This window comes from Nostoc sp. LEGE 06077 (genome assembly GCF_015207705.1).
Lineage (GTDB): Bacteria > Cyanobacteriota > Cyanobacteriia > Cyanobacteriales > Nostocaceae > Nostoc_B.
On record NZ_JADEWI010000005.1, the window covers coordinates 173,015 to 230,685 of the forward strand.

Sequence of the window (57,671 nt, forward strand, 5' to 3'; positions counted from 1 at the left end):
AGAAGAAAGGTACACCAGCTTCCCCAGCCACAGCACGAGCCAGCAAGGTTTTACCTGTACCTGGAGGCCCTACTAATAATACTCCTTTAGGAATTTTGGCACCGACTGCCGTAAAGCGATCGGCGTTTTTAAGAAAGTCTACAACTTCGTTTAACTCCAGCTTGGCTTGGTCAATCCCAGCAACATCACCAAATGTTACTTGGGTTTGAGGTTCCATTTGTACTCTGGCTTTGGATTTACCAAAGTTCATTGCTTGGCTACCAGGCCCGCTTTGGGCGCGACGGAGTAAGAAAAATAAACCAACTAACAGCAGTACAGGGAAAAATAAACTGCTCAGTGCCTTAAACCAAAAGCCTTCGTCGGTTTGGGGCAATACAGAAATATCAACACCTTTGGAGGTAAGAGTATTAATCAGGTCGGGGTCGTTGACTAAGGTAACTTTAATCTGGGTGCCGTCCTGAGACTTAACAATTGCTGTCGAACGATCTGCACTCAGCCTAACTTGTGTAACTTTACCTTTTTCAACTTCTTGAATAAATTGACTGTAGCGCCATGTTTGTGTGTTTTGTGGTTGTTTGTCAAAGAATGCTGTTCCCAGCGCAATGACAACAATAAACAGTAGTGCGTACAGCCCCGCATTTCTCCATCTTTTATTCACTAAGGTCTATCTCCTGTATATTCTGTGCTTTCGCGGAGTGTCTCTGTATGAGAGGCATTATTAAGAATTATGTTAACTTATTTTAAGGTATACCAAAATGGTACGGTTGTCATGCTAAAAAGCCTCCTGATTTGCTGAAAATTCTGATGGTGGGGATTATATTGTAGCGACCCTGAAGCTTGCTCAACGGTATGAATGGGGATAATTTCTACCACACTATTAGTGTAGGCGATCGCTTCAAATTCGGTGACTAACTCAGGTGTCCAAGGTTCCTCTCGCACCCGCAAATGTTGATTTTCCAGCCATTGGATAATTTGCGATCGCCTAATTCCGGGTAAAATCCCTACATATTCGGGCGGTGTCCACCAATCACCATCTCGCCATCCCCAAAGATTACCAGTACTCGTTTCTAGCCAATTCCCCACCCCATCAACTAAGATCGCTTCCTCGGCTGCTAAAACTTGCACACTATTTTTTGCTAACCAAGCACTTAAATAATTTCCTGTTTTATGAGAAGGCAAGTTGCGGGAAAATTCTGGTTGTGCAACGGCACATTTCACACCATTTTGTTGTTTTTTGCTTAAATCGACTGGTAAATTTCTGCCAATTATCCACTCTCTACCATCAGGAAACAAAGTAATTCTGAGAACAGGGAAATGTTGCAGCAGGATTTGTGCGCCTTGATATATGCGCTGCCAATTTGGTTGTTGCCAAGCAAAAACTTGTAAACTCAACTTCAGGCGATCGCAGTGCGCTTGCCAGTTAGTTAAACTACTATCCAGGGAATTCTCATAAACCCGCAGTGTAGTAAACACCGTCGCACCATAAAGCAACCCCGGCTCATTAATATCTAATTCCAGGGTTTGAGACTCGATTAATTTGCCGTTATACCAATAAATAACTTCACCACCTTTCAATAAAGACTTCGCGTACCCTTTGGGTTTACCTCAGCGCCACTCTGCGTTTAAGAATGTTCCTCTAATTCTCCAGTTTCCGGCGAGTTCAGCCAATGACCAAATTCTTCCATAAATGAATCGTTCAATATAGCTTGGCGAATCTTTTGGGTGAAGCGAATTAGTTCGGTGATATTGTGAATGCTAAGTAAGGTGTAAGCTAAAATTTCTTGCGATCGCACTAAATGAGAAATATACGCCCGACTAAAATTTTGACACGCATAACAAGGGCAGGTTTCATCCATTGGTGTGAAATCTTCACGGAACTTAGCATTTTTCAAATTCCAGCGTTCGCCTTGCACTATTGCTGTACCATGTCTCGCCCAACGAGTCGGGATGACGCAATCAAATAAATCTATCCCAGATGCGATCGCGATCGCCATTTCGCGGTAAGTCCCCACACCCATCAAATAACGGGGCTTTTCTGGTGGTAATAGTGGTGCTGTAGCTTGGACAATCTGCGCCATTAATTCTGCGGGTTCGCCCACACTCACACCACCAATGGCATATCCAGGCAAATCTAATTTAGCCAACGCGACAGCCGCCTGGGAGCGCAAATCTAAATATACACCCCCTTGGACAATCCCAAATAACGCCTGATCTTGGCGTTGATGGGCAGCTATACAGCGCTCTAACCAACGGTAAGTTCGTTCAGTAGCCGTTTCTACCTCTTGGCGAGTTGCGGGGTAAGGCGGACATTCATCAAATGCCATGATCACATCCGCCCCTAAAGTATTCTGAATCTCTATGGAACGCTCTGGTGTCAAGTTGATAATCTGCCCATCATGAGGCGAACGGAATGTTACACCTTCTTCCGTAATCTTCCGCATCTCACTCAAACTGAACACTTGAAACCCACCAGAATCAGTGAGCATCGGCCCATGCCAGCCCATAAACTTATGTAACCCACCACCACCAGCCACAATTGCTTCTCCTGGTTGCAAATGCAGGTGGTAAGTATTGGATAATACCATCTGTGCGCCAGTATCTTTTAACTGGGCAGGTGTGACTGTTTTGACATTGGCTAATGTCCCCACAGGCATAAATCTTGGGGTTTCTACAGCACCGTGGGGCGTGTAAAATATCCCGGCTCTCGCTTTTGTCTGGCTACAACGAGCTAAGGATTGAAAAGAAAAATTATCGCTCAAAGTAAAAATTAGATAATTATACTAAATCATTGCCAATAGTTATTAGTCATTTCTCCTTGGCTATTGACAATTTTATTTAAAACGAATCAGAGCAGTCATCATCAATTTCTGCATCCCATTTGGCTGAGAGAACTTGTTCCATCATCGCTTCAATTGCACTGACGTTGAAGGTTTTCTCTCGACGCTCTTGGATAGGGGTTGTGAGGGGAATTAGCCGTAAACACATTCCTTCTTGCATCAAATCAAAACAGGTTGCTTGTGGCGATGACTGTTTTAACTCTATGTAATCAAAACTATAAACGTTTAAATAAAGCGCACTGTTAGCTACTAAAGTAGAGCGTTGCGGGTTTGCGAATACTTCTATGACATCTCCTTCACCCTCACTCACTACCTTGTCTCCGTGGGTGTACATATAGTGGACTCGACCTAAATCCGAAAGTAATCGCCGCATGTCGAGCTTATTCACAATCACGCCCGTGTCAACAATGCACGGAGCCGGTATCCTGGTGTCGGGTAGATGATGACTCATAGGAAATTTCAAGAGTGAGAAAAGGTGAGAACGCAGCTAAAAACTTAAATGAATAGCTTAAGTAGTTCCCTACATTTAAAAAAATATCAATTTTGTGGTGCGATCGCTTCAATACTCTCGATCTAATTTACTAGCTAATGAATACACAAAATGTTGTGCTATTCTTACCTTGTTAAATTTGTTTTTTTATGCTATTATTGCAAGCTAAAAACTTAGCTTGACGAGTCCAGCATAGCAAAATTTTTCCGCAGAGTCTGTAAACTAATAACTATCTTATCCAAAGCTTTAAATTTTCTTACTAGTGGTTGTACCACAGTAATCAATATTATCCCGGAAATAGCTGCTCAATAAATGTAACTAAAATGACTAATTTTTCTCAGTGGTGGAAATCACCTCTGAATACTCTGATAGCTAGTGTAATATTTTACAGCGTTGTGCCTTTGCCTTATATTAATGGCTTAGATTTTCGGAAAGTATCTCTATTTGCTCCAATAGTTGGGTTAGTCATTGGGGGAATTTTAGGGCTGTGTGACACTGGGATGATTTATCTAGGTGTACCAGTATTAACTCGCAGTACTTTAATTGTGTGTGCTTGGATTGCTTTGACTGGCGGATTACACTTAGATGGTGCAATGGATACAGCTGATGGTTTAGCAGTCGGGAATCCAGAAAAACGACTAGAAGTAATGGCAGATAGTGCTACAGGGGCATTTGGGGCAATGGTAGCGATCGCCATAGTATTATTAAAAACAGCAGCCTTAACAGAAATTGAAGCTCATCGTTGGTTAATATTAATCGCTGCTTGCGGTTGGGGACGCTGGGGACAACAATTAGCAATATGGCGATATCCTTACCTGAAACCAACTGGTAAAGGTGCATTTCACAAAGAAGCTATTCGTTCCTACAAAGATGTAATTCCCGGACTACTTTTGCTGTTGAGTTTGAGTGGTTTACTGTGGCTACTAAATAGCCACAGCTTATTTATCGCACTAACAATGATACTTTCTGGCAGTGCGATCGCTTGGCTCACAGGCTTATGGTTTAATCACAAATTAGGGGGACACACAGGTGATACCTACGGCGCAGTCGTCGAGTGGACAGAAGCCTTCTTTCTCTGTGTGTTAACTGTCTTTTAGTTACAGAAAGAGGCTAGAGACTAATATCATTAACCTCTCATAGATGAAGGCTGCTGTAAAAAGAGACAGTATAATCACTCAGCACTTTACTTGATTGGTTGCAGTTTTGTCACCTTGAGTTTAAAGTTACCCACTCCAGTTTCCCCAAAAGACCGAACCCGAATAATATATACTCCTGTTTCGTTGATGCGAGTAAATAGGAGAGAGTTACTAGTCCCGTCGGGGCCATCATCGTTTTCGGCTACCGTTGAGCCATCTGGTGCTAACAGGGTAATGATGCAGTCAAAGTTTTCCGACGATAAATCAACTGCCAGATTATCACCTTTATTCAATTTAACTGTGTAGTCACGGGCAAACCCACCCTGCCCTGTGGGTATATCTTTTTCGGAGAGTGTATCAGATAGTTCAGTGAGATTAGTTAAAGGAATTGGACTGTACAACTTACTTTGAGCTAATGCTGCTGTTGTACTGATACCAATTGCCAAAAAAGTAGTAGGAACAATGATTAATTTTCTTAAACCTGCTGCAAAAGCTTTACTCATAATCTCCGGCAGTGTTGCCACACAAGGTATTCGCTTAATTATAGATTTATCAGAGATGACTCGCCTAAGAACTAGTATGTTGGTCTTTGATGGCAATGGCAACTGCTGCTAACCCCAAAACTTTAATTCCCGACTGATGAAGTGTTTGTACGGCAGATTTGGTAGTCGCACCTGTAGTGTAAATATCATCTACTAACAATACTGAAGTACTGGGAGAGCGATCGCGAAATTCTTTACCAATTGTAAAAGCTTCAGCTAAGTTTTTTTCGCGCTCAGACATCGATAACCCAAATTGCGCTTGAGTTTCCCGCACTCGTTCTAAAGCATTTAGTTTTAATTTTAACTTAGTTGTCTGACAGAAGCTTTCGGCGATTAACGCTGCTTGATTGTAACCACGTTGCTTTTGCTTTTGCGGGTGCATAGGTATAGGGACGACGAGAAGTTGAGTATGGCGCTGAGGTGAGTGTAATAACCATGCTTCGCCTAACCATGTACCTAACATCCGAGCAATATTTGGCTGGTTTTCATATTTCATCACCGCGATCGCTCGTTTCAAACTACCACCATATACACCCCAACCAAATACTGGTATTCCACCTTGCCATGATGCACAAGGATTTTTCTGACCGCAGTTTTGTAATTGTCTGGCACAGTATTCACACAAAGTATCAGATGTACTTCGCTGACACAATGGGCAATGAGATTGTAAAAATAGGTTGAGTAAACTTTGAAAATGATCAGTCCAACTGGGCATGGAGAATTAATCTAGATATTTAACATAGACGCGATCGCACCTTGCTGTTTCTACACCTGTTTCTGATTGATAACCACTGCTTTCGTATAACTTGACGGCTTCTACCAAGATGCTGGCGGTTTCAATCCAAATTTGCTGAAAACCACGGGTAGCGATCTCTGCTTCTAGCTGTTGTAACAAATATTTGCCCAATCCTATACCTCTGACACTTGGTAAAAGATACATTTTGCGGATTTCCACAGCTTTTTCCCCACGAGTGATGGGGTAATAAGCCCCAGTACCTACTATTTGGCTTTGGTGTTCAATTACCCAAAACTCACCACCTGTTGCTAAGTAACATTCCTCTACTTGCAACACATCTCGATCAGCACCGTTGGGTTCCCAACCCAAACCATATTCTGATAATACATAACTGATGACAGAGGCCGCTCTGGTGCGATCGCCCTTCTCCCAGTTACGAATTAAGAAATCTCGATAATATTCTCTCATTCCGATGTGTGGGTTAGGTTTAAACAGAAAAATTTTCTGGATATATATCCCAATTTACCCACTAGATAGCTATTCGTGCAGAAACAATATCACGGAGTACTTTTAATGTACGTAATGCCGTGTGCAACTTTCTACCTTTATTTACTTCTGTTATCCCCTCAAAGTCTTACTTACGGTGTTACAGACAAGTAATATGATCCCCCTAAATCCCCCTTTTCAACCATATCCCGCCTAGAACTAAAGTTCCAGGTTCATAGCCAAAGTCCACGCTTTATGGACTGGAATATATTTCTCGTTCAGTCATCTTGAGATGACTTGCACTATGAAACTCGGAATGAATTCCGAGGCGGGATAGATGCACTACACGAATATTGGTGTGTACACCATAGCCCCGCAACGGCGAGAGGTTTCCAAAAATAAGTCGCACATCGCGTTATCGTTTTGTATTCTGCCCAGATTACAGCAAGCCGACTTCACTTTTCATCTCTAAAGCAGAAGTATGTTTGTTTTGCAGAACTTCTGTGGCTTTCTCGGCTGGTAGAGGTTTATAGAACAAATAGCCTTGGACATCTTCACAGTGAATAGATTTCAAAAAATCTAGTTCTTCCTGCTTTTCTACACCTTCCGCCGTGAGTCTTAACCCTAAGTTACGACCCAAGGTAACAATTGCCTTCACAATATGAGCTACGCGCACATCTGTGGTTAACTCTTGAATAAAGGAGCGATCAATTTTCAGGTTGTGCAATGGGAGAAGCTGTAGGCGTGAGAGGGAAGAGTGACCTGTACCAAAGTCATCTATGGAAAGGTGAACACCCATCTGTTCTAAGTTATGTAAAACAGTTCTGGTAAATTCTAAATCAGCGATCGCTGTCGATTCTGTAATTTCCAACTCTAAAAAATTGGCATCTAATCCTGTCTCTGCCAGGATTCTGGCTACATCTTCTACCAAGGTAGATTGGCGAAACTGTTTTGGTGAAAGATTCACAGCAACAGTTAAAGGCGGCAATCCAGCCTCTTGCCATGCTTTATTTTGCAGACAAGCTGCCCGTAGTACCCATTCCCCAATAGCAATAATTAATCCACTTTCCTCAGCCAAGGGAATAAACACATTCGGCGCTATTAGTCCCATTTCTGGATTTTGCCAGCGGACAAGAGCCTCCATCCCGGTGATTTGTCCTGTTAAGATATTGACTCGCGGCTGATAATAGACGATTAATTCTTCCCGTTCTACGGCATAGCGCAAACTTTTTTCTAAATTTAATAATTCTGGAGTTTTGGCACTGAGAGTGGTTGTATAAAACTGATAATTATTTCTGCCTATATCCTTGGCGTGATATAAAGCCGCATCTGCATGTTGAATCAGTATTTCCGCATTATTACTGTGTTCATCAAACAAAGCAATACCAAGGCTGGCACTTATATAAAGTTCGTGTCCATCAAAACAAAACATCTTTTGTATGCTTTGCAGGATTCTATGGGCAACTTGGGCTACCTCATCTAAATAATTAACTTGTGGGAGTAAGATCGTAAATTCATCTCCTCCCCAACGGGCAACAGTATCTCCTTCTCGGAGCGAATCTTTCAGCCTTTGCGCCACAATTTGGAGTAATTTGTCTCCCAAGGTATGGCCTAAAGTATCATTAATCACTTTGAAGCGGTCTAAATCGAGAAACATGACTGCTAAACTTTCACGATTGCGCGTTGCGATTGGGAGAGCTTTAGCCAGCAGTTCGTTAAACAGCACCCGATTGGGTAATCCAGTGAGCATATCGTGCAGTGCTTGGTAGCGAATTTTTTCTTCTACTTGTTGACGCTGCCAAGCACCGCTAATACTAGCCGCCATTGTCAATAAAGTCGATTCTTCATGTCTTGACCAAAGACGCTCTTGAGAACAGTCGGCTAAACCCAGATAACCCCAAAACTCATCTTCTAGTCGTAAAGGAACTAAAAGTAAAGATTGAATCCCATCTCTGGCTAGTAGCTTTTGTTCAGCTATGGGAAAGTCTTGGATAGTACCGCTGATAGATTTTCCGCCGGAGAGAGTAGTATACCAACGTGCCAGTTCTGAAGATTGATAAAGCTGATTTTGCCAGTGGTGTCGAGTGGATGTAAAGTTAATTCTTGTCCATTCAAATTGCAGGCTGACAGCCATTGCGCCTGTATCTAAATGGAGATGGTTTTTAAATAAATAGGCGCGATCTGCCTTAGCTGCTTCTCCTAAAACAGCCAGAGCTTTATCTATGCCAGTTTCGTAATTCATTTCCACTAGCAAATAATTTGCTGCTTCTGCGACTGCTTGTAATAGGCGATCGCGTTGGCGCAATTCAGCTTCTGCTTGCTTTTGCTCTGTAATATCCCTAACTATAAAAGTTCTAATTAAGTCACTTTCAGGTAAATAGTGGATACATTGTTCAAAAACTTCTTGATTAACTGTGATCTCGCGCGAAAATGAATTTATCTTGCGATCTTCCACCGCATTGAGCAATCCTTTCAAAATCGGATGCTGGGTGCCAATTTCTCGGATCTTGGGAAATTTCACTGATGCCGCTGGATTAAGATATGTGATTGTTCCCCCTAAATCCATCTCGATAATTGGGTTGGGGATGAGTTCAGGGAAAGATGCTAGGCGTGCTAGAGCCGTTTCACTGGCCGCTTCAAAGTTAGGATCAACAATCACAGTTTGAAAAGGATTGGCAACATTAGCCTGCTCTAACAGAAAATCAGAGATGTTTTCCGCATCACAACTTTCTGAAAAGGCTTTGTCGGAAATAGAAGAAACTGCATAGTATTTAGCCTGGACTTGATTATTCCCAAACTCAACTACATCTCCATGTTGAAGATTATGGGAGATGCATTTCATCCCATTTACATACAGCCCATTAGTACTGGATTTACCCTTGAAGTTGCCATCAATAATCCTAAAGCCATACTGGTCAGTTTCTGGAAGCGTGACCCGGAGTAAAATTGCATGTTGTCTAGATACTGAGCGAGAACGCAGAACGATCGCATTTCTCGAATCTCGACCAATGGAATAAGTGGTTTCTTGAAGTGGGATGGTTCTTTGCCCTTGCAAGTCTTGGACAACCAACAGGTGACGTATTTTTTCCCACTCATTTCCTGGCATTGCTCTTCCTCAAAATCTCATATCCTGGATTGAATGCTGAAAAATCCTACTTGTGGTCACTTGCTATCAGTTTAATACCTTCTCAAATATCTAGAATAAAATTAAAAGTATAGTATTTTACATAGTAAATATACTTATTTTATGAGATAATGCCAATTTGCATTACCTTAAGATGCTTTCTTCGTCAAATAATTAAGCTAAACTTATAGGGAAATAATACTTAAATAGTAATTAATAGTTGATTGTTATATCCAACTAGTGTCCGTCTTATATGGTTGACTGAGATTTGCCAATCGCAGCTTTTTTCTCTTGAAAGCCCCCAGCATAGTTAATTACACACATGGTTTTATAAATTTTATGATTTCCATAAGCAACGCCACTTACCTTAAATGCAGGGTTAAAGATATTTATTCGATGACCACGTGATGGCACGCCATCATCAATAATTAATTGCATCACAATATCTTGGGCTGTACTAGGGCCATAGCTAATATTTTCAGCCGCAGTTATTTGCCATTTACCATAGCGATTAATGCGATCAAAAGGACTGCTACCATCACTACCAGAATGCCCTGTAGCCCCTGTATTTCCCTGGTTTTTTACATGAGCTTTTGCCGCTAAAGACATCCCTCTAGATATACTTAATGCTCCAACAGGAGGCGCTGATTTGAGAAATGAGATCGCCTCATCAACAGCTTTTCTACCTTCTTGAGTAATTAAGAAAGAATTTTGTGCTAGTCTGACATTTTTCCCCTGGAAGCGTTTTCTATAACTTTCTAAAATTGGAATATATGCTTGAGGATTTTGTCTAACTTTGTTCATTTCACTAATAACTTGTTGTTCTAAACTTGAAAGATAATTTGCTTTTGCTACCAAAGACAAACTAGCTTTTTTATCCGAAATTAAATTAGCTGCTGCTAAGGATGAGCCATGTTTAAAAGTTTGAGTATAACAAATGGTAACTAAAATGCTGATGATCAAGACTGCTGAGTTCATATATTTCATAATTTCTGCATATTTTTTAGATAGATTGTATTTTTTATAACATACCCTCCTAGGAGGTCTGCAATAAGCTAAGTGTAATAAATTATTTATATCACTGAGGAAAGTCGGACAAAGCCAAAGTCAACGCAGTTGTTAGGTATAAGTTATCGCCATACTGGCATTCATTCTGGAATTCGGGAATTACGCCAAAGTTGCATCCGAGTTGGGCAGCAGTCTAATTGGTAAATCAGGTAAAGTAAAGATAAGTAAAGAAAGCGCTTTAATCATAAATGGCAGCTCTACCCTTACAGGAAATTTCTGCTCAGTTAGAAAGTTCAAATTTACGCGATCGCATGGTTGCACTTGCCAGTCTGCGGGATGTTCCGGCTGAAGATGCCGTCCCCCTAATTAAAAAGGTGTTGGATGATGATTCGCTGCAACTACGTTCTATGGCAATTTTTGCCTTGGGAATCAAGCAAACTGACGAATGTTATGCAATCTTAGTCAGAATTTTGCAAACTGACCCTGACTATGGCATCCGGGCTGATGCGGCTGGTGCATTAGGCTATTTAGGTGACATTAGAGCATTTGAGTCCCTAGCCAGGGCATTTTATGAAGATACTGATTGGCTAGTCCGCTTTAGTGCTGCTGTGGCTTTAGGTAATCTTAAAGATCCACGCGCCCACGACATTCTCATTCAGGCGTTGGATAGTAATGAAATGGTCTTACAAGAAGCGGCGATTTCGGCACTAGGGGAAATTGGTGACTTAACAGCAGTTGATAGTATTCTCAAATTTGCCCAATCAGATGATTGGCTAGTTCGACAACGCTTGGTGGAAGCCCTTGGAAATCTCCCCACACCGAAGAGTATCTCGGCTTTAAAATATTTAGAGAAAGATAGCCATCCCAACGTTGCTGAAGCTGCAAGAATCTGCCTCAAACGGATTGAAGAAAAAGACCAGCAAACATAAAATTTACTTCTCCTGCTACCTTTTAATAATAAGAGGGACTTTTAGTATTTTGATGCAGGGTAATTTATGAATATTGAAGAGTTTTTTGAATTAAGTGCTGGTAAATGGTTTTCTCACCGTACTAGCCACCATTTAGCATTTAAACAGTCTGAAGATGGCAAGTCCGACATTGTAATTGAGATGTTAGCAGCAGATCATCCAGAAGTGATCAAACTATGCGAACAGTATGAAGTCAACCCCAAGGAGGCTTCCTGTGGTGCGAGAGTCACCTGGAACGGCACAATGGAATGGGATGAGGAGAAGCACACGGGTTCGACTGTGTTAGTTACTGTACCGGATGCTGATAATTCCAGTGAAGGTAAGTTACTACGAGAAATGGGTTATGCGGAAAAAGCACCTGTCGCCGGACGCTATAAGATGGGTAGCGATGACGCATTGACCTTAACCACAGAGTACGAAACTATGTGGTCTGAAGAACGCCTGTGGTTTGCTAGTCCCAATTTAAGAATGCGAGTTAGTATTCTCAAACGCTTTGGCGGCTTTAGTATGGCTTCCTTTACTTCGGAAATTCGGATGGGTGTTAGTCCAGCGGCGGCAAAAGCAGCTGAAGTTAGTAATTCAGCTAACTAAAGACAAAAGCAGAGCGATCGCCTAATGAAGATTATTTTAGGCGATCGCCCACTATTGGGATAGTTGTGAACGATGTTTAAATTTGCAGTAAGTTAGCGATCGCCTGTGGTAATGGCAAAACAATGATAATTAATAAAGCCATAGCCATTAATCCTAAAATGTCACGTCCATTATTCAACTCAGTGACATCATTCAAGGCAGGTTCATCAATCAGTGGCATAAATAATAAAATTATCGCCCAGACAAAAAATTCTGACTGCACCAAAGACAGTAATAGCAATAACAAACGAGCTATTTGACCAATTACGATTGCTGTGCGTTGCCCAAACATAGCATGGACAATATGCCCACCATCAAGTTGTCCTACGGGCATTAGATTCAAGGCTGTAACAATTAATCCTAAAAAACCAGCCACAGCTAAGGGATGCAAATCAATAGCAGATTTAGCAGTAAGTTGACCACCCAAGGCTAACTTAGAAAGTAATGCTAATAAAATTGAATATTTAGGATTCAGTGCATCTGGATTGAGAATTCCCGTTTTGTCAGTGAGAGGAACTATCTCAGAATGAGCCAAACCCCACATTAAAAAGGGTAATGTTGCCACAAATCCTGCAATCGGACCAGCAATACTAATATCAAATAAAGCTTTACGGTTAGGAATTGGACTACGCATTTGAATAAATGCGCCGAAAGTCCCCAAGAAAAAAGGCATGGGGATAAAATATGGCAGAGTTGAACTAATCTTGTAGAACTTCGCTGTTAAGTAATGACCAAGTTCGTGAATGCCTAAAATTGTGATTAACCCCAAGGCATAGGGCAATCCTTCTAATAGAACATTGGGATGAGATTGTAATGTTGTTAGGTCAACACCAGCAATTCTAGCCCCCACAAAGGTGGTAGTTAAAACAGTTGTAATTAGTAGTAAAAGTGCTAATCCTGGTCTGGTTAACTTTTCTGGTTTAGTTTTGTGACTTGCGGAAGCCGCCTGTGCATTAGGCACTAACACAAAAAAAGGTTTGCCATTCAGTCCTTCTTGAAAGATAACTAAAAAGCGATCGCCAAATTCTGATTCAACATTGGCTTTAATTCGCTGGTAAGCTTGCTGCGGTGTAGTTCTTAACTGACCTCGACAGATAATAGCTTGGGGTCGATACTCAAGATTTTGAATATAGTATACAGACCAGGGAAAACAATTTCGCAGCTGGCTTTCTTCGGTAGGTTCAATGGGACGCACTGGCACTGGTTCTGCGGTAGGATGGATAGCCGATTCTAATTGAGGAGTTTGTGGTTCAGTTTGCTTATTTGTTGGCGCTGTTCGCCCCCATTGAAACAACAGCCAGTATAACAAAAGGCAAACAATAGAAGACCCAATAATCAATGGCGGTGGTGGCGGTTGTTTGATTCCATATCTCACCGTCCATCCCGTCAATAATAATGCTGGTGTCATTAACACTAGCCACAATAACCAAACAGGTGTGCGGGTAATGCCAACAGCACTGCGTTGCACCATCAGATAAGTAACTAGTCCCAGTAGGAGGAGAAACCAAAAAGTCATGTGTTCTTTAATAATTTGGCAAAATATCCCACTAGTAGTGTCAGCACCACAGCCATCACCACAAAGCAGAATCTAAAACCCTAATTTTTAACAATAGTTAACTATTAAGGGTGAATTTTTGAGTACCAATTTGCAGAATGATTGCCACAGATAAATTGCTCAAAAGTTTAGACAACAACTGTTTTACAATCTAGAATCCACAATGGTATCAGTAGTTCAACTCTGTTACTAAATTTTTATCACTCCTCATTTTTGTTGAGTTTTTCCCATGTGTTCCTTACCCCAACAGCCAAGTCATGCAGCTAAAGCCCCACGGCCTGTGCTAGATAGCATTTTTGCTTTTCCACCAAATCGGGACACATTGGGAGGAACCTCCTATTTCATTGTAAGAAATGAAGGGAATATCCTCATCGACTGCCCAGCCTCAGACCAAATAAATTTGGATTTTTTGCGATCGCATGGGGGTGTTAAGTGGTTGTTTATCACTCACCGTGGTGCTATTGGCAAAACAGCAGAATTTCAGCAAGCTTTGGGTTGCGAGGTTTTAATTCAAGAACAAGAAGCTTATTTATTACCAGGCTTAACCGTTACTAACTTTTCTCAAGAGATTACGCTCACTTCTACAGTTCAAATTATTTGGACACCAGGCCATTCTCCTGGCTCATCTTGCCTTTATTACAGCGAATTAGGCGGCGTTTTATTTTCTGGTCGTCATTTACTTCCCAATCAGCAGGGTGAACCAGTCCCATTACGCACAGCTAAAACCTTTCATTGGCCCAGACAAATTAAAAATGTGCAATCTTTACGAGAACGCTTTACTCCCGAAACCCTTGAGTATATTTGTCCCGGTGCGAATACCGGATTTCTCAGAGGTCAGCGGGTTATTGACCAAGCATACAAGCGGTTGACTGCATTAGATTTCCCCACTTTGTTGCAGCTACAACCGATTTTGTAAGTGCTGAGTAGGAAGTAGGGGCTACTTCCTACTTCGGAGTCTCTAACCCCTACTTTCTACAGCTACCGTACTTTTCGCCAACACTTCTACTGCGGCTTGATATTGCAAATCTGCTTCTGTGGCTATTTGTTCGCGGGTAATTGGCTGTTGGGTAACTACTTGATCGGGCTTAATTCCTAATTTGTTAATATCTCGATGTTGGGGAGTTTCATATTTGGCAATGGTAACTGCCAAGCCAGCACCATCTGATAATTCAAATAAAGATTGAATTAAGCCTTTACCAAAAGTAGTTTCACCAACTAATTTCGCCCGACCATTATCTTGCAGCGCCCCAGCGAGAATTTCACTAGCACTAGCAGTTCCTTGATTGACCAAAATTACTAATGGATCTTTTGTCAGTGAAGGGCCGAAGGCTTCAAAACTGCCCTGAATGCCTTGGCGATTAACTGTGTAGACAATAGTACCCGAATCTAACCACAGCCGAGCAATTTCAATCCCCGCTTGTAAAAGCCCACCCGGATTGTTGCGTAAATCCAAAATATAGGCAGTAGCACCTTTTTTTTCTAGACTATCAATAGCGTGTGCCAACTCCGTAGAAGCGTTGGCATTAAATTGAGTCAGGCGAAGATAACCAATGGATGTACCTTGAGGAGAAGTCCGCAATTGGGCAATAACTGGGTTGAGTTCAATGCGATCGCGCACGATGCTAACTTCTTTTTGTTCCTCTCCCTCGCGTGCAATCACCAGCGTGACTAAACTGCCAATGGGGCCACGCATTCTGGCAGCTGCCTCATCCAAAGTCAAGTTCTCTGTGGAAAATCCTTCAATTTTGAGAATGCGATCGCGCGGTTTAATGCCTGCTTTATCTGCTGGTGAACCTTCAATCGGCGATACTACTTCTAGTTGACCGGTCTGAGGATTGAGGGCAATTTGCAAACCAACTCCAGTTAATTCTCCAGAAGTATTGACCTGCAAGCTGCGGTACTGTTCTGGATCTAAAAAGCGGGTAAAAGGATCATCTAGGCTCTTGAGCATGGACTGAATCGCCGTATAAGCTGCTGCTGTATTTGTCAGCGGCTTTTCCAAGACTTTTTGTCTAACTGTCGCCCAGTTTTGATGATTAAATGTTTCATCTAGATAAGAGCGATTGACAATGCGCCAAACTTCTGAAACGAGCTTTTGCTCATTTGTCAAAGCTGTGGCCGCGGGGATGAATCCCCCAATCGCTAAACAAAACACCAAAAATAGCGACAAACTTACCCGAAAAACGTACTTTTGCATGAACCCCATTTTCAATTCCACCTGAACCCAAATTGTATCGAACTGCCCAGTTCTCTTGTTATTGATGAAATCTATCTCTCGACTATGTTACTTTTTTTATAGAAGTAGTGCATTGCTCTCATCAAATTGTTAAGCAATCTATGAGTACACAAGGCACTCTACAAACGATAAGATCTACTTTGGAACTGGCATTTTAAGTGTTTGGTTGCAAAGAGAACGCCATATATTTCATATTTACAGAGTGTTAAGTTGCTGAAAACGCTGATCACTCTGACAGCAAAAAACCAAACAAACAACTTTTTTGTGAAAATCCCAAAATTGCCAATTGGGAGATTTATCAACCGCAACCGACTTTTTAGGAACTTGAGATTGTATGGCCAACGTTTACGACTGGTTTGAGGAACGCTTGGAAATTCAGGCGCTCGCTGAAGATGTCACCAGCAAGTATGTACCTCCCCACGTCAACATCTTTTACTGTCTAGGTGGCATTACCCTGGTTTGCTTCCTAATCCAGTTTGCTACTGGATTTGCCATGACGTTCTACTACAGGCCAACAGTTGCTGAAGCTTACTCTTCTGTGCAATACATCATGAACGAAGTAAACTTCGGTTGGCTGATTCGCTCTATCCACCGCTGGTCTGCCAGCATGATGGTGTTGATGATGATTCTGCACGTCTTCCGGGTTTATCTGACTGGTGGTTTTAAAAAGCCCCGCGAATTAACCTGGGTCAGCGGTGTAATCATGGCTGTAATCACCGTTTCCTTTGGAGTAACAGGCTACTCTTTACCTTGGGATCAGGTTGGTTACTGGGCGGTGAAAATCGTGAGTGGTGTACCAGAAGCAATCCCCGTAGTTGGGACATTGATTTCTGACTTGCTGCGCGGTGGTTCTAGTGTTGGTCAAGGAACCTTAACTCGTTACTACAGCGCCCATACTTTTGTTTTGCCTTGGCTAATTGCAGTCTTCATGCTGTTCCACTTCTTGATGATCCGCAAGCAAGGCATTTCTGGGCCTTTGTAATCTCATTGTTTGTTCAGCCAAAATGTGAACAGGCAATAGCTATTTCCAGACAAAGTTGTTTGTTTTAAACTGATGAACAATCTCAAAGATGGCACATCAGCAAAAAATCACAGACAGTTTGACTCAAAAATAATTGCTAATCCCTTGTCTACACAAGGCTAGGGTGGCCTGATAGCAAACGGCTAACATCAATGCTTTAACTGAAATTCAGCAGGAGAACGCATTAAAAAATGGCAACGCAGAAAAAACCCGATCTGAGCGATCCTACGTTAAGAGCTAAACTTGCCAAGGGTATGGGTCACAACTATTATGGTGAACCCGCTTGGCCTAACGACCTACTGTATATATTCCCAGTTGTCATCATGGGATCTTTCGCTTGTATTGTGGCCCTAGCTGTACTAGATCCAGCCATGACAGGTGAACCAGCAGATCCTTTCGCTACACCACTGGAAATTCTCCCAGAGTGGTACTTGTACCCTGTATTCCAAATTTTGCGATCGCTTCCCAACAAATTGTTGGGAGTTTTAGCAATGGCTTCCGTACCTTTGGGGCTAATTCTCATTCCCTTCATTGAGAACGTGAATAAGTTCCAAAACCCCTTCCGTCGTCCAGTTGCAACTACAGTATTCCTGTTTGGAACTCTCGTAACTTTGTGGTTGGGTATCGGTGCTGCTTTACCTTTAGACAAATCCTTGACCTTGGGACTTTTCTAAATTAGATTAGTTACCAAAAAGTGCTTTGACGCTTGTAAGTTTCAGTAGCATATAAAAGGGTGTGAGTGGTGGTTAAAACCACTCACACTCTCTCAAATATGCTGGTGCAACATTCAACAAGCGTCAATTTTAGTAATCCAGGTAGCATTTCGGATTTTTAGTTTTGGAGTTATATCTATGCCAAAATTTAAAATCGCTCAAGGTCAATCGGTCAAAAAATTTTTTATTGAATACTTAAGTCACGGTCAATGCTGAGAATGGTGGAGCGAGACCATCTGACTGTCAGGAGCGAGCTTCCGCTCTTAAATCAAGTTCAACAATGGTTTGAGCAATTTTGTTTACAATATTTATTTCAACGTGGTTGGTCAGAGAAACAACTCTATCGGCTCAATTTAGCATTAGCAGAGGGCTTTACCAACGCAGTTCGCCATGCTCATGAGGCTTTACCACCGGAAACAACCATAGATATTGAAGCTAGTCTGTGGGTTGACCGAGTAGAAATTAGAATTTGGGATCATGGCCAACCTTTTAATCCTGATGCGATCGCCGAGCCAACACCAGGTACTCCCCAGGAAGGAGGTTATGGATGGTTCCTGTTGCGGCGGTTAACTGACCGGGTGGTTTATGAACGTAGCCCAGATGAGAGAAATTGTCTGTTAATTGTCGAGTACAATCGCCAATAAATTCCCCTAGGAGAAGACAAGGGAATTTATGCCTAACTAAAAATTTGTGTATAAAAAAAACAACTCACTCTAGTAAAGTCAGCATACGATTGAGGTTACTCTTTTGCTAAGATTTGGCAGCAGCTTGAAGATTAATCAGGCTGTAAAATAGCAAAACTTATATAAATAAAAACGTAAATGCTGACTGATGTAATGGGAGAAAACCCAAAAGGTAGTAAAAAATTTAACAAAACTCCTCACTATGTCTTCGTTTTTATCGAAATTTTTGCCTGCGAAGGTGGAATTCAATCTTATGTGAAAGATATTTTTCAGGCTTATGGGGAATTGAACGCAGGGTATAAGACAGATGTATTTGTCCTGCGAGATAGTCCTGACTGCTCAAATACTTTTGAGTCTGATAGTTTAAAATTTCATTATTTTAAGAATCAATCCCCGCAAATAGGCAGAATTGCTCTGGCTGGGGCTTTGTTAAAGTTTCTCTTACAAAAACGCCCCCAACATATTTTTTGTGGTCATATTAAACTTGCAGCATTAATCCAAACTCTTTGTCAGCCTTTAGGTATTCCCTACACAGTCCTCACCTACGGTAAAGAAGTTTGGGAACCGTTGAAAAATCAAGAACGCCGCGCTCTCGCCGCAGCCAGAGAAATTTGGACAATCAGCCGTTACAGCCGCGATCGCGCTTGTGCGGCTAATGGAATTGACCCCAACAAAGTTAAAATGCTGCCTTGTGCAATTGATGGTGATAAATTTACCCCAGGGTCAAAATCGCCAGAATTAATAGATAAGTATGGCTTAACAGATGCTAAGGTCTTGATGACAGTAGCACGTCTGTGGTCAGGAGATATTTACAAAGGTGTTGATGTCACAATTCGGGCGCTACCGAAAATTGCTCAAGCTTTCCCAGAAGTGAAATATCTAGTAATTGGGCGTGGTGATGATCAACCAAGATTAGCCCAGTTGGCAAAAGATTTGGGTGTGAGCGATCGCGTTGTATTTGCTGGTTTTGTCCCTACAGAAGATTTAATCGCCCATTACCGCCTAGCAGACGCTTACATCATGCCTTCTCAAGAAGGTTTTGGCATTGTTTATTTAGAAGCAATGGCTTGTGGTATCCCCGTTTTATCTGGTGATGCCGATGGTTCCGCTGACCCCTTACAAGATGGTAAGCTAGGCTGGCGAGTACCACACCGTGATGCTGATGCCGTCGCCGCAGCTTGTATGGAAATTCTGCATAACAAAGACCAACGTTGTAATAGACAATGGTTGCGAGAACAAGCGATCGCTCATTTTGGGATAGAAGCTTTCAAACAGCAGCTTTCGGCGTTAGTCCAAACATCTTAACCAATCACAAATGACAAATGACCATAGACCATCTAGAAACTCGCTATCCTAGAAAAAGAGCAAGACAGTAATTAAAAAATGAGCTTTAACAATTCGCAATTGAATCTGGTAAATCTCCGCCCTTTGCTCACTTTATTAGCAGTTATCTGGTTGCTAGGTTCATTGGGCTTGGGTTGGTTAGTGAAGTCTGTATTTATTCTTTTTGCACTGCTGTCACTAGCACCTGTGGTTGCATTTTTTGGGTTTCGCTGGTGGCTGCAACGCAACTTAGTCGTTGACAAATGTCCTGTTTGCGCCTACGAATTTACTGGGTTAAATAATAGCCAATTACAATGTCCTAACTGTGGAGAACGGCTATCAGTTCAGAAAGGTCACTTCCAACGCTTTGCACCAGAAGGCACAATTGATGTGACTGCGGTGGAAGTACAAGCCAAATCTTTAGAAGATTAACAAAAAAGTATTCAGGGGATAGGGGACAGGTGACAGGTGACAGAGTTAAAGTCTTTTATTGTCTAAGTTTTATCGCTTACCGATGTCCTAACTACCTTGACTACAGCTATAAATGATGAATGAAGTGTGAAACTAGAAAGAAAGCTCAATGGTTAGCACCAAAGTGCTAACCATTGAATTAATTTACAGTAGATTTTCAGGAGTGTGAAGTACAGAATTGAGGTTGCAAAACCAAGTAAAGAGTCTTTTGTTCTGACTTTTGGATTCTGCTGTGTTTAACTGGCCTTAGCCAATCTACCTTCAATTTCTGAGGCTTGTACTGCACCAGTGTAATTATCTGTATTAATCACTAAGAAGGGTGTGCCAGCGATGCCTAATTCCTCAGCTAGTTTGAGGTCTTTTTCAATGGCCTTCTTAGCCAGCTTGCGATCGCTCTCAAATTTCACTAAATTGAGATTCAGTTTTTTAGCAACATCCACGTATAGAGTTTCACCTAGTTGCTTTTGATTTTCAAACAAAGCATCGTGGTATTCCCAAAACTTACCCTGTTGTTGAGCAGCCCAAGCCGCTTGTGCTGCGGGTAATGCTTCTGCATGGACTCCAGTCAAAGGAAAATTTTTATAAACCAATGTCAGATTATCTTTGTGCTTGTCTACCACGGACTTAAGAGTTTTATGTACCTCAGCACAGTAGGGACATTGAAAGTCAGAAAATTCTACTAGCACAGTTTTAGATTTAGCCGCGCCAGTTGTTGGTGAATTTCCAATTATATTTCCAGGATTAGTCTTTAAATCGTCTAAAAAAGCCTGTTGTACTTTTTGTAATTTCTCTTGCTTTGTCAGTTGATACTCTTGCAGAGCATTGATTACGAATTGAGGATTGTTACGGATAACTTCTAAGACTTGCTTTTCAAGTTTGGCATCAACATCGGTAGCTGCTTGTGCCGGTAGTGTCCAGCCGAATACCAGACAAAGCAGGCAGATGATAACCCAGGTACGTAAATACTGAAATAATTGTCGCATATCAAAATACTGAAAGTGTTCTAGCACTATTTAAGTATTACCTACTGTCTCTAAAGATAAAAAGTAGGGAAATGTAAATATTTCTTGTTGAGATCAGTCAGGATTAAAGAGGGTTGTAGCCTTGTAATCTTTCTATAATAGTTATCTTTATCGGGACTTTCTACTTAATTAAAAATTAAGGATTACCTATAAAGACTGGCATCACTTAGTTAAAATTTTGGCGATGATTTGCCAAGAACTAGTAATCTAGTTGTGCTATTCCATTGCTATGGTGTTTGTCACCATCCTGTCACCTTATTACTCATAAAAAGTCTATAATGCCGTGTGACACGGCATCATAGGGATGAATACGTGCATGAACATTTAGCAAGACTAGAGTGAATTTATGGGTAAGCAGCGTGTGCTGTCAGGAGTTCAACCAACTGGTAATTTGCATTTGGGTAACTACTTAGGGGCAATTCGCAACTGGGTAGAAACCCAAGACCAGTATGACAATTTCTTTTGTGTAGTAGATTTACACGCGATTACTGTACCGCATAATCCAGCGTCTTTGGCGGCAGATACATACACAATCGCGGCTCTTTACCTGGCTTGTGGGATTGATTTAAACTACTCCAGTATCTTTGTCCAGTCCCACGTTTCCGCACATAGTGAGCTTGCTTGGCTGCTTAACTGCATAACTCCCTTGAACTGGTTGCAAGACATGATTCAGTTTAAGGAAAAGGCTGTTAAACAAGGAGAAAACGTGAGTACAGGGTTGCTAATCTACCCTGTGCTGATGGCGGCGGATATTTTGCTGTATCAAGCTGATAAAGTGCCGGTGGGTGAAGACCAAAAGCAACATATAGAACTGACAAGGGATATTGTCAACAGGTTCAATCACCAATTTGCTAAGGATCAACCAGTATTGAAGTTACCAGATCCCTTGATTCGCAAGGAAGGTGCAAGGGTGATGAGTTTGACCGATGGGACACGCAAAATGTCGAAGTCTGATCCATCAGAGTTAAGTCGAATTAATGTGTTAGATCCGCCAGAGCAAATTGCGAATAAAATTAAGCGATGCAAAACTGATCCTGTGCGGGGTTTAACTTTCGATGATCCAGAACGTCCAGAGTGTCATAACTTGTTAACCTTATATATGCTGCTGTCTGGTCAGACCAAAGAAACAGTTGCAGCAGAATGCCAAAATATGGGTTGGGGACAATTCAAACCTTTGTTGACAGAAACGACAATAAACGCTTTAAAACCAATCCAAGAAAAATATCAGGCAATCATGGATGATAAAGGTTATCTGGAGTCTGTGTTGCGTGATGGTAGGGAAAAAGCACAAGCGATCGCTAACCAAACTTTAGCTCAAGTTAAGTTTGCTTTGGGCTACTCCACACCTATATAGGGCTTTCGCTTTGAGGTGTGATTCGTTATACCCTGGAAGAAACCCAGACTATTAAAGTGTATGCATCACACCCATAGCCCTACTGCTTTGAGTTTATTTCCAAAAGCTGCCCAAGCAGGCGAATTTTTAGTAACTGCTGAGGTAGCACCCCCAAAAGGGGTAAATCCGGCTCATACAATTGAAATGGCGGCGACTCTTAAGGGGAGAGTTCATGCTGTCAACATTACCGATGGTAGCCGCGCTGTGCTGCGGATGTCGTCTTTGGTGGCTTCAGCGATTTTATTACAAAACGGCATTGAGCCAATTTGTCAGATGGCTTGCCGCGATCGCAACCGTATTGCTTTACAAGCCGACCTCATGGGCGCTCATGCTTTGGGTATTCGGAATATCTTAGCTTTGACAGGCGACCCAGTAAAAGCAGGCGATCACCCTGATGCTAAAAGCGTATTTGACTTAGAATCTGTGCGACTGCTGCAATTAATTCAGAAAATGAATCAAGGTTTTGATTGCAACGATAAACCCTTGAGCGATGGCGCAACCGATTTATTTGTTGGTGCAGCCGTAGACCCTCAATCTGCGAGTTGGTCAGGTTTGCAAAGTCGATTTGAACGCAAAGTTGCCGCCGGAGCGCAATTTTTTCAAAGTCAATTAATCACCGATTTTGACAGACTAGAAAAGTTTATGGACAAGATAGCTTCTGTGCATAAAAAACCAATTCTTGCCGGAATTTTTCTGTTGAAATCAGCCAAAAATGCCCAATTTATTAATAGGTGCGTTCCCGGTGTCAATATCCCTGAACACATTATTGATAGATTAGCCAAAGCCAAAGACCCATTAGAGGAAGGTGTAAAAATTGCTGCCGAACAAGTGCAGATAGCACGGCAATTGTGTCATGGTGTCCATATCATGGCCGTCAAGCGGGAAGATTTGATTCCCAAGATTCTGGATTTGGCGGGAGTGCAGCCTGTTAATTTGGTTATGGCGAAGTAAATTAAGTTAGGCAGAAGGCAGAAAATACAATTTCTGTCCTCTGTCTTGAAAAGTTTTGTGGATGGAAACCATCCCCACAAACTTTAAAATATGGAGATTTTGAGGATTTATTTTTTTGAGTTAGTTTTGATTCTCTGATAAATTAAATCTCGGAAAACGATCATACTTTCCCTTGAGTTATCTATTAACTGTTTTTTGTTGATTGCCACAGTAATATATAGACGTTCCAAATAAAAACTGAGGCATGGAACAAACTATATTTTTAGACTTTTTAGCCAGCCTACAAAAACTGTTCGTAGGTTACATTCCGGCTGCTATTTTTGGCAGTTTTATTGGATATTTCATTGGCATAAATGTTACAGTGTATCAAATTTTTAGAAGGATATTTCAGATACCCAATAGCATTCCACCTTTAGCCCTACTCCCAATTGCTCTCATCTTATTTCAAGATAGTGAACCTGCTGCGGTAACGGTGATATTTATTGCCACTCTCTGGACAATTATCATTAATGTGGCAATAGGTTTACAACATTTTCGTAGACAGAATAATAACTTTCGGGCTGCAATATTTCATGTCTTTCATGCCCTGAAAGTTGGCATTTGGGTAGCGTGGTTTACAGTTATTGCCATAGAAATGTTAATTGGCCCTAGAGGTTTAGGCTTTCTTCTCTGGGAAGCCTACAAGGCTGGTAATACTAATAACATCATTCAGTTTTTACTTTACATCGGTATTATAGGCACTTTGTTAGATCAATTTTTAGATTTTATGGGGTCTTTACTGGCACAGATGATTTCTGAGAGTAAAAAATCTACTTAACCTTTTTAGGACTTACGCACGAGTTACGGAATAACGAACCACAGAGACGCAGAGGACACAGAGGAATGAGAATTTGAGAGGTTTTTTGCGTAAGTCCTACTTTTATCTGGGTTTACGAATTGCACTTTGCCAGTTAATAGTTTGCTTGGCTGAAAGTTCTCCTAATGAGCGCGTTGCTATCACTTCAATATCAACATTGATACCAGGACGGAGGGCATTTTCTGGTATTTTTAACTTGCCTAACGCCAAAATAAAGCGATTATAGTCACGGGTGACAAATTCAGGCGGAACATCACCTTCGTAAACAGTTTTATAGTCAGAGAAACCACCAAAGTTATCCCGCGCCCGGAATTTCACGCGAAATTTAGTCTGAAGCACATCAGATTTGGCTGCTAAATCGACTATTTTTAAATTGAGGTTTTCTCCCGCATCCGCAAATTCGGCTACTGCTAACCGGGTAACATCTTGTTTGAGAATTGCATGGCTAACGGTATAGGTTGTCAAATTATTCTCACTTTTACTGTTAGCATCAACCCACAAATCTTCAGGCAAATTAACTTCTACTTGTTTACTATCATTTAAAGTTACTGTTACAGGTTGATTGCCAAAACTGTCACTAGGTTGTTTTTCCTGCCAAACCAACTGAAAAGACTCTTGCAAACGCTGTTCAAATTCGCGGTACTCATCAGCAATCACCGAACCAGGGGCGAGTAACGAAGTTGCACCTGTACGCAGATTCCATTTATTTTTCGAGAGTGTGAACTGTTTACCAGTTAGTTCTGTAATGGATAATTTAATGCTAGGGGTATCAGCCGCCAAAGGTTCTTTACCGTTCACAATACTCAAAACTCCTAAGCGTCCGTTACTACCCTCCCTACCGTCACTACCATCGCTACCATTCCGTCCGTCGTAGCATCTGTAACGCTTCTTAGTACATTTGTAATCAGAACTGCCAGGAGTGCCTTTACAGGTTTCCACGTCCCAACTGCGTCGGCGACAATTACAACCAGCCGTACCATTACCGCCGCGTCCACCGCGTCCGCCTTCGCCTGGGGTGGCACGAACAAGAATTTTGCGTAAGTCGGCTAAATTGGTGTAATAAGCTGTGAGAGAACCACCATTTCCGCCATCTCCACCTTTACCACCATTGCCGCCAGCACCGCCATTAGCCGCGTAAATATCCCGATTTCCCTTCTCTGGTTGATAACCGCAGTCAGGACGATAACCATATCCACCGTTTTCCCCATCCTCACCATTTTGACCTGATAAGTCCAGGTTGGCTGATGAACCATCAACAAAAATGGTTTGGTTTTGTCCGTCGCGGCCATCTCTACCCGATCGCCCACTTGTCCCCACACTCCCATCTCTGCCATAATCTCGATCAGCAAGGTATCTGCTATTAGCGATCGCTGGACATAATACCGAACCAGATGCAGGTAACAAGCTAGTAAATAAGCAAAATGTCAGCAAAAGTGGCAGCTTACCCCTAAGACTGTTGGACATCGGCTGAAACCTAATCTTGAGTGATATTTACTGAATATGACGCTGCATAACAGGAATTTGCTCCTGATTTCTACTCATACAATATTACAAATATGAAGTGTGAAGTGTGAAATCAAGTCCCATTGTTTGATCTAGTTCAGAGGCATTGCGATCGCTTACTTAGTGCGTTTGATTCTCGGTTAATGATTAAATCCTACAATTCCTCGTTAGACAATAAGGGTTCAAAAGATTGGTAAGCTTCGTAATTGCGAAAATGGCGGGTATATAAGTCAACACCATCTTCAGAAGAATCAAGGTCATCATCCAAAACTGAGTTAACATCTACTACTTGTTGCAAAGACCAAGTAATAGTTTCGCCATTTTCATTTTTATAGCTGACACTCTCATTCTTCCCATACTGCACAGCCTTAGCTTTTGCTGCTTCTAAAGAAGTAGCTTTTATTAAAACAAAACTTTCTTGGTACAAAGGCTGATAATCAGGTTTGTCTGAAGATGATTTGTAGAGAATTATCGCTATGTAGAAGGATTCTTTTTTATTTATGCTTTCAGTTTTCATCAATAATTCTCCAAAGTTATTTTTTGAATCTGCCATCATTCAATAACTTCCAAGCTTTTTTACCAACAGCAGATTTGTTGTTCTTGATGTCTTCTAAATAAGATTTCAAAAACTCGCTGGGAAACTCACGCCTAATTGATGCTTTCCGGCACACACTAATAAAAGTATCAGCAAATAAACTTAAGTTGTCGTTGGCTTCACAACTATCCCCTGGTCTAAATTGGCTGATTAGAGAGGATTGCTGAGATAAGCGTGCATAGTTGTCATTATAGGTTAGAGTCTGGGAGTGAGCAGCAATAGGTTGTATCAGCCATCCAATAGTTAACAGACAAGCTAGTGGTTTCGGTAGATATTTGTGCAGCATATAGTTAAGAAATAGCTAAATTCTAATTTTTTCATAAATAGCAAACTGTTTTAACGGCGAAACCAAGAGCGAAGCCAACGCCACAACCAACGCAACCACGCCCAAAAACCACGGCGAGAAACTACAGGCGTTTTTGGTTGAGAAAGACGCTCAATTGCATTGTTGCAATCTTGCACCTTAGCATCAAGTCCCATTTTCTGAAATAGTTCACGAGCATTGCGATAAGCACCAAGCGCGTCTGATTCTCGGTTGACTTTTTCTAATGTCAAACCTAAATTAAACCAGACTGTCGCTTCCCCTCGAATATCACCAATCTCCCTTGATATTTCCAAAGACTGCTGGAAGAACTCAATCGCTCTTTGGTACTGTCCCAGGGAGTAGTAAGCATTGCCTAAACCGATTAAGGAATTACCTTCGCCATTACAATCACCTATTTCCCTTGATATTTCCAAAGACTGCTGGAAGAACTTAATCGCCCTTTGGTACTCTCTCAGGGAATTGTAAGCATTGCCTAAATTGTTTAAGGAACTACCTATGCCATTGCAATCGCCTATTTCCCTTTTGATTTCCAAAGACTTCTGGTGGAACTCAATCGCCCGTGGGTACTCTCTCAGGGAATTGTAAGCATTGCCTAAATTGTTTAAGGAACTACCAACGCCTAAGCGATCACCTATCTCCATAAATATTTCCAAAGACGGCTGGAAGAACTCAATCGCCCGTTGGTACTCTCCCAGGGAATCGTAAGCATTGCCTAAATTGTTTAAGGAACTACCTATGCCATTGCGATCGCCTATTTCCCTTTTGATTTCCAAAGACTGCTGGTGGAACTCAATCGCCCGTTGGTACTCTCCCAGGGAATTGTAAGCATTGCCTAAATTGTTTAAGGATTTACCAACGCCATCGCGAGCGCCTATCTCCCTAAATATTTCCAAAGACTGCTGGTAGAAGTCAATCGCCCGTTGGTACTCTCCCAGAGAACGGTAAGCATTGCCTAAATTACCCAAGGATCTACCAACGCCATCGCGATCATTTATCTCCATAAATATTTCCAAAGACTGCTGGAAGAACTCAATCGCCCGTTGATACTCTCCCAGGGATTTATAAGCATTGCCTAAATTGTTTAAGGAACTACCAACACCATTGCGATCGCCTATTTCCCTTGATATTTCCAAAGACTGCTGGAAGAACTCAATCGCCCGTTGGTACTCTCCCAGGGAATTGTAAGCATTGCCTAAATTGTTTAAGGAACTACCAACACCATTGCGATCGCCTATCTCCCTTGATATCTCCAAAGACTGCTGGTGGAACTCAATTGCCCGTTGGTACTCTCCCAGGGAGTTGTAAGCATTGCCTAATGAAGTGAGAGCAGCCCGATAATTCCAATTTTCTCTATCGTCAATTTCTTGCCATTTAATGACCAACTGCCCATATAATTCCACTCGGTCGATGTAATAACCCCGCAAGGTTAAAAATTCATCGCAAAAATTTAAGACATCAAATGCTGAGTCATAATTTTCTAGCTGATACCAGTGATGAAAAACTTCTAAATATTCTTGGATATCTTCTTTAGTCTGCCAAGGTTTTTGTTTAACATTCAAAAGATAATAATTAATCGCTCGTTGATGTGCCTGTGTCTGTTCGCCTGCTTTATACCGCACATACTCCAACACCACTGGCTGAAACCCAAATCGCCGCTTACCATTGAGTTGTTCTACCAACAAAGAACGCTTAACAATATTCCTTAATTCTCTCTCAATCTCTGGTTCTGAATTTCCCGGCAACACTGCCACGACTGCTGCACTGTCAAACGCACCACGATAAACACTAATATTCTGCAATAACGCCTTTTGTAACTCACTCAATCTTGCAAAACTGGCATCCAATACCAAAACTATCCCGACATTTTCCCGACGATGCACACCTACCACTTGGGGATCTGTCAACAACTGCTGCAAATTCCCCAAGCCTAAATCTGCTAATCTGCTTAAATCCGGGTCTTGTGAATATTCTTCCTTTAATAAATCTGCTACCAATCTCAACAATAGGGGATGCCCATCTACTAATTCTACAAACTCGCCTAAATTCCCTTTAATGCCCAATTCTGTTAACAGCGCCACCCCTTCATCTACTTGTAAACCTTTTAAGGGTAGCCACTCAAAGCCTTTTAATTCTGGTCTTTCTCTGGTGGTGACTAACACCTTACTATTACCACCAGATTCGATCCATGTTTGGAAAAACTCACCGTAAAATAGACTTCCCCATTGTCTATCGGGTTGTAATAAACTTTCTAGGTTGTCAATAATTAGTAGAAATTGCCCAGAACGCAGACACCTGATTAACGCTTCTACTAACTGCGCTTCTTGTTCTGGCACAGGAAAGCCAAATTGTGTTAATACTTCTCTGGCGACATCGCTAAAACCTGCCCCATTACTGACATCAGCCCAAAATCGCTTGGGGAAACCCGCAATTTCATCATAAATTTTCGTCGCCAGCATAGATTTACCTGTGCCACCGATGCCTTCTATACCAATTAAACAGGTATTTTCATCACTTAACCATTGCTGTATTTGAGCAATTTCGGTTTTTCTTGCTTGCCAATAAGCCAAATTTTTAGGGGAGTTACCAGCTTTGAGAACCCCCGGTGATTCTGCTTTGGTACTGCGTTCTAGCAACTCCACTATTTCTTGCTGTACAGTACCATAAACAGCAATGTGGTTAGTTACTTTGGGCTATTGATATTTCGGCTGAAATCATAGTTTGGCTGATTAACATCACCTGCTGTATTGATCTGTATACTTTCGTCGTAAGATTGAGCGTTGAGGCTAACAGAACTATCATCAGATTTTGTTGCCTGCAAAATCTGGGCGATTTCCTCAGCCAGCGCTGTATCAGCATCCAAAATCTTTTTCAGTTGCACTCGCAAGCTTGCTTGTAAATCTTCATTGTCTGGAGTTTGCGCTACATCCGCAGCAGCTTCCTTTGCGGCTTCCTTAGCTTCTACCTTGGGTTGTAACTTCCCCCAAATAGCTTTAGCTTTATTCCAAACATCCTCACCAACTTTTTGTGATGCGCCTTCTGCAACTTTACCACCCACGTTGAGCAGAAATGGCAGACAGGGAGCAAGAAATTTGACGAGCAGTGCAATATCCATTTATATACGCAGTTAACTAAAGTTATTTATACAAGCTCATGTTATGGCATTGCCAATTCCGGTGAGTTATACAATTACCCCTCCCCAACCCTCCCCTTGGCAAGGGGAGGGTGCGCGACAGCGCGGGTGGGGTGTATTTTATATGCTTGGGAATTGGTATAGCCTAATCGTAATTGTAATTTATTTTTGTTTTTGGCTCAAAATAACAAATGCGAATGCAAAATCTATTTCTGCGACTCCACACATAACAAATGCGATCGCTAAAATAACAAATGCGATCGCTAAAATAACAAATGCGAATGCAAAATTTACTTCTGCGACTCCACATATAACAAATGCGATCGCTAAAATAACAAACGCGAATGCAAAATCTATTTCTGTGACTTCAGAAATAGATTTTGCGTGCTTACTTATTACACCTTCTCCTTGGGAGGAGTAGCAATACCCTGCTTGAGTAAATTTGCTTCTAGTTCTTTGATAAATTTACAGTCTTCCTCTGATAAAGGCTGACTTTCTCTACTTACTGATGGCTGCTTTTCTAAGAAACTGAATGCTTGGCGAAATTGACGGGGACTAGTAGCAATAGGCGCATCAAAATGACAAGAAATAATCTGGTAAAAATCCCAAGTTGCAACTTTGTTTGCCCAGTCAATGACTTGTTGTGGTGCTTGGGGAAGAATCAGGGTTTGCAAAATTGGGGCGACAAATGGACGACCATTAGCACTCAAGGCGTGAAATGACTGTTGCCAATTTGCTTGCCAACGAAATGGATATAAACCGAAGTAGGCTTTTCTCGAATGGTCTGGGGCTTGAACTGCATCACGGAAACTTTCACCTAGTGCTGTGACTTCCAACGCACTGGGGCGGAAATAGACAGCAAATAAGGAAATACGCTGCCATCCTTGACGGCGGTTTACTGGGTTATCTTCAATAGGCTGGAGGGCATTTTCCCTGGCATGAAATAACAAGGGGTATGGGTCTAATTGAAAGATAGCTGGCGGGTTTTCGGCTACAGATATGATTGTATCGGTTAGGAGTAGAGTATGCGATCGCTTATGCAAAAATGCTACTTCGACAAAAGAACCTCGTCCCAAATTGATATCTAACACCTCATACTCGAAATCATCTGCAAATGGCGCAAGACTAGCATCTTCTGGTAGTTCCTGAGTTCTATTTTGCGGAAAACCTAGCCAACTCAAAGGTAAGTTGAACGGAAAACTCCATTGATGGGGTGCAACAAAAACCTGTGCTTGGGGAAAACATCTCGCAAAAGGGCCGACGAAAACCTTATGTTCTAAACCAGAACTCGTTGGAAGAATAATGTACTTCACCGCACCATGCTTGGCGACCAACTCTTTCACCATACGCACACATTCTTTAGTTGGTGCAACAGGTGCATAGACCAGCAAACCGCCACCTGTCAGCTTAATTACAGTCATCCGCATCGGTACAATAGTGTAGAGAATGCCGTGAAACTGCTCAAATGTCCAGATTGTATCTTTAACAATTTCTTGGCAACGTGTTCGCCGTCTGCTGTAAGGATAAAGGGGAACAACAGGCCAAAACGGCCATGACCAATCTTTTGGGTTGTTGCTGGAATGCATAGATGAATTTACCCAATGCTAATCTCTTGCCATATCCCTATCCTAAAATACTCATACCGTTTCCTTACAAACTATCTATTCACTTTTTTACAGGTATCAAAATAGGTTGGGGGATGGTTGTAAATTTATCAACTGCTCCCAAAGAATAATCCTCTAAATTAAAATCTGCAAAAGGCTGATTTATTAACCTATCGCGCAATGCTTCATCTAAAATTACACCTTTTGATTTTTTTCTCACACCAATCATCATAATACTGCTTTGATAAGTAGTCTTATCTTGAGGGGGTTGACATTTATGGCGCTGAAATTGACCAAGATTTAATAACCGATAACCTTTCACACTAGATGTATTTTTAAAGAGTTTTTTAGCTAAAATTTGTACTTGCTTGGCACGTTCTAGAGCGCGGCGTTGGGCAACCACCAAATCACCTTCACAAGTGGACGTACCTACAGAAATAATTTCTGTAGGGTATTCCATAATTTTTTGGATGCCATCTTGTTCTAGGTTTAACTTTAAAAAATCCAGACTGACAACTTGATCATTATGTTTAATTTGAAAATTGCTATTTAACAGCCATTTATATTCTGTTGATAAAATAGCAATACTAAATTCGGCTGTTTTACCTTGACTATCTCTACCCTCTTGATATGTAAATAAGTCTATTTTACCTTTTCTTTCAGGGGCTTGGCTTTGAGTAATTAAGGCAGAAAATTTAGGCGATCGCATTCCCAAAGCAATCAAAGCAACTAACCCCAATGACACTATTAATGCAGCGAATAATGCCATCAAAGGCAGTTGTGCTTTTATTTCTGTTTTAGCAATAGTTGGCGAGAAATGCCTTGCTTGTAGATTACTTACTATATTGAATTTAACTTGCTGTTGTTCAATTTCTCCTAACTGTTGCAAAATTTCCTGAGCATTCTTTGGTCTTTTCTCTACATCCGTTGCCATCAACCAATCAACTAAATCTAATAGTACAGGTGAGACATGAGAGGCAAAAGTTCGCCATTGCAGACAGTTTTTGCGGACATCATACATATCTAAAGGATGCCGACCTGTTAATAAAAATGTAAAGGTGCGTCCCAGGGCAAAAAAATCTGATTGGGGTATAGCTTGGCCTTTCATTTGTTCCAATGCACTGTAGCCAGATGAAATAATTGATGTCATTTCACCGCTATGACTAAATTGAGCGAGGTACTGCTTGGCCACTTCTATAGATGTGCCAAAATCAACTAATACCAATTGCCCATTACTACGAAGTTTAATATTTGCTGGTTGAATATTTTGATGCAGATATTGCTTGCTATGTACTAAATGTAAAATTTCTCCTAATTGTTGCAACCAAGCAATAGCTTGTGTTTGAGAAATTGGCCGATATTGCTGTTTATTCATCCATTGTTCTAAATCCCAGCCATCGATTTTTTCTTTTGCGGCACAGTGTAATATCAAACCGTTGCGCGTTTGATATTGAAAATAACCATCAACTTTGGGAATCCCCGGATGATGTAATTGACTTAGAACAGTCGCTTCTTGTTGAAAAATCCTGATTGCGGCTGTATCAGCTGATAAATCCTCTCGCAGTACTTTGAGGACTTTTGGCATATCTTTTGCGTATGCTTCGTAGACTTTGCCAAAGCCAGTTTTGTCACTCAACAAGCGAATGACGCGGTAACGTCCCGGTAATTCCAACGGAGAACCACAACTTTGACAGAAGCGGTGTTTATCGTTATCTTGATTGTTCGGTTTGGGACAAACTGGATTTATACAAAGGCTCATGGTAAGGCAAAAGTCAAAAGTCCAGAGTCAAAAGTCAAAAGTCAAAAGTCCAGAAATTTTTGACAAATGACTAATGACAAATGACCAATGACGAATTACTCATTTACACTCTGCTAAAAAAGCAGCCACAGTCCGGTTAAATGAGTCAGGTTCAGTCAGAAAAGGCCAATGGTTTCCTGGAACTTGGCACAAACGGAGATTTTTTAGATTGGTTTTGTAGGGTTTTAATTGCCATTCTTGGCGGTTCAGACCTTTATCGGACTTGACGAATAAGGCGGGTGTATCGATGGGGCTGGTAAAGCCAGGTACGCGCATCACATCTTCAAAAATGCCATCACGGGCGGCTATGGTGAACTTACTACCCCAGCTACCATCAGGTTTTTGTTCAATTCCCCCTTGAAACACCTGCTGTTGTAATTCGTTCCAGCCTTGGTATTGGTTTAATTGTCGGGCTAGTTGTTCAGCTTCTGCATAACTAGCAAATGGCCCCATACCTTTGAGAAAAGATAAAAAGCGGTACAAAACCGGAAACGTCGCCTTTAGGAATTCGGGCATTTTCCAGATAAAAATCGGGTCAACCAACACCATACTCCGCACCCGTTGAGGATGTTGTCTAGCCCAGATCACAGCTAATTTACCAGTCCAGGAATGACTCACAATATGGGCGGAAGACCATCCTAATTTATCCATCAAAATTTCGAGGTCGGCGATCGCACTTTCAAAGCTATAATCTTTCTCTGGCTTGCTACTGTCACCATGACCTCGCATATCTGGTGCAACTATATGGTAATCTGCTGCTAAATATGTTCCCAAGCTAGACCAAACTAGCGCATGGTCGCCTAACCCGTGTAATAACAGCAAAGGTTCTTGACCTTGATTCCACTCTAAATACGAAAGTTGAATATCAGATTTAACTAAGGTTTGTCGTGTAGGGATCATTGTCAATCTAACTTTGGAAAAGATAGCTTTGCGCTTATATGTTACTGCGAAAGGCTGCACATACCAAGGGTAAGTGTTCATGGTTGCGTAGATCTAGCCAGTTGCCGGCATTAAACTTTATTTCCAACACGGAGTTATAAATTGCTTACATAACTTTATATAACGCTTTTGGTAACTCACCCCTGATAATGGCTTGCTATGTCATACTAGAAAGTGAGAGTTAATTCGGCGACCGCGTTTGTTTTTATTATTGACAGGCTTTTTCCTTTTGGTATCTACAGACTTTTCTCCGAAACCTAAATCTCCACACACTTACGATTTCGGAGACAATCTATGTCAGTTTATGTAGGCAATCTTTCTTATGAAGTTACAGAAGATAGTCTAAATGCAGTTTTTGCAGAATATGGTTCAGTAAAGCGCATTCAGTTACCTACTGACCGTGAAACAGGTCGGATGCGCGGTTTTGGTTTTGTAGAAATGGGTACAGATGCTGAAGAAACAGCTGCTATTGAAGCCCTTGATGGTGCTGAATGGATGGGACGTGACCTGAAAGTTAATAAAGCTAAACCAAAAGAAGACAGAGGTTCATTTGGTGGTAATCGGGGCAGCTACGGCGCACGTAACCGCTACTAAGCTTGATAGATTTAGCTCTTGAAGCTAAACCATTAATCCAGAACATGAATTGCATTTAGTACCGGCTTAGGCAGAAATGCTTGAGCCTTTTTAATACAAAACCTGGGCTGGACAATCAGCTAAAATCTAATCTCTGGAGTTCTCTATGTCAAACTCAACCTCTCCCGTTGAGCCGGCTATTTTAATCACCATTATTGGTGAAACAGTACTGAAAGACCGTATTGTTAAGCTGCTAAAAAGCCATAACGTCAGCGGCTATACGATTAATCAAGTGCAGGGTGAAGGCGGTCACGGAAGACGATTGGCAGACTTAGCTGGCTATAACACTAATATTGAAATCAAGACAATAGTTTCATTAGAAGCCTCAGATGCCATTCTTTCTGCACTCAAAGAAGAACAAGGTAAGCACGCTTTGATTGCTTTTCGCCAAAATATAGAAGCCTTTTATTGATTAAATTTTTTCTTAGGCAGTCTTTATAGATATGTAGTCTTAGGTAATTAAAAGCTTTGAGATGACTAGCTTTAATATCAGATAGCTTAATGTCATACTCAGGAGCAGTACAAAATCATGTTTTCCCTAACAAACAATTGCAAGGTGTATCAAATATGGAAACTACTTCAAATATAATTCCAGAATTTGAAAAATTATTCAGACAAAAATTACAACTAAATAATTGTAAGCTGAGAAAAAAAAGACAAGAGAATAATTATGAAATTATTACACCTGCTAAAGACATTTTTTTGATGTACTGGTGCGAATTTCCCGAAGTTAAGTTAATCTATCAGGCTGTAGGGATACGCACACAGCAAACTGTAGTTTATGAGCGAGCTATTCGCTCTCATATTAGTTTTTGTTTAAATAGCATCCAAGAAAATACAATAATTGCTGCCCAGTAATGTCAATTTCCATTCATAAGTAAATGACAGCGCTCTATCTATGTTTCGTGCATATAGAGCGCTGATTACGTTTTACGCAGGCATAATTTGAACAATCAGTGAGCGTTTATCCAGCGACTGGACTTTACCAACTTCACCCAGATCAGTGACAATGCGATCTAACATATCTCCAGCTTGCTGGCGATATTGATTTTCTCGACCCCGTAAACGAATAGCAAATTTTACTGAATCACCTTTACTCAACCACTGAAGTGCTTGATTAATACGCAAATTATAGTCACCCGCACCGACATTAGGACGGAACCGAACTTCTTTTACAGTAGGTCTAGCACTTGAACCTTGGCGTTTCTTCTTTTGATACTGAAGCTTGCCATAATTGAGAATCTTTGCTACTGGAATGTCTTCGTTTTGGGACACTACAACCAAGTCAAGCTCAACGCTCTGAGCTATATTTAGAGCTTCATAGGTGTCTATCAAACCACGATTATTATTTTCATGGTCAATCAAGAAGACTTGAGGTGACTTGATTTGCGAGTTAATTAGCTGCTTTTGGACTACGATAATTTTTTCCTCTCAATTATTCAACACTTTGCATTGCAAGTATTACTAAGGTAACACAGTACTATCTCTCCTTCTTCAGCCATCTGGCAGAAAATGTTGAGTTTTTGTTACCTAACCTGAAATGCCGAAAATACTCTTATTATTTTGAGTATTCCCTAACTATTTTAATTTTATTTCCTAATTGTGTACATCGAAGAGTTATTTATTAATTTTTAATGACTCTATCAGGGAACGATAAACAGCTTCAAAGCCCTCTAATGTAGGGATTTTGCAGTCAACCCTGTTTCTTATTCAAGTGTATAGTGTGATATGTCTAGGACTTACGCACAAAGATTAGCTTTGGAGACTGTGTGTAAGGGTTTTAGATACATATACTCCTTTACCCTCTCCCCAACCCTTGATTTTTCGTATTTATGTGTAAGTCGTAATTTATTTATAGTTTATTTATAAACTATTGGCATAGCAAGCTTAGAATATCAAGTTATGGTTTTCTGCGGGGATAGACTTCTAGCATGTCTGATGTAGGCGCATGTCTGATGTAGGCAAGGTGCCTAGTGCCTACACCACAAGAGTTATATTTATGTACTATTTTAGCCTTGAGCCGCCACTACTCATCTTCATCTCCTGGAGGTCTTTCACTACGACTTTGTTGGGCATTCCACTCCAAAACTATGCGCTCTAACATCTCAATTTGTGTACATTCGTTAACAGCAGCATACATCTTGATCAACTCTCTGACTTCAAGACTAAGGTGACTTATAGCTAGTTCTTTATCTTTTGCCATATTTATTAGCTGTGGTTGTGGTTAAGCCTCAAATTAATTACTAACTTGAAAATAGATAAGGCAGAACAAGCTCTAGAATAATATGTCAAAATCTTACTTTATTGCTGCAAGTTATCTGTGTTGAGTTCTCCACTAACATCTACTTTTCCTGAGCCATTGACATCAATTTTTAATGCTTCTTTGGTAAAGTATTTTAAAGTTGAAGCTAAAGCTAATTGAGCAGCTACTTGATACGCAAGTTCTTTAGAAATTTCCTGTTGTTGATTTAATAACTCAACAAAGCTTTCAAAATCGCGCATTACGCAATATCTGTGTAAGGCAGCTTTTTTATCTATCAGGTTAAACTTTTCATCAATTTTTTCTTTAGCTTCTTTTTCAGCTTCAGAAATTGAATTGACAAATCCACTGTTATGGCACAATTCGCCAGAAATTTTATAGTAGTAGGCTTTTCTACTTAATAATTCCTCTTCAATAGAGATTGAATGAAACTTGTACTCAATTTTGTACTTATTAGATTCCATAAATATATAACATCACATAATTAACTAACAATTATTTGGGATTCCAGGTGAAATCCTGTTAACTTTTGAGAAACAAGGGTGTAATGGTGCATACCTTCGACTGCGCTCAGTAACCAAGGGTGTAGGGGAAGAAAAAGTTTTTCTTTCATTTATTATGGGCGTGTGATCGCGTCTTTTGGGTGCTTATATTTTGCACCAGCTAGTTTATGGCAATGCTAAAAAGTTGCTCAAAACCTGATTTGTACGTTGTGTACATTGCCCACACACACTACGGTTATTGATAATGGTGGAAGATATCAGTTAATACTAAAAAAATATGAATGAATTTTACTCCTATCTTCTACCTTAACACGATATTCAAAAACTTTACAGAATATCTTAACTAAAGTATGAGTAAATATATGTATTGGATAATAGTTTTCCAGTACAACTTAATTTAATTAATTATTTTTTAGTTTTTGTCACAACCATCGCACTACTTAACTCGCCAGATTTTGATACTTCTATCACTAGAACCACTGACTAAAGTTTGTGAATCTGGACTAAAAACTACAGAATAAACAGTAGTAGTGTGACCTGTTAGTGTGCGAATTAAACTACCATTATTTAAATTCCAAAGTTTAATTGTGGTATCACCACTACCACTCGCTAAAGTCTTACCATCTGGACTAATAGATACAGAAAATACTTCGGCATTATGACCTGTTAATGTCCGAATTAATGAACCAGTTGTCAAATTCCAAATCTTAATTGTTTTATCATTACTACTACTTACTAAAGTCTGATCATCTGGAGTAATAGCCAGAGCAATAACCGCATCATCATGAGCTTTAATTGTCCGAATTAATTCACCTGTTGCTAAATTCCAGATTTTAATTGTTTTATCATTACTACCACTGACTAATGTTTTACCATCGTGACTAATTGCTAATGACATTACGGAGCTTAAATGGCTAGTGAGTGTTTTAATTAATTCACCAGTTTTGAGATGCCAAATTTTGATGGTTTTATCACCACTACCACTGACTAAAGTTTGCCCTTCTGGGGTAATAGTAATTGACCATACTGCACCTTTATGTTCATTTAAAGTATGAATTAATGCACCACTTTCTAAGTTCCAAATTCTGATGCTTTGGTCATTACTACTACTAACTAAAGTTTGGTTGTCTGGGCTAATCGCCACAGCAATTACTCCACTATCATGACCAGATATTGTCCGAATTAAACTGCTATCAGCTAAGTTCCAAATTTTGATGGTCTTGTCACTACTACCACTGACTAAAGTTTTGCCATTTTGAGTGATAGCTAGGGTCTTAACATAGTGAGCATGATCTGCTAGGGTGTTGGCTAGTTGCAGATGTTCTAATTGATTGTGATGTAAAAATGAAAGTTTAGGCAATTGATATAACCCATAACTTAATACTCCTCCGAGAAGTAGTAGTGTCCCAGCAGTTATTACTCTCGGAAATTTACGAGAAACGTGGATGGGCTTGAGTGTTGTTGTCTGTTCTAGTTGTTGCAGTTGTTGCAAAAGTATTTCAGGAGTTTGTGGTCTATCTGCGGCTTTCCTTGCCATCAAATTATCTAAGGAATCGGCAAATTTTGGGGAGACATTTGCTGCCGATCGCCAGTTTAAAACATCATCACGGGCATTGTAAAATCGGAGAGGATATTGTGCTGTGAGTAAATAAACAAAAGTGCGTCCTAGGGAGAAAAAATCTGATTGCGGTACGGCTTGACCACAGGCTTGTTCTGTTGCGGTATACCCGGCTGAAAATACGGCTGTAATTTGGTTCCCTGTTCCTAATTTAGCTAAATAAGTATGAGTGGCATCTCTCGCGGTACCAAAATCAATTAACACTAACTGCCCATTATTTCGTAACATGATATTAGCAGGTTTAATATCACGATGAAACCATCCTTGACTATGGACTATATTTAAAATTTCTGCTAATTGCTTTAACCAAGCGATCGCCTGTTTTTCAGAAATTGGCTGATGGCTTTGTTGTTGTAGCCATTCTTCTAAATTTACCCCATCAATTTTCTCCATGACTAAACAATGGAGCTTGAATCCATTGCTAGTTTGATACTGAAAATAACCATCAACTTTAGGGATTCCCGGATGATTTAATTGACTCAAGACATTCGCTTCTTTCTGAAAAAGTTCCACTGCTTTGGGGTGGTTGTTGAGTTGTTCTTTCAGGACTTTGAGAATTTTAGGCGTATTCCTGGTGTAGACTTCATAGATTTTGCCAAAGCTAGTTTTATCACTTAAAAGACGCATGACCCGATAGCGGTCTTCTAGAAGTAGTTGGGAACCACAACTTTGACAAAAGCGGTGATTATCATTCTCCGGGTTTTCTGGATTAGGACAGAAGGGGTTGATGCACAGGCTCATATCAAGCTACAGGCAGAATGTATCCGTAGTATACGTTGTGTTGAGTGAAGAGTTCTTCTCTTTATCTACTTATCACCCCAACTCGGTGTTTCTACGCTATAAGAATAATAATGGGGACTAAGAAAGTACGAAACACTCTGCGACAATCACTGTCCGTATTCCGTTACAGCGGACGGGCGATAAATTTAGTGTGGACTACCAGCCGTGGTTTGACGATGACTTTGGCGACGTTAACTTTAGTGGCGGGGCTTTTACCAGCGGCGATCGCCTACATTGGTAAACTGATTGTGGATGCTGTGTTATTGGCAGCGCAAGGTGATGTAGTCACTGGTTATCACCCTTTATGGTATGTTGGCGTAGAAGCGATCGCAGTTATTTTGTTAGCCGGGAGTCAGCGCGGTTTGCTTGTTTGTCAATCTTTACTACGCGTCTTACTTGGTCAACGGGTAAATGTTCTCATCTTAGAAAAAGCCCTGACTTTAGAACTGCATCAGTTTGAAGACTCAGAATTTTACGACAAATTAACCAATGCTAGGCGCGAAGCCTCAGTCCGTCCCCTTTCTTTGGTTAACCGCACATTTGGCTTAGTGCAGAACGCCTTGTCTCTTATTACCTACGGCGTGTTGTTAGTGAAATTTTCTGTTGGGGCGGTGATAGTTTTAATCGTAGCAGCTATGCCTGCGTTCATTGCCGAAACTAGATTTGCAGGTGAAGCCTTTCGCTTATTTAGCTGGCGTGCGCCAGAGACTCGCCAACAGCACTACATCGAAAATCTCTTAGCGCGGGAAGACTTTGCGACAGAAATCAAACTCTACCAGCTAGGAGAAATGCTGTTAGGGCGTTACCGCGAGGTTTTTCATCAACTCTATGGCGAAGACCGAGATTTAACTTTGCGGCGGGGACTTTGGGGATATCTTTTAAGTTTAGTCAGTACCATTGCTTTTTATATTGCCTACGCTTGGATTGTCATAGAAGCAGTGGCAGGTAAAATTTCTTTAGGCGATATGACAATGTATCTCACAGTATTTCGTCAAGGACAAGCGACTTTTTCTAACGCCCTGACTTCCATTGGTGGGATGTACGAAGATAACTTATATTTATCTAACCTCTACGACTTCTTAGAAGAAAAAGTCACTACACCTTGGGGTTATGCTAATCAAGGTCTATCTCCCCAAGATGGGATTCGCTTTGAGAATGTATCCTTTACTTATCCAGGTAGTAATAAACCAGCTTTAAAAAATATCTCCCTACATTTAAAACCTGGAGAAAAACTAGCAATTGTTGGTGAAAATGGTTCTGGTAAAACTACCTTAATTAAACTCTTGACCCGACTTTACACTCCAGATTCCGGGAGGATTTTATTAGATGGGTTGGACTTACAAGAATGGGATGTTGATATATTGCGGCGACGCATTGGCGTAATTTTCCAAAACTTTGTGCGTTATCAATTCACCGTTGGTGAAAATATTGGTGTTGGTGATGTTAAAAATCTTGAAGATAAACATCGCTGGCAAGTTGCAGCCCAAAAAGGATTAGCCCAGTCTTTTATTGAAAAATTGCCCCAAAGTTTTCAAACCCAACTGGGGCGTTGGTTCAAAGGTGGACAGGAACTATCGGGTGGACAGTGGCAAAAAATTGCTCTTGCGCGTGCCTTTATGCGTACGCAAGCAGATATTTTAGTGTTAGATGAGCCTACATCTGCTATTGATGCTCAAGCTGAATTTGAAATTTTTAATCATTTTCGTACCTTGACGCAAAATCAAATGGTATTTTTGATTTCTCACCGCTTTTCTACTGTCAGAATGGCTGACAACATTGTGGTAATTGATAATGGGGAAATCAAGGAACAAGGAACTCATGAAGAGTTGCTAGAAATTAGGGGAATTTATGCCAAGTTATTCTTATTGCAAGCAGCAGGTTATCAGTAGATTGATAACCGTCTAGACAATTGTTAATTGATTGATAACGATAAATATTTACGTCTAAACTACTTATAAAAATATGTAGATTTGATAAAGTAAATACAAAGAGATCCAAAAATATATATCGTATATTTACTTATTTGTGCTTAAATCACAATAATGAAGTGCTGTTTTCCATGCAGCAACAGCAGGGTTAATACTGAATTGTATAGAGTTCAGTACGCATCTTTAAATTATGAGTTTTTCAAGTTTTATCTTTGCAATTGATTGCAAAGATTAGTTAAATAAAGAGATGAGTTTTTCCATGATTAACAATGCTTTGAAGAAAGTTGTCGGAGTAGCAACATTAATGACTCTTGCAGCTACTATGATGCCAGATGCTGCACAAGCGCAAAGAGCGCGTTATTCTGGTGCTTCCATGAACGGCCCAGTCGTTACTTTTGATGTAAACACTACTGTTACTGAATCCTTACCAGGTTTAGGTAATGACAATTTAGGATATTTTCCAGGAGCAATTCAAAATTTTAATATTACACTGGATAATTTCTCTATAAATAATTCAGCTATTTGTGGTCAAGATCCTTGTCCATTAGGCAATTTAACTGTTCGCCGATTAACGACTGAAGCTGATGGGAATACTATCAGTGATCTGAATATTGATGGTGGATCTGACGTTACTGTAGGTTTCTTACAGGATTTCTTCGATCAATCTGAAATCAATTTTTCGGGTAATGTATTGAGGTATGATGTTAGCTTCTTAGCAGGAACAGCTAGTAATCAGCCTGATGTAGTTTGGTTTATTCAGTCTGACGATTCTAGGCTGATTAATAATTTAACCGGGTTCGATGGAATTAATAGAATTTTCGGTATATTTCCTAGTCAGGCTAGTGGTGGTGGAACATTTGCTATTAACCAGCAAAACAATAGTCAACCAGTTCCCGAACCATCTACTGTTGCAGCTAGTTTACTGAGTGTAGGCGCTTTGGGGATGCGATCGCTACTGCAACACCGCAAGCACCTGAAGAAGCAGTCATAACTTTTAACTATTCATCAATAACCAGATCCTCGACTTTTTGAAGAAGTCGGGGATCTGAGTCTCTCAATTTTTATGTAATTAAGGTGCGATCGCCGTGGTAAAGGTAAACTATCTGATGCGATTCTGGAGATGGAATTGTACGGCAATATTGTGGTTGTTAGCTTGTCACCCAGCCGTTGCAGACATCATTCCAGATACAACCCTCCCTGTAAATACCACTGTCAGCAACTCTAGTAATATCAGAATCATTGAGGGCGGTACGCTGAGAGATACAAACCTATTTCACAGCTTTCAAGAATTTTCCTTTTCTGTCAATACCGCTGCAATGACAGGCGATACTGCCTTTTTCAACAATAACTCGGCAGTCAGAAACATCTTTGCACGGATAACAGGTGGCTCAATTTCTAATATAGATGGCATCATTAGAGCCAACGGCACGGCTAATCTATTTTTAATTAATCCTAGTGGAATTGTTTTTGGCCCCAATGCCAGCTTAAATGTTGGCGGTTCCTTTATTGCCAGTACTGCCAATAGTATTAAGTTTGCTGATGGTAAAGAATTTAGTGCGACAAACCATACTCCTGACCCATTATTAACAGTCAGCATTCCTATAGGTTTAAACTTTAGTTCTACTGTCGGTAGGATTGTTAATCAGTCCCAAGCCAGCCCGAATGGAGAAATGACTGATGCTGATCCTCCTAACCCTATTGGTTTAAAAGCTCCTATTGGTAAAACCTTGGCATTGATAGGAGGTGATGTAGCAATAGAAGGAGGAAATCTGACAACGACAGCAGGCAGAATTGAACTAGGTAGCGTTGGTACAGGTTTAGTCAAATTAACAGAAATTGAGAAAGGTTACACCTTTAACTATTCAGGTGTACAAGATTTTCGAGATATTCAAGTTTCTCAATTTGCAATTATTTATGGTAGTGGTAATGATGGTAGCGACATTCATTTCCAAGGGAGAAATGTCAACTTGACCGATAGTTCTTTAGTATTTATTAATAGTTTTGAGCGAGGCAGACAAGATAATTTGTCAATCAATGCTAGAAATTTAAATATTGATGGTGGTGCATTTCTGGCAACTTTTGCTTTCGGTGAAGGGAATGCTGGAAATATACAGGTGAAAGCTTCAGATTTTGTAGAATTGGCAGGTTCAACCCCAGACGGTTTTTTTCCTAGTAGTATAGTGTCTCAAGTTCTAGAGTCAGCTACAGGTAACGCTGGCAGCATCACAATTGAAGCTCAAAAACTACTCATTAGAGATGGCGCAACTGTAGATTCTTCCACTTTTGGGTTGGGTCAAGCAGGAAATATCAGTATCAAAGCTGCAAATTCTGTGGAATTGCGTGGCAGAAATCTCATTGATAGTCAGCAGCCTAGTGGAATTTTTGCTCAAGTTGCTCAAGAATCCATAGCACAATCAACTAATGCCGGAAACTTAAAGATTGAAACACAAAAGTTGATTGTTACGGGTGGCGCACAGATAGCCACCTCTGTTCGCAATAATGGTAAAGGCGGTAATATCACGATTCAAGCTTCAGATACAATTCTTGTGAGTGGAACGTCTTTGCAAGCTACTGCTTCGTTCTCCGATAGTAATCGGAGTGGAATTTTTATCGGTGCTGAGGCTGGTGCTACAGGCGATGTCGGCAACTTGAATATTACAACTGGACTGCTGACTGTGGAAAATGGAGCTAGAATTTCTGCTGCTAATTTTGGTTCTAGTCAAGTAGGCGGTAATGCAACTTTCAATCTCAGACAGTTGGTAGTGCAGAATGGCGGAGAAATTCGCTCTGCTTCTTTTGGGGAAGGGGCGGGTGGAACCTTGAATATCAACGCTACTGATTCTATAGAGGTTGTGGGTGTTGGTAATATAGGTGGTGGGAGTGTCATCAGTAGTCTGTTTACCGAAGCTCAAGCTGCGGGGAAAGCTGGTAATTTAATTATTAATAGCGATCGCTTGTCGGTACGAGATGGCGCAGAATTATCAGTAAGTAGTGACGGCTCTGGACAAGCTGGCAATTTAGATATCAAGGCGCGGTTTGTCCAATTAGATAATCAAGCCAAGTTAATTGCTGAAACAGCCTCTGGTGATGGTGGTAATATCACACTCACATTAAATGAGGTACTCCTACTGCGCCGTAACAGTTTAATCTCCACCACAGCAGGAACTCTACCTGCTGGTGGTAACGGCGGCATCATTAATATCAAAGCTCCATTTATTGTGGCTATCCCCTCAGAAGATAGCAACATCAAAGCTAATGCTTTTACAGGTAATGGCGGTCAAGTTAATATCACAGCAAGAGGTATTTTTGGTATTCAACCCCAACTATTTGAAACTCCTGAAAGTGATATTACTGCCAGTTCGACTTTTGGTATAAATGGATTTATTAACATCAACAACCCCGATGTTGACCCAACTCAAGGTTTAACTACTTTACCTCAAACTTTAGTAGATGTTTCCCAACTAATCGCTCAAGGTTGTGGCACACAAGCAGAACAAGTAGCCAACCAATTCACCGTAGCTGGGCGTGGTGGCTTACCTCCGAGTCCCAATGACCAACTCGATAGTGATGAAGTATGGTCAGATACACGCCGCACTGTAGCCGCAAAGCCACAATATCAATCAAAAATTCCTGCTGTGCAAGTATCCAAACCACTTAATAGTCTTTTTCTAGTTCCTGCATCTGGTTGGGTCTTTAACAACAAAGGCGAAGTTACACTCGTTGCTCAGGTAGCTAATTCTGTGCGTGAAAATTTAGGCGTTACCTCTACGGTTTGCCATAGTCGCTAAATAGTGATTAATTGATCAAAATCAATGAAGAAATTCAACTTGCATTAATGAGTGAAGAATCAAAAATTATAAAAAAAATGATTTGGCAAACCTATTTGCATTATCTAATTACAATGTAGAAATCTTAATTTGATTTCTCAACTAGTGGTGACGGGAGGGCATAGGAATACATTTGCTTGGGAGGCGGTGAACTTGGTTATCAAAAGATTAAATCAAGTTAATGGTTAGTTATCATTTTTTACATTCACTGGTAACATCAAGTGATTTGATGATAAATAGTCAACATAATTTCCTCTAGAATTTCAAGCGATCGCCCAAATAAATATTCAAGCGATCGCTCTTCATTCTTATCAAGCAACTTGTATAAGAATAGTTAACTTTCTGAAGTAATTTAACAGTAAATTGCAATTTTATATATAAAATTAATCTTAAATTTTCATAAATTTATCTATTTAGACATATATCTAATAGGACTTACGCATTGACAAAAAATGTCTCAAACTTTGGACTAAAGAACAAACACAATATCTTCCAGGTAGTCTTTACTGAATATTTTGCACTACACATAAAAAAGCCCCCCGGTAGTTAGCCGAGGGATTCTGCAAGTCGGTAATTGTCGCACAAAGACATTCGCGGATATCACCATACCAACTTAGACTTGAGCAAATCTGCCAAAATGCCAAATTGGTAATTAATTGTGTTAAAAGTTAAAACTTTTGTTCCAGAGCATCAATTTGGTATAAAATCTGTAGGGATTTATCTGTTTGTCCCAATTTTCTATATTCGTCAGATATCTCCCGCCATAAAGAAACTTTTTCGTAGTCCTCTACATTCTCTTGAGTTAGTTCTAGGGCTTGTGCCAAAATTGGTAGAGCTTCAAGTTTTTGCCCGTTTTTTCGATATCGAGTCGCAATTTTGACTAATACTTCGGCTTTTTTTGGTTTAGTGGTAATTGTTTCGGCTATTTTAAAAGCTTGGGAAAACTTCTTGTTTTCCGCTAGATTAACGGCAATATCATATAATGCAGAATTACGATAATATTCATTAGATATGCTATTAACTATTTCTATAGCTTGAGGAATTTTTTGATCTGCTAAAAGTTTGCTAGAGATTTCACTAAAAGTAGAATCGCGTGAAGTTTCTTCTTGGATTGTGCTGGCTATTTGTAGAGCTTCAGATACTTTCCCTGTTTCTGCTAATTTGATGGATATGCCTTTTAAAATAGAGCATTTTTGGGAATTATCACGACCCATTCTCGCTATTTCTAAGGATTCGGGGATTCGCCCTAACCCTGTTAACTGAATCGCTATATCACTCACCACCGAAGCCCGTTCATCGGTTTCTTCAACGTTGGCAACAACTTGTAAAGCGTCTTTGAGCTTACCAGACAAAGCCAGATTTCTGGCTAGATTACCGAAAATTTCAGCTTTATAGGAGGCATCAGTAATTTTTTGGACAAACTTCACAGCCTCGGAAATCTTGCCAGTCGCAGCCAAACTATCAGCTATGCTATTTAAAATATAGAATCTTTCTGAGTCATCGGGGATGTTTTGGGCAATTTTCAGCACTTCGTCAAGTTTTCCATTGCCAGATAATTCCAGAGCTTGGTAAAGTAAAGCTGAATTCTTCTGTTCTGGGGAAGACTGAAGACGGGGTGATCTGGGGAAATAAACCCGAAACGGACTTGATAAAGAATCTTCTTTTTGGCAAATACCAGATGAATTGATAGGTGCGGACAAAACAGGACGAGTTTGTACTAGGATAATGAAGCTAAGAAGCCCTATTAAATATTTTTGGTGATGCATAGCTATAAACGGCAAAATATCACAATCAATCTTGTGTTTAAGGTTTTATCTTGGCAGCGGATTTAAGATCAAGAAAAAGACATATTTTGTAGCAGCTTACGGGCATGAAACGGATCGTCTTAATTGCTGGGTTTGAATCGTTCAACGCTGACTTATACAGAAAAGCGGCAACTGTAGCTGAATCTCGCTGTCCTGATTTAGACATTCGCGTGTTTAGCGATCGCGATATTATCAGTAAGCGTGCGGAAGTAGAAACAGCACTAGATGGCGCTGAGGTATTTTTTGGCAGCTTATTATTTGATTATGACCAAGTTGTGTGGTTGCGCGATCGCCTTACTCAAGTTCCCATCCGGCTTGTCTTTGAGTCAGCTTTGGAATTGATGAGTTTAACCAAACTGGGAGACTTTGCCATTGGTGACAAGCCCAAAGGAATGCCCAAACCAGTTAAATTTATCCTTGACAAATTCAGCAACGGACGGGAAGAAGACAAACTCGCAGGTTACATCAGCTTCTTAAAAATCGGCCCTAAACTCTTAAAATTCGTCCCAGTACAGAAAGTTCAAGACTTACGCAACTGGTTAATTATCTATGGTTACTGGAATGCAGGCGGCCCCGAAAACGTTGCATCATTATTCTGGACACTAGCAGAAAAATACCTCGGCTTAAAAATTGGCGACATTCCCCCACCAGTAGAAACCCCCAATATGGGATTACTGCATCCCGACTATCAAGGCTTTTTTGAATCGCCAAAAGCATACTTAGAGTGGTATCAAAACAGAGGCAGGAGGCAGGAGGCAGTAGGCAGTAGGACTGCTTCTCCAGTTGTTGGAATACTGCTTTACCGTAAACACGTCATCACCAAACAACCATACATTCCCCAACTAATTCGCCGCTTTGAAGAAGCTGGTTTAATTCCCTTACCCATCTTCATCAACGGCGTAGAAGGCCATGTAGCTGTACGCGATTGGATGACGACTGACTACGAACAGCAACAACGGCAACTTAATAATATTGAAACTCCCTCACTTTCCCAAGATGCAGTTAAAGTTGATGCCATAGTTTCCACCATTGGCTTTCCTTTAGTGGGTGGCCCGGCTGGTTCAATGGAAGCAGGACGGCAAGTAGAAGTAGCAAAGCGCATCCTAACTGCTAAAAATGTGCCTTACATTGTCGCCGCACCATTATTAATTCAAGATATACATTCTTGGACACGCCAAGGTGTCGGCGGCTTACAAAGTGTAGTTTTATATGCTTTACCAGAACTCGATGGGGCAATTGATACCGTTCCCCTTGGTGGCTTGGTAGGCGAAAATATTTATCTCGTTCCTGAACGGGTACAGCGATTAATTGGTAGAGTCAAAAGCTGGGTTGCTTTACGACAAACACCAGCATCAGAACGTAAAATTGCCATTATTTTATATGGTTTCCCTCCTGGGTATGGTGCAGCCGGCACAGCTGCATTATTGAATGTGCCTCGTAGTCTGCTCAAATTTCTGCACGCACTCAAAGACCAAGGTTATAACGTTGGCGACATCCCAGAAGATGGGGAAGAATTAATTCGCCAAGTGAAAGAAGCCGACGAGAGAATAGAAACAAATTCCTCCCCACTTCCCAATACTGTAAATGCCCAAAAATTAGAAAAATGGTTAGGATATCTCCGCACATCTCGCGTTGAAAAACAATGGAAATCTTTAACAGGTAGCGGGATTAAAACCTATGGTGATGAACTGCATATTGGTGGTGTGCAGTTAGGGAATGTCTGGATAGGTTTACAACCACCGTTGGGCATTCAAGGCGACCCGATGCGGTTAATGTTTGAACGAGATTTAACTCCCCATCCCCAATACGCCGCTTTTTATAAATGGTTGCAAAATGAATTACAAGCTGATGCTGTGGTTCACTTTGGGATGCACGGCACAGTAGAATGGTTGCCGGGTTCGCCTTTAGGAAATACAGGTTATTCTTGGTCGGATATTTTGTTAGGTGATTTACCCAATCTATATATATATGCGGCGAATAATCCTTCGGAGTCAATGTTGGCGAAGCGTCGCGGTTATGGCGTGTTAATTTCACACAATGTACCGCCTTATGGTCGTGCAGGTTTGTATAAGGAATTGGTGGCTTTGCGTGATTTAATTGCAGAGTATCGAGAAGATCCGAAAAAGAATTATGTGCTGAAGGAAGGGATTTGTAAAAAGATTGTTGATACGGGTTTAGATGTTGATTGTCCGTTTGAGGATGCGAAAAAATTAGGCATTCCTTTTACGCCAGAAAATATCAGAATGTTTAGTGGTCATGCTTTTGATGATTATCTGGTGAAGTTGTACGAATATTTGCAGGTTTTGGAGAATCGGCTGTTTTCTTCTGGGTTGCATACGTTGGGTGAAGCACCAAATGAGGAGGAGATGGCGGCGTATTTGGAGGCTTATTTTGGTAGCGAATCACAAAAACAGGGAGAGAAGGAAATTAGAGATTTATTAATGCAAACCACAGATGAATTAACAAATCTATTACGTGGGTTGAATGGGGAGTATATTCCGCCTGCGCCTGGTGGTGATTTGTTGCGAGATGGTGCTGGGGTTTTGCCGACGGGAAGGAATATTCATGCGTTAGATCCTTATAGAATGCCTTCACCTGCGGCGTATGAAAGGGGTAGAGAAATTGCACAGAAAATTATCGCCCAGCATTTACAAGAACATGGAAAATATCCTGAGACGGTAGCGGTTTTGTTGTGGGGTTTAGATGCGATTAAAACTAAGGGTGAATCTTTGGGAATTCTGCTGGAATTAGTTGGTGCTGCACCAGTGAAGGAAGGGACTGGTCGAATTGTCCGTTATGAATTAAAACCCTTGGCTGAGGTAGGACATCCGCGCATTGATGTGTTGGGTAATTTGTCGGGAATTTTCCGAGATAGTTTTGTGAATCTCATCGAATTATTAGATGATTTGTTTTTACGGGCGGCTGAGGCGGATGAGTCGGAAGACGAGAATTTTATTAAGAAACACGCTTTGGCTTTAAAGGCGCAAGGTGTAGAAAATGCTTCAGCGAGGTTATTTTCTAATCCTGCGGGTGATTTTGGTTCTTTGGTAAATGATAGGGTTGTCGATGGTAATTGGGAATCTGGGGAAGAGTTAGGTAATACTTGGCAAAGTCGCAATGTGTTTAGCTATGGGAGACAGGATAAAGGCCAAGCTAGACCAGAGGTATTGAATCAGTTGTTGAAAACTAGCGATCGCATTGTTCAAGAAATTGATTCGGTAGAATATGGTTTAACCGATATTCAAGAATATTACGCCAACACTGGCGGTTTGAAAAAAGCAGCGGAAAAACAAAGCGGTAAAAAGGTAACTACCAGCTTTGTCGAAAGCTTCTCGAAAGACACCACCCCCCGGAATTTAGAAGATTTGCTGCGGATGGAATATCGCACAAAATTGCTAAATCCTAAATGGGCGCAAGCAATGGCAAATCAAGGTTCTGGCGGTGCATTTGAAATTTCTCAACGCATGACAGCCTTAATTGGTTGGGGTGGTACTGCCGATTTTAAAGATGATTGGGTCTATGACCAAGCCGCTAATACCTATGCTTTAGACCCAGAAATGGCAGAGAAATTACGCCAAGCCAACCCCGAAGCTTTCCGCAATATTGTTAGCAGAATGTTAGAAGCATCTGGGCGTGGTTTTTGGGAAGCTGATCAAGATAAGTTAGATAAATTGCGTCAGTTATATGAATTAACTGACGAACAATTAGAAGGTGTGACAGTTTAGAAAATAGGGGTAAATAATGAAATTTCTGATTACTATTTGGCAAGACGAAGATGGAATATTTATTGCTGAATGTCCATCAATTCCTGGCTGTATAAGTCAAGGCAATACTGAACAAGAAGCTGAAAAAAATATCCAAGAAGCAATCAAGGAGTGTTTAGAGGTAAGGGCTGAAAAAGGAATGCCTTTGACAGTAACAACTCGTGAAGTGGAAGTTTATATTTAAATGGCTGCTGTACCAATATTAAAGCCTTCGGAGGTTATTAAAACATTTGAGAAACTTGGGTGGGAAGTTGCTCGTCAGCGTGGTAGTCACATTATCCTGACAAAAGAAGGACAACCAGCTACACTTTCAGTACCAAATCATGACGAAGTAGCTCGTGGTACTTTACGAAGTTTAATTTCCAAGGCAGGAATAACAGTAGATGAATTTTTAGAAGCCTTGGAAAGTTGAATTTGCATTTTTGACATTAACCTATCCACTCAAAACATGACTGGATAGGTTATCGTGTTGCTAAATCTTTAAACTAGAAATTTTGTGCAATACACCACTCTTCTAGTTCTATATTAGTCATTGCGTTAACGTGTCGAGGAGTGGAAATTCCTTTCTTTATCGCTATTTCTACTGCTCTACGCTTTAGCTGAGGATCTGGTTGTGCATCCACTTGATCTAATTCGTCTAGCTTTAATAGTAGCTCTAGTATTTTTGCATTCTCTCTTGGATTTTCAGATAGCTGGTCTGCTAATTCAAGTCGAGAAATTTTTTCTTTCATTGATTTTCTCTCTTTCTAAAAACGTTACATGGTGAATCATATTTAGCTTTAAAGGGCTGGTACTCCCTATGACATAAAGCTAAGTAATATTGACTATACAAGTAGGTTATAAAGTCGTCAAATGCAAAATAAGGCAATATAACAGCAAAAAATTTGAAAATTGCTGCAAAATTGCCTTTATAGTTAATATTTCACCTTGTAACGCTCTAGAATGTATTGCTAACACATATAGCTTTTTAAGTACCAGTTAAAAAGCCAAGCATTGAGATTTAGAGCAAGAGACCTAGACTATACTTTTATGCTGAAGCTGTAAATACAGCAATACAGTTTCAATCCCTAATAGGGATTATATAGTATATTTCTATTATGCGATAATAGAAATACTTACTGGTGAGTAAATAGTCTAGTTTCAATCCCCATTAGGGATTGAGCAATAAAATATACGATGACTATTTTTAAGGTGTACGTTCTCGCTTACTGTTTATTCATCCGCAATATCCAATAATCCTTAGCTCCTGTGCGATTTAATAGAATTACTAGATGCGTGCGAATTCAACCTTTCCAAAAACTGTTTACCACACTCTTTGCAGAGATAGCGTTGCTTACCGTGACGATGCCCATTTTTAGATAAGCGGGATGAATGACAGTGAGGGCATACCATTACTTTCATTACTTGCTGCGGCAATGTGTATGGTGTTAAATATGCCACCAGCATTGCTTTGAGTTCTGCATACAGAACTTGACGTTTGCTTTCATTTTGTTTCAGCGCATTTAATAGTAAGGCGTTGTAGGTTCGATGGACTGTTTCAGCTAGGAGTTCACTTTTTTCTACAGCTAAGTCTGGATTCCACTGGCGAAAAAAAGCGGCGAATTGTTGAATTAGCTGCTTATCAAAGGTTTCGTCAAATAGCTCAAATAATTCTGGCGCAACAAAATACTGGATATACACAACGCGGGGGATAGGATCTGCAAAATATTTAGCGTAGATATCGACTGTACACTCGATAAACTCTAACAATGATTGATGCTGGTCGGCTGACTGCATAAGTTTGGTATGAATTGCTGTCACCCGTTCCATGTGTATCGCTTCGAGTGCATGAAATATGGCGAGTTTATCGGGAAAAAATTGATACAGAGAACCTATAGCTGTGTCCGCTTTTGCTGCAATTTGATGGGTAGTCGCAGTTTCATACCCTACTTCCGCAAAGACTTCGGCTGCTGCTTGAAGTATTTTTTCAACCCTCTGCTGACTGCGCTTTTGCTTGGGTTGACGGCGCATCAAATCAGGTTTACTTATCGCCATAGTTCTTGACAAACATGAATAATCTGTCGTATTTTTAAATCAAACATGAAAGTTTTGTCACAATTTTACTCTAACGCGGTCGAAATTAGAGCGATCGCATCATACCAAATACCCTAAACAAATCCCTAGGAGGCTCCTATGGTAGTAATTCTCCCTGGCGCACCGTGGTTAATTGCCCATCGTTCTATGCTAGGCATTAACAAGCCTTATAAAGTTGCGCTCAATGGTCGAGATTATGTCCTTTGGCAAAATCAACAAGGTGAAATTTTCGCCCTTGATAACGTTTGTCCGCATCTGCAAGCGCCTCTATCTGACGGCTGGATTTGCCAAGAACGGGGTACAATTACTTGTCCCTTCCACGCATTGGAATTTGATGGACAAGGAAGGCTGCATCAGTCCGGTCAAGTGGGAAGTCAACCTCTGCTAACTTCGCTAGAACTGATTATTAAAGATGACTGTATTTGGACATACGGTGGTCACGTTCCAAAAATTACTGTACCAGACCTGATCTCAAAAGTTAGTGAAGGTATGAGCTTTGTTGGTGTGGCGGGGGAAAAGAGTATTCGCGGGACTTTTTTAGATAACTTGTTAATCAACTACGACTACAACCATCAAAGCGGTACACACCGAGACTTATTTGGTATTAAAGCTAATCGCGTTCCGGTGTTTGAGCATGAAGGATATTGGGCGAAGGTTGTCCAAGAACTAGAACGTGAGGATACTACCTGGAATGATATCCTCCGCAATCCTCTTGTTGTCACTGCACCTAAAACCTACACGGGGAATCTAGAGTATGCTTTCCCTGCACTAACAACTTTTCGCACCTCATTCTTGTTAGGAGAAATTTTGCAGGTGCATATCTTGTATCCAGAAACGGAAACTCAAACTAAAACTTTTGTGTTGGTCTTTACCAAACCCAAACATCCAATTCTCATACCATTATTAAGACGCTCAATGTTAAGTGCAGTGACAACTGTTGTTGAGCAAGATACACGCGCCATTGAAACTTCTTATCCCCGCCAAACACAAAAAATTCGCCTACCAAACGAGGAAATTATGTTTCATGCTCGAAAGCTGTATCATGATTGGCGATAATTTGTCTCAGCAAACCTTTGCGTGAACCTCAGCGAAACTTTGCGTTAAAAAGCTTAACCCTCCAAAATCTGCCGTGCAAACTCAATTGCTGCTTCTGCTGTGGTAATTATACCCTCTGCTTGGGCGATCGCAATCTCTATCAGCAACTCACCGACAACTGGCGACGCGGGAATATTTAATGCTACCATTAGATTTTTACCACTTACTAGCTGAGTGGGATGAGCGACCAGATCATCAGGGTTAAGGTAGCGGCTGATTAATGGTGAGTAAACCAATAACGATTTGTCGCCTGACATCGCCTCTACCAAAGTATCATGGGCTACAGCCAATACGACAGCAGTAGGAAAGACATTACCTGCTTCTTGGAACAAAAGATATTGTTCTCGGATGGATTTGTTGGTAGATTTTAACTGCGGGAACAGTTTTAGAGCAGTTGTAACGGCACGAATTTCGGCACGGCTATAGGTGAGTTGTTGTAACTCGACTTCTGCAACTTCGGGATGAGGATCTACCAGACAAGCAAGTTTGGCGATACCTAACCAAGTAGTTTTGACAGTATCCCGCACATATTGTTGGAGTTCTGCACCAAGTTGCTGTGCAAGTATGACAGATGCGGTGTCAACTGCGGCGAGTTTATCAAAACTTTCGGCTGTAGCATTTTTGAAGAAATAGCCCAGTAAACCATCTTTCCCGGCGTTGGCTAACCAAGGGGTACCTTGGGGACGAGCTAAAAGATAGCCTATTTCTGTGCGGACTCGTTCAGCGGCGACAGTAGTAATGTGTGATGCTAAAGTGCGAATTGTAGCTTGGGTAGTTGGTTCAATAGTAAAATTCAGTTGGGCGGCTTGACGATAGGCTCGCATTAACCGCAAAGGGTCATCTTCGAGGTTGGTTGGTGATACCATGCGTAAGACACCTTGCTGTAAGTCAGCACAACCTTGCAATGGGTCGATGATTTCTTGGGTGTAGGGATTATAGGCGATCGCATTAATTGTAAAATCACGTCTATGCAAGTCAGTCTCTATACTATTGCCTTCTTGTTGAGCAAAGTCAGCCGTAGCTTGGGGAAATACCACACGGGCAATTTTGCGTTCTGCGTCGAGTAAGACAAACCCAGCTTGATAATGTTTAGCGATCGCTCTCGCTACCTTCACCGCATCCGATGGTATCACAAAGTCAAGATCCCAATATTCACGAGTTCTGCCCAAAATAGCATCACGCACTGCACCACCTACCAGATAAGCTGGTTGTGGCAACCATTCCAAGCCAAAAGGCCAATTTTGCGGTGCGAGAATTGTATGGACAGAACTGTGCATTGTAATAAAAATCAACCCAGTAACTAGTGAAGAATAGCTTTGCTTACGTTAGATTAGCAATAAAGCTCCTGGAGTTGGTTATATTATGTGTATTTGCGTGAACTGCCACTACGTAGACCGCTGTGTAACCTATCATGCCGTAGAAGCCCAACACCAACAGCCTCATTTAACCGAGAACCCAACTTTTGACCCGAATGAACCTTCTATCAATGTCAACATCCGCACCAAAGAGGATTTCATTGAAATGGAATGGGACGTTGTTGGTTGTCTTAGCTTTAAGCAAGAAACAGGTAAGTGGTCGAAATTGCGTCCAGGTGAACTAGTACCAACGTGATGCAAATGATAGGTAAATTTCCAGCGACTACTGCTGTCTATTGCAGTAGTCGTATATTTTTGTGATTTTATGCTTGAATAAATATCACACCAACTCTAGATAAATTAATATAATTACTCATTTTGACAACGGAATTAACCACTATCCCTGCTGAAAAATACGCTTTATCACTGCACACTACCACGCCAGAATTAGGCTTGGCTATAAGTAATAATGCTGGCGAAACTCGCACCAAAGTCTGGAATTTAGGGCGTGATTTATCCAGTTATGTGCATCAATATTTAATTGATTTTATCCAACCACAAACTTGGTCAGATTTGGAATTTATCGCCGTTGCGAAAGGGCCAGGCGGCTTTACGGGAACTCGTATCGGTGTAGTCCTCGCCCGTACTTTAGGACAACAATTAAATATTCCTGTGTTTGCGATTTCTACTTTAGCGGCGGTAGCTTGGTCACACAAAAATGCTCATCAAAAAGCAATTGCGGTAGAAATGCCAGCCCAAAGAGGTAAAGTATTTGGTGCTATTTATCAAGTTAATTCAGCCACTTCTGAAATCACAGCTTTATTTCCTGATACATTGCTTACACCAGAAGCTTGGCAAGAAACTTTAGCTAATTGTAATACTGAGTATCAGCTAATTCAAGCACAATCTGAGTTAGCCGCAACTGTAACCAGTATTTTGGAACTTTCTTCTCTAGAATGGCGACAAGGAAAACGTCCTAATTGGTCAGATGCCTTACCTTATTATGGGCAGCATCCAGTGGAGATGTAAAATTTACTAGCATTTCTCCACATGATAGTTATACTGCTGTCATCACAACGCAAAATGCGTACGGTAAAACTAATAGAACTGTAACTAAAAATGTGTTTAATCTTTAAGGTATGTATTTTGAGTCCAACGCTCAATCAACCTAGAATATAGTAGTGAATGTCCACCCTATATATAATTTATAAATTAAACCGAATTACTATATAAAGGGATTAATCAATATTAATTAAGGAGTATCCATGTGCTAAACCGGAAAATATGGCAATTTATAACAATTGGAACAGTTACACTCATTGCTACGGCTAGTAGCTTAAGTTTGACAGGATTTTTGCAGAAAGATTATCTTAACAATCCTTTAAATTTTTCCCAACTGTTAGGTAATAAATCACCAGATAGTCTAAATGGGTCAACATCAGTAACAGCACAGAATATTGCTTTAAATACAAGCAAAGAAGCTATACCGCGAGAATTTCAGGGCAAAACTATTTATGAAGCCAAACTACCAATAACCGATAAAGTTATTGCCCTGACTTTTGATGATGGCCCTGGTCCGAAAAATACAACACAAGTATTGGATATTTTAAAGCAAAATCATATCAAAGCTACATTTTTCCTAGTAGGACAAATGGTTAGCTTTCATCCTCAAATTGTCAAACAAATTGCTGATGAAGGTCATGTCTTAGGCAACCACACATGGCATCATTGGTATCGGCGGATGGATGTAGCGACAGCCGCAAGTGAAATTAATCGTACAGCAGACATCATCTATAAACTTACAGGAGTCAAAACCACATTATTTCGTCCGCCTGGGGGCTTTTTACATAATGGTTTAGTGGATTATGCCAAAAGTCAAAAGTATGCAATTATGATGTGGTCGGATGAATCAGGAGATTCTCAAAGTCGGGGACAGGCTGCAACCCTAATTAAAA

Annotated in this window: 54 protein-coding genes (2 of these 54 running past the window's edge); 26 read left to right on the top strand and 28 right to left on the bottom strand. The window is 40.8% G+C overall.

Annotation, left to right across the window (positions count from 1 at the left end; genetic code table 11):
- From ftsH3 to IQ244_RS05580, 4 genes are all read right to left on the bottom strand, one after another.
- Window positions 1-658: the 5' end (the start) of an ATP-dependent zinc metalloprotease FtsH3 gene (gene ftsH3 / locus IQ244_RS05565; protein WP_193890659.1), read on the bottom strand. 1,181 nt of this gene lie to the left of the window's left edge; the window shows 658 of its 1,839 coding nt (coding positions 1-658); the start codon lies at window positions 656-658; the stop codon falls past the left edge of the window.
- Between the two features lie 77 nt (window positions 659-735).
- On the bottom strand, window positions 736-1,557 hold the full coding sequence (locus IQ244_RS05570; protein ID WP_193890880.1) for an aminotransferase class IV: 822 nt from the start codon (window positions 1,555-1,557) through the stop codon (window positions 736-738).
- 65 nt (window positions 1,558-1,622) lie between these two features.
- Window positions 1,623-2,759, bottom strand: a complete 1,137-nt coding sequence (gene tgt, locus IQ244_RS05575; RefSeq protein WP_193890662.1) for a tRNA guanosine(34) transglycosylase Tgt — start codon at window positions 2,757-2,759, stop codon at window positions 1,623-1,625.
- Window positions 2,760-2,835: 76 nt separating this feature from the next.
- Entirely contained in the window at window positions 2,836-3,288 is a 453-nt protein-coding gene (locus tag IQ244_RS05580; protein ID WP_193890665.1) for a hypothetical protein, read from the bottom strand.
- 362 nt (window positions 3,289-3,650) lie between these two features.
- Between IQ244_RS05580 and cobS the strand changes: the two genes are divergently transcribed.
- Window positions 3,651-4,424 (top strand): adenosylcobinamide-GDP ribazoletransferase, encoded by a 774-nt coding sequence (gene cobS / locus IQ244_RS05585; RefSeq protein WP_193890668.1) that lies wholly within the window; start codon window positions 3,651-3,653, stop codon window positions 4,422-4,424.
- Window positions 4,425-4,510: 86 nt separating this feature from the next.
- Here the strand turns inward: cobS and IQ244_RS05590 are convergent, their stop codons facing one another.
- The 5 genes from IQ244_RS05590 to IQ244_RS05610 form a co-directional block, all read right to left on the bottom strand.
- Entirely contained in the window at window positions 4,511-4,966 is a 456-nt protein-coding gene (locus IQ244_RS05590; RefSeq protein ID WP_193890671.1) for a PPC domain-containing protein, read from the bottom strand.
- A gap of 64 nt (window positions 4,967-5,030) precedes the next feature.
- Entirely contained in the window at window positions 5,031-5,720 is a 690-nt protein-coding gene (locus IQ244_RS05595; RefSeq protein ID WP_193890675.1) for a ComF family protein, read from the bottom strand.
- A 6-nt stretch (window positions 5,721-5,726) separates the two neighbouring features.
- On the bottom strand, window positions 5,727-6,209 hold the full coding sequence (locus IQ244_RS05600) for a GNAT family N-acetyltransferase (protein WP_193890678.1): 483 nt from the start codon (window positions 6,207-6,209) through the stop codon (window positions 5,727-5,729).
- A 457-nt stretch (window positions 6,210-6,666) separates the two neighbouring features.
- Entirely contained in the window at window positions 6,667-9,333 is a 2,667-nt protein-coding gene (locus IQ244_RS05605) for an EAL domain-containing protein (RefSeq protein ID WP_193890682.1), read from the bottom strand.
- A gap of 267 nt (window positions 9,334-9,600) precedes the next feature.
- Window positions 9,601-10,329 carry a CAP domain-containing protein gene (locus tag IQ244_RS05610; protein ID WP_193890685.1) on the bottom strand — a complete coding sequence of 243 codons (729 nt, stop codon included), beginning with the start codon at window positions 10,327-10,329 and terminating at the stop codon, window positions 9,601-9,603.
- A 278-nt stretch (window positions 10,330-10,607) separates the two neighbouring features.
- Between IQ244_RS05610 and IQ244_RS05615 the strand changes: the two genes are divergently transcribed.
- Together IQ244_RS05615 and IQ244_RS05620 are read left to right on the top strand one after the other, a co-directional pair.
- On the top strand, window positions 10,608-11,288 hold the full coding sequence (locus tag IQ244_RS05615; protein WP_193890688.1) for a HEAT repeat domain-containing protein: 681 nt from the start codon (window positions 10,608-10,610) through the stop codon (window positions 11,286-11,288).
- Window positions 11,289-11,354: 66 nt separating this feature from the next.
- Window positions 11,355-11,918, top strand: coding sequence for a phycobiliprotein lyase (locus tag IQ244_RS05620; RefSeq protein WP_193890691.1), 564 nt, complete (start codon window positions 11,355-11,357; stop codon window positions 11,916-11,918).
- A gap of 76 nt (window positions 11,919-11,994) precedes the next feature.
- Here IQ244_RS05620 and IQ244_RS05625 read toward each other — a convergent pair whose 3' ends face one another.
- On the bottom strand, window positions 11,995-13,473 hold the full coding sequence (locus IQ244_RS05625) for a site-2 protease family protein (RefSeq protein WP_193890694.1): 1,479 nt from the start codon (window positions 13,471-13,473) through the stop codon (window positions 11,995-11,997).
- Between the two features lie 268 nt (window positions 13,474-13,741).
- Between IQ244_RS05625 and IQ244_RS05630 the strand changes: the two genes are divergently transcribed.
- Window positions 13,742-14,428, top strand: coding sequence for an MBL fold metallo-hydrolase (locus IQ244_RS05630; RefSeq protein ID WP_193890697.1), 687 nt, complete (start codon window positions 13,742-13,744; stop codon window positions 14,426-14,428).
- A 42-nt stretch (window positions 14,429-14,470) separates the two neighbouring features.
- Here IQ244_RS05630 and ctpA read toward each other — a convergent pair whose 3' ends face one another.
- Entirely contained in the window at window positions 14,471-15,718 is a 1,248-nt protein-coding gene (gene ctpA / locus IQ244_RS05635; RefSeq protein ID WP_193890713.1) for a carboxyl-terminal processing protease CtpA, read from the bottom strand.
- Window positions 15,719-16,082: 364 nt separating this feature from the next.
- Between ctpA and petB the strand changes: the two genes are divergently transcribed.
- The 5 genes from petB (at window position 16,083) to IQ244_RS05660 (ending at window position 19,920) form a co-directional block, all read left to right on the top strand.
- Window positions 16,083-16,730: a cytochrome b6 gene (gene petB, locus IQ244_RS05640; protein WP_193890716.1), complete on the top strand. Its 648-nt coding sequence runs from the start codon at window positions 16,083-16,085 to the stop codon at window positions 16,728-16,730.
- Between the two features lie 230 nt (window positions 16,731-16,960).
- Window positions 16,961-17,443 (top strand): cytochrome b6-f complex subunit IV, encoded by a 483-nt coding sequence (gene petD / locus IQ244_RS05645; RefSeq protein WP_193890719.1) that lies wholly within the window; start codon window positions 16,961-16,963, stop codon window positions 17,441-17,443.
- 248 nt (window positions 17,444-17,691) lie between these two features.
- On the top strand, window positions 17,692-18,126 hold the full coding sequence (locus IQ244_RS05650; RefSeq protein WP_193890722.1) for an ATP-binding protein: 435 nt from the start codon (window positions 17,692-17,694) through the stop codon (window positions 18,124-18,126).
- 177 nt (window positions 18,127-18,303) lie between these two features.
- Complete coding sequence (locus IQ244_RS05655; protein ID WP_193890725.1) at window positions 18,304-19,470, top strand: glycosyltransferase family 4 protein; 1,167 nt, start codon at window positions 18,304-18,306, stop codon at window positions 19,468-19,470.
- A 78-nt stretch (window positions 19,471-19,548) separates the two neighbouring features.
- The gene (locus tag IQ244_RS05660; protein ID WP_193890728.1) at window positions 19,549-19,920 is read left to right on the top strand and encodes a hypothetical protein; all 372 of its coding nucleotides are present in this window, start codon (window positions 19,549-19,551) and stop codon (window positions 19,918-19,920) included.
- 275 nt (window positions 19,921-20,195) lie between these two features.
- On the opposite strand, the gene IQ244_RS05665 is transcribed toward IQ244_RS05660, so the two are convergent.
- Window positions 20,196-20,942 carry a DsbA family protein gene (locus IQ244_RS05665; protein WP_193890732.1) on the bottom strand — a complete coding sequence of 249 codons (747 nt, stop codon included), beginning with the start codon at window positions 20,940-20,942 and terminating at the stop codon, window positions 20,196-20,198.
- A 385-nt stretch (window positions 20,943-21,327) separates the two neighbouring features.
- Between IQ244_RS05665 and trpS the strand changes: the two genes are divergently transcribed.
- The 3 genes from trpS (at window position 21,328) to IQ244_RS05680 (ending at window position 24,142) form a co-directional block, all read left to right on the top strand.
- The gene (gene trpS / locus IQ244_RS05670) at window positions 21,328-22,335 is read left to right on the top strand and encodes a tryptophan--tRNA ligase (RefSeq protein WP_193890735.1); all 1,008 of its coding nucleotides are present in this window, start codon (window positions 21,328-21,330) and stop codon (window positions 22,333-22,335) included.
- 60 nt (window positions 22,336-22,395) lie between these two features.
- On the top strand, window positions 22,396-23,325 hold the full coding sequence (locus IQ244_RS05675) for a methylenetetrahydrofolate reductase (RefSeq protein ID WP_193890737.1): 930 nt from the start codon (window positions 22,396-22,398) through the stop codon (window positions 23,323-23,325).
- A gap of 244 nt (window positions 23,326-23,569) precedes the next feature.
- Window positions 23,570-24,142: a nitrate transporter gene (locus tag IQ244_RS05680; RefSeq protein ID WP_096578673.1), complete on the top strand. Its 573-nt coding sequence runs from the start codon at window positions 23,570-23,572 to the stop codon at window positions 24,140-24,142.
- A gap of 102 nt (window positions 24,143-24,244) precedes the next feature.
- On the opposite strand, the gene IQ244_RS05685 is transcribed toward IQ244_RS05680, so the two are convergent.
- From IQ244_RS05685 to IQ244_RS05705, 5 genes are all read right to left on the bottom strand, one after another.
- Complete coding sequence (locus tag IQ244_RS05685; RefSeq protein ID WP_193890740.1) at window positions 24,245-25,645, bottom strand: collagen-like protein; 1,401 nt, start codon at window positions 25,643-25,645, stop codon at window positions 24,245-24,247.
- A gap of 193 nt (window positions 25,646-25,838) precedes the next feature.
- On the bottom strand, window positions 25,839-26,201 hold the full coding sequence (locus IQ244_RS05690; RefSeq protein WP_193890743.1) for a DUF4288 domain-containing protein: 363 nt from the start codon (window positions 26,199-26,201) through the stop codon (window positions 25,839-25,841).
- Between the two features lie 16 nt (window positions 26,202-26,217).
- Window positions 26,218-26,565: a hypothetical protein gene (locus tag IQ244_RS05695; protein ID WP_193890747.1), complete on the bottom strand. Its 348-nt coding sequence runs from the start codon at window positions 26,563-26,565 to the stop codon at window positions 26,218-26,220.
- Between the two features lie 50 nt (window positions 26,566-26,615).
- Window positions 26,616-29,243, bottom strand: coding sequence for a tetratricopeptide repeat protein (locus tag IQ244_RS05700; RefSeq protein WP_193890749.1), 2,628 nt, complete (start codon window positions 29,241-29,243; stop codon window positions 26,616-26,618).
- Window positions 29,244-29,284: 41 nt separating this feature from the next.
- Window positions 29,285-29,716: a hypothetical protein gene (locus tag IQ244_RS05705; protein WP_193890752.1), complete on the bottom strand. Its 432-nt coding sequence runs from the start codon at window positions 29,714-29,716 to the stop codon at window positions 29,285-29,287.
- A 43-nt stretch (window positions 29,717-29,759) separates the two neighbouring features.
- On the opposite strand from IQ244_RS05705, the gene IQ244_RS05710 reads away from it, so the two are divergent.
- Window positions 29,760-30,155, top strand: a complete 396-nt coding sequence (locus tag IQ244_RS05710; RefSeq protein WP_193890755.1) for a hypothetical protein — start codon at window positions 29,760-29,762, stop codon at window positions 30,153-30,155.
- Here the strand turns inward: IQ244_RS05710 and IQ244_RS05715 are convergent.
- The 3 genes from IQ244_RS05715 to IQ244_RS05725 form a co-directional block, all read right to left on the bottom strand.
- A complete protein-coding gene (locus tag IQ244_RS05715; RefSeq protein ID WP_193890758.1) occupies window positions 30,130-31,320 on the bottom strand; it encodes a DUF4336 domain-containing protein in 1,191 nt (396 codons plus the stop codon). The two genes, IQ244_RS05710 and IQ244_RS05715, sit on opposite strands and share 26 nt — an antisense overlap.
- 79 nt (window positions 31,321-31,399) lie before the next feature.
- Window positions 31,400-33,097: a serine/threonine-protein kinase gene (locus tag IQ244_RS05720; RefSeq protein ID WP_193890762.1), complete on the bottom strand. Its 1,698-nt coding sequence runs from the start codon at window positions 33,095-33,097 to the stop codon at window positions 31,400-31,402.
- Between the two features lie 99 nt (window positions 33,098-33,196).
- Window positions 33,197-34,036: an alpha/beta fold hydrolase gene (locus IQ244_RS05725; RefSeq protein WP_193890764.1), complete on the bottom strand. Its 840-nt coding sequence runs from the start codon at window positions 34,034-34,036 to the stop codon at window positions 33,197-33,199.
- Between the two features lie 333 nt (window positions 34,037-34,369).
- Here IQ244_RS05725 and IQ244_RS05730 point away from each other — a divergent pair, with 333 nt between their 5' ends.
- The 3 genes from IQ244_RS05730 to IQ244_RS05740 all read left to right on the top strand — a co-directional run bounded on the left by IQ244_RS05730 (window position 34,370) and on the right by IQ244_RS05740 (window position 35,566).
- Complete coding sequence (locus IQ244_RS05730; protein ID WP_096578695.1) at window positions 34,370-34,669, top strand: RNA recognition motif domain-containing protein; 300 nt, start codon at window positions 34,370-34,372, stop codon at window positions 34,667-34,669.
- Between the two features lie 145 nt (window positions 34,670-34,814).
- Entirely contained in the window at window positions 34,815-35,120 is a 306-nt protein-coding gene (locus IQ244_RS05735; protein ID WP_193890767.1) for a P-II family nitrogen regulator, read from the top strand.
- 155 nt (window positions 35,121-35,275) lie between these two features.
- The gene (locus IQ244_RS05740; RefSeq protein ID WP_193890882.1) at window positions 35,276-35,566 is read left to right on the top strand and encodes a hypothetical protein; all 291 of its coding nucleotides are present in this window, start codon (window positions 35,276-35,278) and stop codon (window positions 35,564-35,566) included.
- Between the two features lie 72 nt (window positions 35,567-35,638).
- Here the strand turns inward: IQ244_RS05740 and infC are convergent, their stop codons facing one another.
- From infC to IQ244_RS05760, 4 genes are all read right to left on the bottom strand, one after another.
- The gene (gene infC, locus IQ244_RS05745; RefSeq protein WP_083889725.1) at window positions 35,639-36,130 is read right to left on the bottom strand and encodes a translation initiation factor IF-3; all 492 of its coding nucleotides are present in this window, start codon (window positions 36,128-36,130) and stop codon (window positions 35,639-35,641) included.
- A 604-nt stretch (window positions 36,131-36,734) separates the two neighbouring features.
- Window positions 36,735-36,911 carry a hypothetical protein gene (locus IQ244_RS05750; RefSeq protein WP_015114593.1) on the bottom strand — a complete coding sequence of 59 codons (177 nt, stop codon included), beginning with the start codon at window positions 36,909-36,911 and terminating at the stop codon, window positions 36,735-36,737.
- A gap of 98 nt (window positions 36,912-37,009) precedes the next feature.
- Complete coding sequence (locus tag IQ244_RS05755; RefSeq protein WP_193890770.1) at window positions 37,010-37,432, bottom strand: hypothetical protein; 423 nt, start codon at window positions 37,430-37,432, stop codon at window positions 37,010-37,012.
- Window positions 37,433-37,907: 475 nt separating this feature from the next.
- Complete coding sequence (locus tag IQ244_RS05760) at window positions 37,908-39,830, bottom strand: serine/threonine-protein kinase (RefSeq protein ID WP_193890773.1); 1,923 nt, start codon at window positions 39,828-39,830, stop codon at window positions 37,908-37,910.
- 110 nt (window positions 39,831-39,940) lie between these two features.
- On the opposite strand from IQ244_RS05760, the gene IQ244_RS05765 reads away from it, so the two are divergent.
- From IQ244_RS05765 to IQ244_RS05775, 3 genes are all read left to right on the top strand, one after another.
- Window positions 39,941-41,758: an ABC transporter ATP-binding protein gene (locus tag IQ244_RS05765; protein ID WP_193890776.1), complete on the top strand. Its 1,818-nt coding sequence runs from the start codon at window positions 39,941-39,943 to the stop codon at window positions 41,756-41,758.
- A 298-nt stretch (window positions 41,759-42,056) separates the two neighbouring features.
- Window positions 42,057-42,788 carry a hypothetical protein gene (locus tag IQ244_RS05770; RefSeq protein WP_193890778.1) on the top strand — a complete coding sequence of 244 codons (732 nt, stop codon included), beginning with the start codon at window positions 42,057-42,059 and terminating at the stop codon, window positions 42,786-42,788.
- A gap of 115 nt (window positions 42,789-42,903) precedes the next feature.
- Window positions 42,904-45,585, top strand: a complete 2,682-nt coding sequence (locus IQ244_RS05775; RefSeq protein ID WP_193890781.1) for a filamentous hemagglutinin N-terminal domain-containing protein — start codon at window positions 42,904-42,906, stop codon at window positions 45,583-45,585.
- A 707-nt stretch (window positions 45,586-46,292) separates the two neighbouring features.
- Here IQ244_RS05775 and IQ244_RS05780 read toward each other — a convergent pair.
- Window positions 46,293-47,390, bottom strand: coding sequence for a tetratricopeptide repeat protein (locus IQ244_RS05780; RefSeq protein ID WP_193890784.1), 1,098 nt, complete (start codon window positions 47,388-47,390; stop codon window positions 46,293-46,295).
- Between the two features lie 104 nt (window positions 47,391-47,494).
- On the opposite strand from IQ244_RS05780, the gene bchH reads away from it, so the two are divergent.
- From bchH to IQ244_RS05795, 3 genes are read left to right on the top strand one after another with little or no spacing between them, the layout of a single operon-like run.
- Window positions 47,495-51,154, top strand: coding sequence for a magnesium chelatase subunit H (gene bchH / locus IQ244_RS05785; RefSeq protein WP_193890787.1), 3,660 nt, complete (start codon window positions 47,495-47,497; stop codon window positions 51,152-51,154).
- A 16-nt stretch (window positions 51,155-51,170) separates the two neighbouring features.
- The gene (locus IQ244_RS05790; RefSeq protein ID WP_193890790.1) at window positions 51,171-51,377 is read left to right on the top strand and encodes a type II toxin-antitoxin system HicB family antitoxin; all 207 of its coding nucleotides are present in this window, start codon (window positions 51,171-51,173) and stop codon (window positions 51,375-51,377) included.
- Complete coding sequence (locus tag IQ244_RS05795; RefSeq protein WP_193890793.1) at window positions 51,378-51,605, top strand: type II toxin-antitoxin system HicA family toxin; 228 nt, start codon at window positions 51,378-51,380, stop codon at window positions 51,603-51,605.
- Window positions 51,606-51,678: 73 nt separating this feature from the next.
- On the opposite strand, the gene IQ244_RS05800 is transcribed toward IQ244_RS05795, so the two are convergent.
- Together IQ244_RS05800 and IQ244_RS05805 are read right to left on the bottom strand one after the other, a co-directional pair.
- Entirely contained in the window at window positions 51,679-51,924 is a 246-nt protein-coding gene (locus tag IQ244_RS05800) for a hypothetical protein (RefSeq protein WP_193890795.1), read from the bottom strand.
- Window positions 51,925-52,432: 508 nt separating this feature from the next.
- Complete coding sequence (locus tag IQ244_RS05805; protein WP_416209760.1) at window positions 52,433-53,227, bottom strand: TetR/AcrR family transcriptional regulator; 795 nt, start codon at window positions 53,225-53,227, stop codon at window positions 52,433-52,435.
- Between the two features lie 138 nt (window positions 53,228-53,365).
- On the opposite strand from IQ244_RS05805, the gene IQ244_RS05810 reads away from it, so the two are divergent.
- A complete protein-coding gene (locus IQ244_RS05810; RefSeq protein ID WP_193890812.1) occupies window positions 53,366-54,322 on the top strand; it encodes a Rieske (2Fe-2S) protein in 957 nt (318 codons plus the stop codon).
- A 53-nt stretch (window positions 54,323-54,375) separates the two neighbouring features.
- Here IQ244_RS05810 and IQ244_RS05815 read toward each other — a convergent pair whose 3' ends face one another.
- The gene (locus IQ244_RS05815; protein ID WP_193890815.1) at window positions 54,376-55,638 is read right to left on the bottom strand and encodes a CCA tRNA nucleotidyltransferase; all 1,263 of its coding nucleotides are present in this window, start codon (window positions 55,636-55,638) and stop codon (window positions 54,376-54,378) included.
- 85 nt (window positions 55,639-55,723) lie between these two features.
- Here IQ244_RS05815 and IQ244_RS05820 point away from each other — a divergent pair, with 85 nt between their 5' ends.
- The 3 genes from IQ244_RS05820 to IQ244_RS05830 all read left to right on the top strand — a co-directional run.
- Window positions 55,724-55,972, top strand: a complete 249-nt coding sequence (locus IQ244_RS05820) for a Ycf34 family protein (RefSeq protein ID WP_193890818.1) — start codon at window positions 55,724-55,726, stop codon at window positions 55,970-55,972.
- Window positions 55,973-56,094: 122 nt separating this feature from the next.
- Entirely contained in the window at window positions 56,095-56,745 is a 651-nt protein-coding gene (gene tsaB / locus IQ244_RS05825) for a tRNA (adenosine(37)-N6)-threonylcarbamoyltransferase complex dimerization subunit type 1 TsaB (RefSeq protein ID WP_193890821.1), read from the top strand.
- Window positions 56,746-56,983: 238 nt separating this feature from the next.
- Window positions 56,984-57,671 carry the 5' portion of a polysaccharide deacetylase family protein gene (locus IQ244_RS05830; protein WP_322746027.1) on the top strand. Its footprint extends 239 nt past the window's final position, so the window shows 688 of its 927 coding nt (coding positions 1-688); it begins with the start codon at window positions 56,984-56,986; the stop codon falls past the right edge of the window.

Bases quoted from the DNA above. Each gene is read 5' to 3' on its own strand.
- IQ244_RS05580 (WP_193890665.1), bottom strand. From the start codon at position 3,288: ATGAGTCATCATCTACCCGACACCAGGATACCGGCTCCGTGCATTGTT.
- cobS (WP_193890668.1), top strand. From the start codon at position 3,651: ATGACTAATTTTTCTCAGTGGTGGAAATCACCTCTGAATACTCTGATA.
- IQ244_RS05590 (WP_193890671.1), bottom strand. From the start codon at position 4,966: ATGAGTAAAGCTTTTGCAGCAGGTTTAAGAAAATTAATCATTGTTCCT.
- IQ244_RS05595 (WP_193890675.1), bottom strand. From the start codon at position 5,720: ATGCCCAGTTGGACTGATCATTTTCAAAGTTTACTCAACCTATTTTTA.
- IQ244_RS05600 (WP_193890678.1), bottom strand. From the start codon at position 6,209: ATGAGAGAATATTATCGAGATTTCTTAATTCGTAACTGGGAGAAGGGC.
- IQ244_RS05605 (WP_193890682.1), bottom strand. From the start codon at position 9,333: ATGCCAGGAAATGAGTGGGAAAAAATACGTCACCTGTTGGTTGTCCAA.
- IQ244_RS05610 (WP_193890685.1), bottom strand. From the start codon at position 10,329: ATGAACTCAGCAGTCTTGATCATCAGCATTTTAGTTACCATTTGTTAT.
- IQ244_RS05615 (WP_193890688.1), top strand. From the start codon at position 10,608: ATGGCAGCTCTACCCTTACAGGAAATTTCTGCTCAGTTAGAAAGTTCA.
- IQ244_RS05620 (WP_193890691.1), top strand. From the start codon at position 11,355: ATGAATATTGAAGAGTTTTTTGAATTAAGTGCTGGTAAATGGTTTTCT.
- IQ244_RS05625 (WP_193890694.1), bottom strand. From the start codon at position 13,473: ATGACTTTTTGGTTTCTCCTCCTACTGGGACTAGTTACTTATCTGATG.
- IQ244_RS05630 (WP_193890697.1), top strand. From the start codon at position 13,742: ATGTGTTCCTTACCCCAACAGCCAAGTCATGCAGCTAAAGCCCCACGG.
- ctpA (WP_193890713.1), bottom strand. From the start codon at position 15,718: ATGGGGTTCATGCAAAAGTACGTTTTTCGGGTAAGTTTGTCGCTATTT.
- petB (WP_193890716.1), top strand. From the start codon at position 16,083: ATGGCCAACGTTTACGACTGGTTTGAGGAACGCTTGGAAATTCAGGCG.
- petD (WP_193890719.1), top strand. From the start codon at position 16,961: ATGGCAACGCAGAAAAAACCCGATCTGAGCGATCCTACGTTAAGAGCT.
- IQ244_RS05650 (WP_193890722.1), top strand. From the start codon at position 17,692: ATGCTGAGAATGGTGGAGCGAGACCATCTGACTGTCAGGAGCGAGCTT.
- IQ244_RS05655 (WP_193890725.1), top strand. From the start codon at position 18,304: ATGCTGACTGATGTAATGGGAGAAAACCCAAAAGGTAGTAAAAAATTT.
- IQ244_RS05660 (WP_193890728.1), top strand. From the start codon at position 19,549: ATGAGCTTTAACAATTCGCAATTGAATCTGGTAAATCTCCGCCCTTTG.
- IQ244_RS05665 (WP_193890732.1), bottom strand. From the start codon at position 20,942: ATGCGACAATTATTTCAGTATTTACGTACCTGGGTTATCATCTGCCTG.
- trpS (WP_193890735.1), top strand. From the start codon at position 21,328: ATGGGTAAGCAGCGTGTGCTGTCAGGAGTTCAACCAACTGGTAATTTG.
- IQ244_RS05675 (WP_193890737.1), top strand. From the start codon at position 22,396: ATGCATCACACCCATAGCCCTACTGCTTTGAGTTTATTTCCAAAAGCT.
- IQ244_RS05680 (WP_096578673.1), top strand. From the start codon at position 23,570: ATGGAACAAACTATATTTTTAGACTTTTTAGCCAGCCTACAAAAACTG.
- IQ244_RS05685 (WP_193890740.1), bottom strand. From the start codon at position 25,645: ATGTCCAACAGTCTTAGGGGTAAGCTGCCACTTTTGCTGACATTTTGC.
- IQ244_RS05690 (WP_193890743.1), bottom strand. From the start codon at position 26,201: ATGAAAACTGAAAGCATAAATAAAAAAGAATCCTTCTACATAGCGATA.
- IQ244_RS05695 (WP_193890747.1), bottom strand. From the start codon at position 26,565: ATGCTGCACAAATATCTACCGAAACCACTAGCTTGTCTGTTAACTATT.
- IQ244_RS05705 (WP_193890752.1), bottom strand. From the start codon at position 29,716: ATGGATATTGCACTGCTCGTCAAATTTCTTGCTCCCTGTCTGCCATTT.
- IQ244_RS05710 (WP_193890755.1), top strand. From the start codon at position 29,760: ATGGCATTGCCAATTCCGGTGAGTTATACAATTACCCCTCCCCAACCC.
- IQ244_RS05715 (WP_193890758.1), bottom strand. From the start codon at position 31,320: ATGCATTCCAGCAACAACCCAAAAGATTGGTCATGGCCGTTTTGGCCT.
- IQ244_RS05720 (WP_193890762.1), bottom strand. From the start codon at position 33,097: ATGAGCCTTTGTATAAATCCAGTTTGTCCCAAACCGAACAATCAAGAT.
- IQ244_RS05725 (WP_193890764.1), bottom strand. From the start codon at position 34,036: ATGATCCCTACACGACAAACCTTAGTTAAATCTGATATTCAACTTTCG.
- IQ244_RS05730 (WP_096578695.1), top strand. From the start codon at position 34,370: ATGTCAGTTTATGTAGGCAATCTTTCTTATGAAGTTACAGAAGATAGT.
- IQ244_RS05735 (WP_193890767.1), top strand. From the start codon at position 34,815: ATGTCAAACTCAACCTCTCCCGTTGAGCCGGCTATTTTAATCACCATT.
- IQ244_RS05740 (WP_193890882.1), top strand. From the start codon at position 35,276: ATGGAAACTACTTCAAATATAATTCCAGAATTTGAAAAATTATTCAGA.
- IQ244_RS05750 (WP_015114593.1), bottom strand. From the start codon at position 36,911: ATGGCAAAAGATAAAGAACTAGCTATAAGTCACCTTAGTCTTGAAGTC.
- IQ244_RS05755 (WP_193890770.1), bottom strand. From the start codon at position 37,432: ATGGAATCTAATAAGTACAAAATTGAGTACAAGTTTCATTCAATCTCT.
- IQ244_RS05760 (WP_193890773.1), bottom strand. From the start codon at position 39,830: ATGAGCCTGTGCATCAACCCCTTCTGTCCTAATCCAGAAAACCCGGAG.
- IQ244_RS05765 (WP_193890776.1), top strand. From the start codon at position 39,941: ATGGGGACTAAGAAAGTACGAAACACTCTGCGACAATCACTGTCCGTA.
- IQ244_RS05770 (WP_193890778.1), top strand. From the start codon at position 42,057: ATGATTAACAATGCTTTGAAGAAAGTTGTCGGAGTAGCAACATTAATG.
- IQ244_RS05775 (WP_193890781.1), top strand. From the start codon at position 42,904: ATGCGATTCTGGAGATGGAATTGTACGGCAATATTGTGGTTGTTAGCT.
- IQ244_RS05780 (WP_193890784.1), bottom strand. From the start codon at position 47,390: ATGCATCACCAAAAATATTTAATAGGGCTTCTTAGCTTCATTATCCTA.
- bchH (WP_193890787.1), top strand. From the start codon at position 47,495: ATGAAACGGATCGTCTTAATTGCTGGGTTTGAATCGTTCAACGCTGAC.
- IQ244_RS05790 (WP_193890790.1), top strand. From the start codon at position 51,171: ATGAAATTTCTGATTACTATTTGGCAAGACGAAGATGGAATATTTATT.
- IQ244_RS05795 (WP_193890793.1), top strand. From the start codon at position 51,378: ATGGCTGCTGTACCAATATTAAAGCCTTCGGAGGTTATTAAAACATTT.
- IQ244_RS05800 (WP_193890795.1), bottom strand. From the start codon at position 51,924: ATGAAAGAAAAAATTTCTCGACTTGAATTAGCAGACCAGCTATCTGAA.
- IQ244_RS05805 (WP_416209760.1), bottom strand. From the start codon at position 53,227: ATGGCGATAAGTAAACCTGATTTGATGCGCCGTCAACCCAAGCAAAAG.
- IQ244_RS05810 (WP_193890812.1), top strand. From the start codon at position 53,366: ATGGTAGTAATTCTCCCTGGCGCACCGTGGTTAATTGCCCATCGTTCT.
- IQ244_RS05815 (WP_193890815.1), bottom strand. From the start codon at position 55,638: ATGCACAGTTCTGTCCATACAATTCTCGCACCGCAAAATTGGCCTTTT.
- IQ244_RS05820 (WP_193890818.1), top strand. From the start codon at position 55,724: ATGTGTATTTGCGTGAACTGCCACTACGTAGACCGCTGTGTAACCTAT.